This window comes from Tautonia rosea (assembly GCF_012958305.1).
GTDB lineage: Bacteria > Planctomycetota > Planctomycetia > Isosphaerales > Isosphaeraceae > Tautonia > Tautonia rosea.
The window spans coordinates 1-57,671 of record NZ_JABBYO010000022.1; the positions used below are offsets into that span (position 1 = coordinate 1).

Below are 57,671 nucleotides of genomic sequence, written 5' to 3' on the forward strand. Positions count from 1 at the left end.
GCGGAGACGCCAACCTCTACGTCGGCAAGGGCCCGACGAGGGGAAATAGGGGTCCGATATGTGTGTCCCCCTTTTTCGATGTGTCCCGTACGTTTCCGCTTGTTTTTCTAGGAGAACTTGAGACGTTTTGTCAAAAATCCATCGTTCACAGACGTGCTCTTGCGCTGCCACTTGCGGGATGCCCCGGTTTTCCTGCTGGTAACAAGGGCCCCTATCGAGGAGGAATGAATGATGGGTAAAGTGTTGAATGGTCTGGGACGGATTGGGTAGCGGATGGCCCCTGAGGCTAGCGAGAGAGGCAGATCGATGAACCAGCGTTTTCCGATCGGAATCCGTTCAAGGACTCGGTGGCTCGCGCCCCTTGCGGTGGGATCGCTCGTGCTCACGCTCGGCAGTCGGGTCGATGCTCAAGAGGCAAGCGGCAATGGCGCGCCTCGTGCAGAGATGGCTCCGGAGGCCAGGGCCTTCTGGGATTCCGAACTGGCGGGGAGGCTGGGCAACTGGCTCATAAAGCGGATGGAGGAGACACCGGCCGAGGATCACCCCGAATGGTTGTTGATGCTGACCGACATCCTCCGCGGAAGTCAGCTCAATGCCACCGACGGGTGGTTCCGACGCCCCACGGGAGGCTCTCGCTATTCCTGGGAGGACGTCCGCAATCGTCTTGATCGCGACGGGGATGGATTCGTTGCTCGGCAGGAGTGGCCCGGGACGGCCGAGGACTTCGTTTCGGTGGACCGGACCGGAGACGGGCTGATTACCCGGGATGATTTCGATTGGTCGGAGCACGCGCTGGCCGGCGGGCCGGGCACGGCCCTGTTCTACCTGGCCGATACCGACGGCAACGGCAAGGTTGGGCGGGCAGAGTTCCTCGCGCTGTTCGAGCGGCTCGATCGAGGGGACCTCGGCTTCCTGTCGCGAGACGAATTGAAGGGTGTTTTCGATCAGGGCACGTTTAGCCGGTTGATGATGGAGCCGGGCATCAAGGGGGAAGGACCTCCGCCCTCGCCGGAGGGGCCGAGCAAGTCAACCCTGGTGCGCGGCCTGTTCACCCAGGAGATCGGGTCGCTCTGGCCCGGCCCCGCCGTCGGGGATCGCGCACCCGACTTCACACTGGGTTCGGTTGACGGGGACCGCGACGTGACACTCTCGTCGTACCGGGAACGCCTGGACCGGCCGATCGTGCTGATCTTCGGTAACTTTACGTGCGGCCCGTTCCGGAGCCAGGCCGGGAACATCGAGAAGATCTTCCGCCGCTACCGGGATCGGGCCGGCTTCCTGCTCGTTTATGTCCGGGAGGCGCACCCGACAGATGGTTGGCATATGTTCGACAATTTCCGGCAGGGATACACCCTTCCCCAGCCGACCGACGACGCCGGCCGGGTGGAGGTGGCCCGCCTCTGCCGACGGACGCTCGACCTGGCAGTACCGATGGTCGTCGACTCGATCGAGGACCCGGTAGGGACCCTTTACAGCGGCATGCCCGCTCGGCTCTACCTGATCGACCGCACGGGCGAGGTTGTCTTCAAGAGCGGCCGGGGCCCGTTCGGATTCAAGCCGGCGGAGCTGGAGCAGGCCCTGGCCTTGCTGTTGATGGACGAGGCCCAGTCGTCTCCCCAGGTCGACGACGAGGCCACCGACGAGGAGACGCGCTAAGGCAAACGGCCCATCACGCCGTCCGATCGCTCGGACGCGTGGCCGGGAGACAAGGTCTTCCGGGGAAACCGGGCTGGAATCACGATGCGACGGGTGTGCCCCTGGCTCGTGCCGCTGCGCCGCCCGGACAACGCGAACGTTCTCCAGACCACCCACGGAAACCGCTTGAGAACGGTTTTCGCCTGGTCGTCGCATGCCGAAGGGCAGGACTTCGCCCCACCAAACATCAACCTCTGATTCTTCGCCTACACTTCCGGCAATCGGCCTCCGGGGGCAAGCGGGAGTGCTCGAATCCGCCGGCCGGTCGCGGCGAAGATCGCGTTGCCGAAGGCCGGGGCGATGGCCACGATCGGCGTCTCGCCACCACCGGCGGAGGGAAGGTCGGACCGATCGACGAGGACGACCTCGACGCGATCGAAGACGTCGCTGAGGCGGGGGACTCGGTAGCGGGAGAAGCGGTCGTTGAGAATTCGGCCGTTTTCAAACGTAATCGCCTCGAACAGGGCGCCGCCAATCCCCTGGACCACCGACCCGCTGACCTGGTTGGTCAGGTGCAGCGGGTTGACAATCGCGCCGCACTCAAACGCGGTCACGGTTCGGACGATCTCGACCCGGCCCGAATCGTCGACGGCCACCTCGGCGCACGAGGCGACATGCCCTCCTTTCTCCATCCCGCAGGCCAGGCCGATGCCGTGGCCAGGCTCGACGTTCGCCCCTTCCCAGCCGAAGCGCTCGGCGGCGGCGTCGAGCACGGCCCGGACCCGATCCTGATTCAGGTTCTTCCGGCGGAAGTCCAGTGGGTCCATGCCGAGGGCGTGGGCCAGCTCGTCGATGATCGACTCGCGGGCGAAGTGGTTCGCCGTCGCCGCGAGCGCCCGATACGACCCTTGCCGCAGTGGTGAATCGGCCCGAATGAAGGCGATGTCACGCTCGGCAATCGCATAAGGCGGCTCGATCCCCGAGCCTCCCGAGTTGTAATTCGTGAATTCCCAGGCGGAGAGGGTGCCGTCCTTTGCAGCCCCGGCTCGCGCCTCGATCAATCCGGCCGGGCGGAAGTAGGCCCAGGTGAATTCCTCGGATCGGGTCCAGACGAGCTTGACCGGCCTGCCAACCGCTCGGGCCAGGCGAGCGGCCTCGACCGCGGCGTCTCCGGTGTGCTTGCCGCCGTAGCCGCTGCCGGTGTCGGGCACGATCACGCGGACCTGATCTTCGGCCAGGCCGAAGGCGGCCATCAGTTCCTCACGTACCCCGAACGGCCGCTGCGTGCCGGTCCAGACGGTCAGGCGGTCGCCGTCCCACTCGGCCACCGCGGCTCGGGGCTCCAGCGGGGCGTGGGCGATGGGAGCGATCGTGTAGCTTGCTTCGATCACCGCGTCGGCCTTGCTGAGCGCCTGGGCGAGCGGGCCGGAATCGTCCCTCCCGCGCCTGTCTTCGGCCGTACGCTTGAAATGATCGTAAAGCGTTTGATGGGTCGGGAGATCCCCCTCCGGCATCGTCCACTCGGCCCTGATGGCCTCCAGGGCTCGCTCGGCCATCGGTTCGTCGGGAGCGACGACGCCAATGAAATCCCCATCACGGACGACCATCACGCCGTCGACCGCTTCGGCATTCGAGGCGTCGACGCCCGGCTTCAACGCGGCGCCAAAGGCCGGCGGTCGGAGGACTTTACCGCGGAGCATTCCCGGCCGGTCGATGTCCGACGCATACTGATGCCGTCCGGTGACGAAGTCTCGGCCGTTGGCTTTCGGGGCGTCTTGCCCGGCGACCTCCCAGCGATCGCGGGGCCTCGGCGTGTCGTCCTCTTCGATCGCCTCGACGAGCCGCCGCCCGTGCGTCAACTCACCAAAACCGATCGACCGGCCCGACGGCGGATGCGTCAGCGCCCCCTCGGCCAGTTCGATCTCCGAGCGATCCACCCCCCACTGTTCGGCGGCCAGGCCGACGAGAATCGACCGCGCCGCCGAGGCGGCCCGGCGTAGTTGCGGGGCCATTGTCGGCGTCGTCCGGCTGCCGAAGGTCCCGCGATCATACGGCACGCGGTCGGTGTCTCCCATGACCATCGCCACCGCATCGACCGGCACGCGCAGCTCATCGGCAACGGCCTGCGACAGCGACGTCCGAGCGTTCTGGCCCACCTCGACCTTGCCCGTGAAGGCGGTGATGCCGCCATCCTCGCCGATCTGGAGCCAGGCGCCGATCTCTCTCGGCTCGGCTCCCGATCCGCCGCCGCTCTGCCCTCGACCTCGGCGTGCCTCTTGCGCCTCGGCCCGGCCCAGCAAGCAGAGCACCACCAGACCGCCGCCGAGCGACCGGAGAAAATCGCGCCGATCCAGCTCAATCGACGCCAGCCCCGACAGCAGCTCGTAACGTTCCGGCTCCAGTTCGAATTCCAACTCGCCAAACGTCGGATGATCGGTGTTCCTGTTCATTGGTCACCTCCGTTCATCCGATCGGCGGCTTGACGGATTGCGGCGACGATTTGCGGATACGTCCCGCACCGGCAAAGGTTGCGGTCAAGCGCCTTGGCAATCGCCTCCGGGGTCGGGTTCGGGTCGTCCTGCAGCAAGACCGTTGCGGCCATGATCATCCCCGACGTGCAGTAGCCACATTGTAGGGCATCGCAATCGAGGAACGCCTGCTGGACCGGATGCAGCGTGCCGTCGTCGGCTTCGAGTCCCTCGATGGTCGTGATCTCCCGATCGGCCACCGCCCGCAGCCGAACCACGCACGACCGTGCCGCCATGCCGTCAATGATCACCGAGCACGCGCCGCATTGCCCTTCGCCGCAACCGTACTTGCTGCCGGTCAGGCCCAGCTCGTCCCGCAGCACGCCGAGCAACGGGCGATCCGGCTCGGCCGCGACGCTGCGCAGCTGGCCATTGATGCGAAGTTCCAAGGTGGGGGGCATCGGGGCCTCCTCAACGGTTTGCGGCTGGCAATCCGATGGAACCGACCGGGCAAGCGACTGCTCAGAACCGGCCGAGGGGACGACTTTCCGATCGTAACGCCCCGAAGACATTCCGGTCGAGCAACCTTCTGATCCGTTGCCCGTTTTCGTCGGGTGCCGTCGAGTCCTCGAAGACGCACCGCCGAGCTTGGCAGGCGGATGGGTGCGTCTTCGAGGACTCGACGCCACCCGACCGGAGCAACTTCGCAATCCTTCCTGCTCGATTCGGACCGGCCGTTGCCCCAGCAGGTGAACGGATGGTAAACTGAAAGGACAGTTGCATCAGGGCGAGCTTCAGCCTGCCCTGGGGGACCGTGCGGGACGGTCGCCCGGCATCGCTCACCACGAAGTCGAAGAGGAGGATCTCAGAGATGCCCCCGATCCGACTGAATCGCCGTCACTTCCTCGGTTGCTCGGCCGCCGCCGGCTGGGCGATCTCGCAAGGGAAGGACGTCGAGGGAGCGATGCCCTTGCCCCCCGTCCGTCTTGGCCTGATCGGCCTGGGCAATCGGGGTACGAACCTCCTCCGCTCGGCCCTCGACCTGCCCGAAGCTGAAATCATCGCCCTGGCCGACGTCGAGGAACGCCACCGTCGCCGCGCCCAGGGGATCGCCGAAAAAGCCCGCAACCGTCGGCCCGACGCCTACGCCGATCCGCTCGAACTCCTCGCCCGAGACGACCTCGACGCCGTCCTCATCGCCGTGCCCAACGACCAGCACGCGCGTTTGAACGTCGCCGCCCTCGACGCCGGCAAGCACCTGTACGCGGAGAAGCCGCTGGGCCTTGATCTGACGGAGTGCGACGCCCTCATCGCCGCGTCGGCCTCCCGGCCCGACCAGGTCGTCCACGTCGGCTTCCAGCGCCGCTCGAACCCGAGATTCCGCGAAGGGGTGGACCTGATCCGCTCCGGCGACCTCGGCACCCCTCTTGAAGCCCGAAGCTCCTGGACCAGCAGCAACGGCCCGGTCGACGGCCACGACAACTGGCTCTCGCACCGTGAGCGCTCCGGCGACTGGATGATCGAGCAGGGGGTGCACATCTGGGACTGGCTCCACTGGGTCGCCGACGGCCCCCCGGCCCGCGCCTGCGGCTTCGGCCGCCGCGACGTCTTCGCCGATCTCCAGCCCGATCGCGACGTGACCGACCACTATTCCGTCACCCTCGAATGGCCGAACGGCTTCCACGCCTCGTTCGTCCATAGCTGGGTCGATCCGGCCGACGACGCCTTCACCGGCATCGCGCAGCGCATCGTCGGCACCGCCGGCGGCTTCGACTTCGGCACCGGCACCGCCACCTTCCGCGATCGCTCCCTCCCCCGTCGCTCGATCCACCCCGGCAACCTCCCCGACACCCGCTTCGCCCTCTCCGCCTTCCTCGTCGCCATCCGCTCCCCCGAGCCGATCGCGCCCCCCGTCACCTTGCACGATGCCCGCCTCGCCACCCTGACCGGCCTTCTGGTTCGGCGGGCGGTCGACGAGCGCCGGGTCGTCTCGCTTGATGAAATCGAGGCCCCATCGACCGCCTGACCTCGGGGCCTCGCCGATGGCACACAACGATCATCCGTCGTGGCCCTGGTATCTCTGGCCGTTGGCGTCAATCGTCCTCCTCCTCTTGCCCCTGGCGGTCCTGCTTTCCATTCCCCTCGCTTATGTGCTGATGGGCCTCAATGCGATGATTGAGCGGCGCTTTCGCCGCAAGATGAACGCGCAAGGCCGCCTCCTCTCCTGGGACGACCTGACCCCGGCCCTGAACGACGGCTCCGGCACCCTGATTATCGAGCAGGCGAACAAATTGCCGGTGCGTGTCTGGTGGACTCCCGACGACGTCCTGGCGATCGCCCAGTGCCCGCCCCCGGATGACGAGCAACTTCAATGCGATGCCGTCTCGCCCCCGAACACTCCCCACCCGTTCGTCTCATGGTGTCATCAGCAATACACGCATGAAGAAACAGGCACGGCCCTGCTGACGCTTCCGACCCTCGAATTGCCCCCCGGCCTGTTCTTCTCCCCGTTCTTCCGCGAGCATTTCCCCCGCCTTTCGGTCATCGACACCGTCTTTTGCTGAAGGCTGGCCCCCGATGAGCCGACCCCGACGCGATTCCCAGACGAACCGGTTCTCGCTCCGGGCAATCCTCGCCCTGCTGGCCGTGCTCGCGATCGCCCTGGCGATGGCCCGGCCGATGCTCCGGGAGGGATTCCGGGGCCTCGAACGCCGGGCCTGGATCGCCCTGAACCGGCGCGACATGGACCGGCATCTCGATGTCAACCGGATCGTCCCCCTCGTGAACCGATTCGCCGAGGCGATCGCGTCGGATCGGCTCGACGACGCCTACGAGTTGACCGCCATGAGCTACCGGCGGGCGGTCCCATTCGATCGGTTCGCGGACGCGATCGCCCCGCTTCCCCTCGACCAGTCTCCCCGAGAGGTCGTCTTCGGCGTCACCCGCCTCGACGACGTCCGGCGCCGCCTCGTCTCCGAGTACGACCTCGCCTTCGGCCCCCGCCCCCCCGCCGACTCGGCCGGTCCCGATCCCCGGCCGATCGTCCGCCTCACCCTCGTCACCGAGGCCGGCCAGCTTTGCATCAGCCGCATCGATCCCCTCCCGCTGACTTCTCCCTGACCCTCGCCCCTGCCGGCCCTTTCCCCCGCTCGATCGATTCCGCCTGCGTCGTTTGCGTCTCCGCGAGAGGTCCCCGTCCCCTCAACCATTTTCCCCGTCTTTCGGCCCTCGACACCCTCTTTCTCTGAAGCCCGACCCCCGACCAGCCGATCCCAACCCGGTTGCCAACCCCTTTCTTCCTTCCCCCCATCCGTGTTTCATCCGTGGCTGAAATTCCCTCCCGTCTCTTGCCCCTCCCCCTCGCCCCTCCCTCTGCCGATCGGGTAACATGATCCGTTGGAAGTCTCGTTCGTTCGACGGGCTCCCTGGGCCGCGCCGCGGCCGATCGTGCCGAAGTCGAGCGACCGATCCACCTGAACCAATCCGCCACGTCCGGAGTGATTCTTCGATGACCGACAAGAAAACGACGGTAAACCGCCGCGGCTTCCTTCAGACCTCCGGCCTGGCCGCCGGCGCCGCCACGGCCGTGGGAGCCTTCCCGCACCCGGCGATCGGTGAAGTCAAGGGGGCCAACGAGCGCCTGAACGTCGCCATCATCGGCCCCGGCGGTCGGGCCCAGGGCCACATCCGCCACCTCCAGGAGCTCGGCGACGAGGCGAACGTCAAGATCGCCGCCGTCTGCGACGTCTGGGACGGCAACAAGGACGTCGGCCGCGGCCTGTATCCCTCGGCCGAGAAGTGCGGCCTGAACGTCGACGACAAGAAGAACGTCACCAAGGACTACCGCACGCTGCTCGACCGCGACGACATCGACGTCGTCCTCGTCGCCACCCCCGACCACTGGCACGCCAAGCAGTGCATCGACTTCATGGAGGCCGGCAAGGACGTCTACTGCGAAAAGCCGATGACCCACACGATCGACGAAGCCCGTCGTGTGGCCGAAACCGTCAAGAAGACCGGCCAGGTCTTCACCGTCGGCGTCCAGTCCACCGCCCACCCGCAGTGGAAGATGGCCCACGACCGCATCACCGGCGGCCAGATCGGCAAGATCGTCCAGGCCCAGACCCAGTACTACCGCAACAGCGCGATGGGCCAGTGGCGATACTACCCCCTGACCGAGGACATGAACCCGAACACGGTCGACTGGAAGATGTTCCTCGGCACCGAGTTCGGCCTCGCCAAGGACCAGCCCTTCAACCGCGCCCGATACGCTCAGTGGCGCTGCTACTGGGACTTCGGCGGCGGCATGTACACCGACCTGTTCGTCCACCAGCTCACGCACATGTTGATTGCGCTGGGCCTGAAGTTCCCCCGCCGGGTCGTCGGCGGCGGCGGCCTGTACCTCGAATATGACGGCCGAGACGTGCCCGATGTCGCCACCGTCGTGGCCGACTACGACGAAGGCGCCCAGGTCATCATCACCGCCACCATGGTCAACGACACGCCGATCGACGAGGTGATCCGCGGCCACACCGGCACCATCAAGTTCACCTACAACGGCTTCGAGATCACCCCGCAGGTCCTCCGCGGCGCCCCGGCCCCGCCGACCCGCGAGGCCGCCGGCGAAGGCGGTGTCGAAGTTGTTGACGCCGGCTTCGACGCCCGCGGCGACGCCGACACCCGCGCCCTCTGGCGCCACTTCTTCGAGTGCGTCCGCTCGCGCAACCAGGACACCCTCTGCCCCGCCGACCTCGGCTACGCCGCCATCGCCACCGTCAACCTCGGCGTCGACAGCTACCGCAACGGCAAGGCCTACTTCTTCGACAAGGACTCCGGCCAGGTCTCCGAAGCCGACGAATCCTGGGCCAAGAAGTGGGAAAAGGTCTCCCACCAGCGCGGCAAGCCCAATCACGTCGCCGGCTGGGAAGCCGGAGACGAAGGCTCCCTCCTCTACCCCCCCGACTACCAGAAGCTCGAAGGCGACTGGGTCAACGGCCAGGACCCCGCCAAGCGCTCCTGAGCCCCTCGGGTTCCACGGGCACTCTCTTCCGGGAGGCTGGGGTCATCCTCTTGACCCCCGCCTCCCCAACGCCCCCTGCATTCCCCCTCTCGCCAAGAAATTTGGGTGGCACTGGTGCCTTCACCAGTGTCCCCTCCGCTCGTCCCGAACCACCACCTTCGAATCACCGGCCGACGTCACCACGCCTGGCCCGATCGATCACCTCTGCGAGGACCACTTGCTCCGCCTCAAGGCCGAACCAGGCCTGGAATTGCCTGCGATAGCTTTGCACTGGTGAAGTCACCAGTGCCACTCGCCCGCACAACCATAATAACAATCAGATCACATGTGTTAAGTATTGAAATTTATGGTGTTCTTTCACTTCTGGCTGACCTAATGAGGAAATTTCGCAATGATTTCAGTCAACGAATTTAGGGAACGCTGCAGACAAGATTCCCCAGAAGACATTGTGGACGAGATACTGCTTACAGAAGAGTCGACACACGTATCGAAAGAAAACAAGCATTACATAATCGAACAGTTGTCTTCGGCATTTGCAGTTCCCGCGCCGTCAGTTCAAGTGTGGATTACAGGTTCTGCTAAACTTGGGTTTTCTCTTGTAGAGAAAACGAGAAAAGATCGAAATGGTATACACGAGGTTCTTTCTAGGTATCGTTCGTTCGGCCCTGATTCAGACATCGACATAGCTGTAGTAAGCCCGGAAATATTCCGAATGATTTGGGATGACCTTTCAATTTTTGCACACGGTTACGCATGGATGCCATGGGATTCAAAACGACTTGGGGACTATATGGTGTACGGCTGGTTGAGGCCAGACCATTTTCCGCGTGGCAGTAGGCTCAGACGTTGCGATGATTGGTGGGACTGTTTTCGCTATTTCTCTGCCGATTTGCGATTTGGTCGACGCAAGGTTCGTGGAGGGCTTTTTCATTCGTTGTCAGATTTGAAAAGGTATCTTCGGCGTGCCGTTAAGGAGTGCATCAACTTTGAAAGAGAGAATTCATGAAGACCTCTGCGTCTAACAAAAAGATTCGAGAAATTATCAGCATGGTTAAAACGGGGAAACTTATTCCCAAGCCCGAATTTCAGAGGAGATTGGTGTGGACGCACAAAGATAAAGACCACTTTTTAGACACAATACTTCGTGGGTATCCTTTCCCAGAAATATATTTGGCAGACGGGGATGTAGATCTTGATTCCGGCGAAGGCACCCAACTCTTAGTAGATGGATTGCAGAGGGTTAGCACAATTCTCGAATACTTTGAAGGATCTCCAAATCTCCGATTACTTACGATTCCCCCCTACAGAGAATTGGAGGAAGACCAAAAAAAGGAATTCCTTCAGTACGATGTCGCTGTGAGAGATCTTGGAAGTGCAAACAGAAGGCAGATTATCGATACATTCAAACGAATAAATGCAACCAAATATTCTCTTTTGGACATTGAAGTCAACAACGCCGTTTACGCGGGAGAGTTGAAAAAATTCGCTGAGCGGATCGCAGAAGACGACTTTTTTATTCGTAATCGCGTATTTGATGCTCGCGATTTCAAGCGCATGGGCGATCTTCGTTACACGTTAACTCTAATAATTACGTTTTTGCAGGGTTATTTCAATCGAGATGACGACTTCGGCGAACTATTAGATCGCTTCAATGATGAATTTCCCCGAGAACAGGAAATCGAGCAACGACTTCGATTTTGTTTTGACCTGGTGTCGGAATGTGGCTTTGAAGCAAAAAGTCGAATATGGAAGAAGGCAGACCTATTCACCGTGCTTGTAGAGCTCGATAAGCTTCGCCAGTCTGGAATCCAGCTTCCCCAACCGTTGCAATTACTTGAGAAATTGACCGATTTTTATGAGCAAATAGACGAGACTAATGATGTTGGCTCAAGCAATATTCCCGCTATCTATTACAAGGCCTCCCTCCAAGCAACGAACGACCGTGTTAATCGTCTAAGGCGAGGCTTCATCATAGGCGGACTACTTCAAGGTCGAACATACGAAAACATTCTTAATGAAATTGAGGCGGAAAAACTTATATGACACACGAAGAACGGGCGGGTGGCACTGGTGACTTCACCAGTGTTCGATATGATTGATCCAAACAACTCACCCCAGTGTCTTCGCCGGCGGAACCACGCCTCACGCCACGTCCCACCTCGTCACACACAACCGTAGCCTGGGGTCACGCAACGTCTGGAACCATCTCCGATCGGCTTGCACTGGTGAGGGCACCAGTGCCACCAAAAAAACGAAGGGCGAACGGGCGTGGGAGCACCCAAACGCGTCAAGCACGGTCACGAGCCGGGCGACCTGCACGAATTGACCTTCTCGTGCTACCGGAGGCTCCCGCTCCTGACCAACGACCGATGGCGAACCCTGCTCGCTCGGGCGATCGACAGCGCCGTAGAACGCCATGAATTCCATCTGATCGCCTTCGTGTTCATGCCCGGGCATGTCCACTTGCTCGTCCTTCCGCTCTCGCAAGAGCCCCGGATCGATCGGCTCCTGAAGGCGATCAAGCGTCCCTTCTCTGGACAGATCAAGCGCGACCTGATCACCTCCGGCAGCCGCCTGCTCGATCGCCTGATCGTCCGCGAGCGACCCGGGCGCTCTTGCTTCCGATTCTGGCAGGAAGGGCCGGGATTCGACCGCAACCTGAACTCAGAGGCCGCCGTCATGGCCGCCATCGAGCACATCCACCTCAACCCCGTCCGACGACGCCTCTGCTCCCGGGCCGACGCCTACCGATGGTCCAGCGCCTGGCGATTCGACCGTCCCGAGCTCCCCCCCGATCCCGATCTGCCCACCCTTCACAACCTCTCCTACGAAGTCTTCACCGGTCCCGAAACACGAGGCCAGTAAGCCTCCTCACATCGCGGAACCTTGATCTGTCGTTCGACACTGGACGACTGAGAACGGTCGGCCCATCGGTATTGAATTGCCCTCGCCGTCGCTCGTCACCGTCGACGGCCTCAATCAGGTCCTCGACGCCTTGCACCTCGAACCCGTCGCCCCCGAGGAGGTCGCCCCCGTCGGTGCGGCCTGAGTCGAGTCGGTCATGGCGGGTGGCAGTGGTACGTTCAGCCGCGTCCCCTCCGCTCGTCCCGAACCAACACCTTTAAATCACCGGCAAACGTCTCCACGCCCTGGCCCGATCGATCAATGTGTGCCAGGGCACTTTGCGTCAACCCAGGGCCGCGAGTTCCCAGATAACACCTGCCGGCACGTGGCACGGATGGAGTCACTTGCGCCACGAGTCAAAGGGCCGAGCGTCAGTCGGAGGAGAGGGGGCGGGTGCAGGGGTCGTCGGGGCGCACGTCGGGGCGGACACGGATCCAGTGGTCGGAGAAGAGGATGCCCTGGCCGGCGTCGGTGCCGGGCATGTGGCAGTCGATGCAGCCAAGGTTGACGGTCGGCGGGGTGGGGGGGGCGTCAGAGGGGGTGTGACAGCTCAGGCAGAGGGACTGGTAGTGAAGTGGGTCCGTCTCGACCCGAGCGTGCGGGTCGTGGCAGGTCACGCAGCTCAGAGCCCCCGGGCTCTCGGTGTAGCAGGCCGATTGCAGGAGGCCGACGGGCTGGAAGCGGGCCAGTTGCGGATTCTGGGGAGAGAGTTCGCGGGGGGCCAGGTCCTCCGGCATCCGATGGCACTCGCCGCACGAAGCCACCGTGTCGGAGGCGAGGGAGCCGAAGCCCAGCGGCATCGACAGGTCGAGGTCGCCGCGGTGGGCAGCCTCGACGTGGCCTGAGGCGGGCCCGTGGCAGCGCTCGCAGGAGACGTTGAGAATCAGGTCCTCCCGGTCGAACTCGCCCGGCCGTGTGGCTAACCTCGTCGAGTGGCAGGCGAGGCACCGGAGTGTCGCGGGCGGCCGAGACTCGTGGCCCATCGGGCCGGATCGGCCAAGCCTGGCGTCGGCCTCCTGGCCCGGGGTGACTCGCATCGTCTCGCCGTCCCCGGCGAAATACGTCATCCGGTGCTCCAGCGAGCCCGGTGGGCCCGAGACGCGGCCGATCAACGTGAGGAAGGTTGTTGAGTGATGCCCCGACCCCACGGCGAAGTCGATCGGGAGGGATTCTCTGTCGTTCCCCACAATCCGCTCGACGAGGAACGAGCCGTCGGCCAGTTCGTAGCGCCACGAGACGTCGGGGTGCTCCGGGTCGGGCACGGTTTGGCCGTCGAGGAGGCGGGCCACCGGATGCTCGGCGGCCGGTTGGAGCGTCTTCGAGTGGCCGGAGCCGAGGTAGCGGATGTGCTCGGCCGGGTGGCAGTCCCGGCACGACTCGTCACCAACATAGGTCCAGGCGGGCTCGGGCTCGGGCTCGGTGGCGAGGGTCGTCCGACGGGCGACCTCGGGGCCGGACAATCCCCGACGCCCTCGGTCATTCGGGTCGCACCCCAGCACAATGAACAGGGCCATCACCCCGACCAGCAGGCTCGAAACCGAGATGACCGGATTGATCGCTCTGGACTGCACCGGAACCACCCCCTGGGACCTCGGCGGATCATCGAGCCAACGCTCACGAAACGCTCCCGGGCCGGTCGAGGGACCGATCAAGCCCCGCCGCCTCCCCCCGGCCTTCTCCAACCCCGAAGATTCTACTGTAACGGCCTGAAGGCCGAGGGATCAAGGTTATCGTCTGGACGTCGAAATTGTCTCAAAGATTTCATATACACACTATTGAGTTAATCACCACTGAGTCGCCGGGGTGAACCGACGAAGGAGGCCGAGCCAACGACGGCAGCGGAGTTGTTGAGTCTGGAGGTCAGCCTCGATGATGTCGCATTGCTTGACGTTTGCGACTCGGAGTGCTCTTGAGCCTCATCGCCCCTGAGCCCAGATCGATCGGGCCGAGGAGGTCGCCCCCGTCGGCACGGCCTGAGAGAGTTGTGGCGTTCGGGAAACGAAGACGCGGGGAATGGCGATTTCAAGAAACATCCACTCACGGAGGGAGTGGACCGCGCGTAAACCAGGTGGCACCACCGCTCCGCGAAGGTTCGGGGAGTGGGGCCGCTGATGTGAGCGGAATCGGCGGGCATCAGAGCGATGATGTCGGGCCAGCAGGAGTTCCGCTTCCTCGACCAAGAACGGGGTCACTCCCCCCCGGTCGAGCGCGATCAGTGCGTGGGCGGAGCGGTCGGCGCGAGGGTGGACGGGGAGATGATCCCGTCAACACGTCGGCCACGACCGCCGGGAGGTTTCCATGCGCTCCCTTCTCCTGGCCGCAGGTCTGACTCTGGGGATTGCGATTCCCCCAGCAGCGGAGGCGGGCGTGATCACGACCTTCCGCACCTCCAAGAATGGCATGAACGCCATCCGTTATCAGGGTTCGACGTATACATTCAACGATCTGGTCGATCGGCGTAACCTCAATCCCGCACGTTTCGATCATTACCATCATCGGCTCGGATACGCGATCTCCCTCGGTCGGGACGGGCTCCAGGCCCGTCGCGATCTGAACCCGCGCCGGTTCGATGCCTATCACCCGGTGCTCGCGTACTTGATCGACGGCAGCAATCCCGGCGGCCAGGGGGACCCCTCTCCCTCATTCCCGGGCTCGTCGCTCGATCCGATCCCGATCCCCGGCCCGATCCCGCCCGTCGACCCGGTCCCCCCGATCACTCCCCCCGAGCTCGTCACGCCCCCCGGCCCGGCTCCGCCGCTCAACGATCTTCTCACGCCCACCGACCCCATCAATCCACTGGACCCGACGCTGCCGATCGACCCAATCGACCCCATTGATCCGACCGACCCAAACGATTCCGAGGAGTTGATCGGCTCGGACCCCTGGCCCGATCCGGACCTGGTTCCGATCCCCGAGCCTTCCAGCCTGATCCTTGCCCTGGGCAGTCTCCTGATTCTGGGAGGATACGGCCTGATCCACCGTCGCAGCCAGGTGGCAAGGGGCGCGTCGGTTTCCACCCAGGTTCGATCGGGTTGACCCCCACACAATGCCCCGGGTTCTTTGTCGGCGGAACCAACAAGCGCGAAATCATCCGCACCTTGTCCCGGACGTGGTTACGGCCAGGAGTCACGCACGCCTCGGAACCGGTCGCGCTCCAGGGGCACGGCCAAGGACATCTATTCATCATTGTTCAAGATTCGGTACAGATGGACCTGATACCCTTCGAAGCGGTCCTGCCAGGTCCCCTCGGCGGCGTCGATCGCGCGATCCTCGCCAAGGACCTCGACCCGGACATCGCCGGAGTCAGGAAGGGTGAAAGTGGCGGTCGTCTCTCCGTCGCGCATCGAGACGGCAAAGAGATACGTGGCCCCGTCGTATTGCCTGACGGCGACGGCAATCGGCACGTCCTCGTTCGAGGAGGAGACGCGGGCGAGGTCGGGTCGATCGGGAGCGTGAAGCACCGGGGCAAGCTCCTGGATCTGACGGTTCAGGGCGGCAACCTCCCGGCTCATGGCGTCGTCGGCAAGGAGCCCGGCCTCGATGAAGTTTGGCTGGAACTGGTGACAGAAATAGATGATCCCCCGAGCGCCTTGGATCAGGGCCATCCAGACCTCAACCCGCGTGTCACTCGGCGAGGGGGAGTAATCCGAGTTGTTGATCCGGGTCGTCTCGATGCAGCACCAGACCGGCTTGCGATCCTCGGTCCATTGGCGGAGCCGCTCGACGCCGAGCGGAACATACCAAAGGTTGCCGGCAACGTCCGGGTGGTCGTGGCAGGCGGGATAGATGTCGAAGGAGGCGATGTCGCACCCTTCAACGTAGTCCGGATAATCCTCGGGGTGGTTCGTGCGGACCCCTCGGCCTCGCCAGCCATCCCAGGCAACCCCCTGGCCAAGGTTCAGCAAGACGGGGCGATCGGGGTCGGTCTGCTTGATCACCCGGTACTGATCGACAATCGTTTTTGTCGCGATCGGAGGGCCGTAGCCGCCTCCTTCGGGCAGTCGCTGGGCGTTGTCGGGCTCGTCGCCGTGCATCCAGCCGATGATCGTCGCGCGGTCCTTGAATCGAAGGGAACGGTCATTCTGGCCACAGATCAAGCGCATTCCGGCGGCGTCGAGGATGTCAAGTTGCTCCTCCGTCGGCCCTCGCCAGAGCCCCACATACGTGTTGATGCCGATACTTCGATACCGTTCGGCATTGGCGGGGGCCTGAAGCCAAACGGCGATCGGAAAGCTCTTGGGGTCGTCGAGCGGGTTGGACACGGTCGGCTCGTCGGCCGGAACGGTCGTGCCCAGAACCAGGGTCAGCAGCAAGGTCAGCGGCAATCGCTCGCGACGCGGAATCATGATCGCATCCTGTCTCGAAGTTGAGCCACACGGTCGTCCATTGGAGTGGGTTTCCCGGACGGGCTGGTCTGCTCGGCCCCGAGGGCCCCCAGCACCGCGCCGAGGATTCCCGGGAATATCGTCCCGAGCAAGCCGCCCAGAGGGATCCAGTCGGGGCCGCCGGGAGTCTTCCCGAGCAGCTGAGCGCCGACTGAGACAATCACCCCCATCCCCAGGCCCAGTAGCATCCCGACCACCCCGCCGACCACACTGAACAGGGCCGATAACCGGATCGCCCCGAGGACCCCGCTCGAACCGGCCGGCGGCACGAGGATCATCACCGGAAGCAAGCCCGCGTAGATCATCCACAGGGGCAGCCCATGAAGCGAGCGATCGAGGAACGCGATTGAAGGATCCTCGGGGTCAACATACGCCGTGACGGGTTGGCCGACTTCATACCGGTCGATCAGCTTCCGGGCGCCTCGGGCTCGGAAGCTCGGCCAGTCGAGCGGGCAGACCGTCTCGGAGGTCATCGACCGCCCCTCCACCTCGTACTGGTAGCGGACGATCGGCCGGTAAGAAAAGGACCGCGAGACGCCCCCCGTCCGGGCGTTGCGCGTGGTCTGCGAATGGACGTCGACCGATTTCGAGACCACGGTCGCCTCGACCGGGCGATAGGTCGCCAGCTTGCGGTACTGCCCGATCGTGGAAACGCCACCAACTATTGCCAGCGAAAGACCGAGCATACAGACAACACCAATGATCAGGCGAGCGCGGGTCATGAAGGGGTAGACCTCTCGAACACTCCCGGCCGCCGGGCCTGGTCCATTCCTCGGAGCCACCCACCCGCGCCGGACCCTGGTTCTTCGGAGGATCGATCACAATGGTTCTTCGGAGGATCGATCACAATCTTTTGAATCGGGCGATGATTTCTGGAGGCTTGCAGTCAGGATCACGGTTTACTCACTGAAATCATGCCGCCTCGGTGCTCCCCGGTTCCTCCCTCCCGAGCGTCGGCCGGAGGAATGACCAGCCGAGCATCCCCATCGTCAGGGCCAGACCGATCGTCGAGCCAAGCAGGCCGAGGCGGAAGGAGTCAGGCTCATAGGTATAAACCAGCTCATGGGTTCCGCTCGGCACGGCGGCGCCCCGCATCATGCGGTTGGTGCGGATGATGGGGGCGGGCTCGCCGTCGATCGTCAACCGCCAACCGGGATAGTAGGTGTCGGCCAGCACCACCAGGCCCGGCCGTTCCAGCGTGGCCCGAAGCTCGACGCGCTGGGGCTCATGGGATACCACCTCCACTCGCTCGCCCGCCAGCGGCGGACCGGCACTTGTAAACCCCTGTAAATCACTCGGATCATCCGGCTCAACCCAGGCGATGCGACGGGGGTCGTACACATTCAGATCCGGATTCGACCAGAACGGATCGCCGGGGCCAGGGTGCAGAATCTCATTCATCACCCCCACCCGATCCTGCCGGTCGAGCCCCGTGATCGGCGTGATCGACTTCAACTCATGCACGATCCAGGCCCGAGGGTAATACGCCTCATTTCTGAGAATTTGAACATCATGTTCTAGATAAATCCGATTTTGCTCCTCGGGCGACAGGGCGGCAAATGCCTCGCGGTCCGGATCGATCACCGTGGTGTCGGGCAGAAAGGCGGCAAAGCTTCGGAACTCGCTCACCCACTCCGCAGAGACCATCGGGACAATAAAGTATCGGGTATTCCAGAGGTCGAACCCCCGGCGCGGGAAAACGACGATCTCCTTGCCCGCCTCCTCGTCCAGCATCCGGGCCGCCTCAGGCCGCAGCCGACGCTGAAAGGGAGCGAAGAAGAACATAATGTCATAAAGCTCCGCCGTTCCTTCGGTATGGGTGTATTCGACCCCCGAAAGCAGGCCGTACTTCGGCTGAATCGAGTCACGTTCCCATCGTACGAGTTCCCGGACGCGATCCGGGTCGCTCGACAGGGTCCAGTCGAGCGGGCTCCAGACGGGCATCCGGTGGATCCGGTAGGGGCCTTCGGTCGGCTGTTCAGCCTCAGCCTCGGCGATCAGTTCCAGCACCCTCGGCGTGTTCTCGACGTCAAGCATCTCCTGCGGCACGGTCAGGATGAATCGGGAATTGGCCACAGCCAGATCGGCGGTCAGAGTGATCAGCATCAGAGCCGCGCCCAGTTTCGGACGGCGAACGGCGAGGGGGGCGATCGCAAGCATCAACGTCATCACGACGGCGGCATGACCGAGCGCGCGGACCGTCTCAAATCGGGCCGACTCGGGCTGGATCGGGCCGAAGGTGCTGCCTTGTGTCGCCATCTGATCCGAGGCAATCCAGGCCACGAACCGCTCCGACCCGATCGCCAGCGCCACCCCCGCAACGATCGTCAGCACCAGCGCCATCGCGGCCGTCACCAGGACGGGTCGGGTGCGTCCGCGAATGAGCCGATCCCATCCAAAGCCGCTCAGCCCGGCAATCCCCAAGGCGGCGAAGGTCATGAACTTCGCTGGATAGCGGAAGCCGTCGAACCCCGGCAAGACGACGGCCAGGAACCAGTAGAAACTGCCGTCGCCGTCTCGGAGCATCCCATCCACGCGAACGGGTCCGGTCATCGGGGGATCGTGCGAGCCAATTTGCTCTGCCAGCCCCGGCGCGAACCGGGCGAACCAGAGCGGGCTCGTATACATCCCCATCCCCGCCAGCACCCCGAGCAGCGCAACGGCCGACAAGAGCCCCCGGCCCGGCGTCCCGCCCCGGAAGCCGAAGGCCGCGATCGCCAGCACCAGAATCGGCCCGCCAAGGTAATGCGACGGTACCCAGACCTTCTGTGATCCTCCGGGTGGCAGCAGATACATCCAGGTCGATTCCACGCCGAAGGTCACACCGAACACGTTCGGCCAGAGGAACTCAACCAGGCGGTACGGCTCGACGCTGAAGGCGTAGATCTCGTGCGAACCTTCGCGGGCGACCCGGCTCGACAGGCTGTTGAACTCGCTCGACGGCAACAGCTGCGCCGCCGAGAGCAAACCGGCCAGGGCCGCCGATCCGAGCAACAGGGCCAGCATCGCCATGCGGGTCCTCCCCTTCGGACTCCGCTTCCAGACGACCGCGATCAGCACCACCGCCACCGCCCAGCATCCCAGCACAATCTTCGAGGCGAACGGCGTCCACGGGAAGATGGGCATCGGCCGCGTCTGTGTGGCCCTCGGGCGCAGCTCCGGCAGCCAGAACCCGGCAAGGAGCGTCAGCCCGACCCAGGCGATCAGCCCCCCGATTGCAACCATTGTCCACACCAGCCATCGAGACGATCGAGGGCGGTCGAGGTTCTCGGGCGATCGCCGGGCCGATCCCACAATCGCCAGCGCATATCCAGCAGCAATCAGGCCGGTGACGTACGTCGCCTGCGGGTCGCCGCCGAGCGTCTGCATCGTCAGCACGGCCGCCAGCTCCACGATCGCCCGACGCCGACGGAGCCGGACCAGCCGATCGACCGCCAGCAACCCCAGCGGCATCCACGCCGCACCCACAAGAAAGATAATATTGCAGTATTGAAACAACACCGGAACACCAAAGCCGTAGCCGAGCGCCGCGATCAGCGATCCGGTACGGCTGACCCGCCAGTGCCTCATCAATGCGAACATCGCACCGAGGGCTAGCAGCATATGCGCGAGGGTGTAGAGCCGCGCCCCCCAGGCGTACGGGACCCCTGCATAGAGCAGCTTCCCCGGATAGAGCACCGCCGAGGTCGGCTGCCCGAGCAAGGGCATCCCGCCGTTTTCCCAGGGGTTCCATAGGGGCACCCGCCCGGCGTTCCACTCGTCCTGCACCACCTTGTAGAGCGGGTAGTAGAAGTGCCCCGCGTCTCGGTAGGCGAACTGCTCCCCCCAGAACAATGCCGGGCCGAAGCAAACGATCAGCAAGGTCAGCAGGCAGGCCAGCCCAAGCAGCGGAACAAAAAATCGGCGATGGTTCATCTCAACCCAGAACACCCCGCGGGCCGCTCGACTCGTCACCCGAAGCAGATTCCTCGAGCCACGCAAACTTGCTCACCCCAACCCTCGACCCCGCAAGCGGGGGGAAGGTGGCCGAAGACTGGATGAGGGGGGCCAATCCACTCGCAAGGGCTGCTTCAGTGGCGATGCGTCGAACTCAAGACAGTCGTCGGGCAAACCCGTTCAACCCCACGGCTGTCACACCCGCGACCCCTATTCTAAGGCAGATTCGGGCCACTGGGCAGGCTCGACCGGACCGAATCGTACAATTCGGTCCGCGATCCCGAACGCGACGAGAGCCAGAGAGGCCGTCCGGGACTCGGCTCTCGTCGCGTCAAAGGCTCAACACGTTCGAAGATGTCACTGTACCCGACGAGCCGTCTGAATCAGGACCGCTTCGACCGGAACGTCGTCGAAGGTGGCCCGCTCAAGCTGTCGGCCACGGCCCTTGGCCATCGCCGGGGCCCGACCGGTTTCGACCCGGGCAATCTGGTCGACCACCTCCATCCCTTCCACCACCTTGCCGAAAACGGCATAGCCCCAACCCTGCTGGGTCTTGTTCCGATGGTTCAGGAAGTCGTTGTCCGACAGGTTGATGAAGAACTGCGCCGAGGCCGAGTCGGGGTCTGGGGTGCGGGCCATGGCCAGCGTGCCGCGCTCGTTCTTCAGGCCGTTGTCGGCCTCGTTCTTGATCGAGGCGCGGGTCTCCTTCTCCTGGATCGGCTGCCCGGCGGCGAAGCCTCCCCCCTGGATCATGAAGCCCTGCGGCTGCTGCGGGTTCGGGCCGATGACCCGGTGGAAGACCGTGTTGTTGTAGTGCCCAGAATCAACGTATTGCAGGAAGTTTTCGACCGTCTTGGGTGCTTCCTTTTGGAAAAGCTCCACGACGACCGTCCCCTTGCTCGTCTCCAGGGCGACGCGGGGGTTGGCGTCCTGGGCCTGGCCGGTGGCGGCCCCGGCGGCGAACGTGGCGAAGATCATAGAAGCGATCAACCGGTGTGAGATACTCATGGTAAGGTCGTTCATCCCTTGGGCCTGGCCCCAATTCCCACCAACGCAGCCGACACAGCCCGACCCGTTCCGATCGGGGCGAGGGCTCAATGGAAGGTCTTCGGGGCGAGCGCGAATCGATCCGTCGGGTCGAAGGCCCGCCGCGGCGACGGGCCACGGGAATACCAGTGTAGTGACTCCTCGCCCGATGTTCGAGTCCGAGCCCCCCTCGGCGACCGCACCCGCCCACAGGCTCGCCCCCAGCTACCGCGTTCGGCTATGCTGTTCCTTCCGAGACCGAGCCGGGCCGGGCCAGAGCCGACCTTCAGATGGCCCGATCCCCGCTCGGGTCTTCCCGCGCCTCGATCGAACTCGTGAGTAGAACCGATGACTCGTCGCACCCTGCCCGCGATCGTCTGGACCGTGGTGATCGTGGTCATCTGCCTCACCCCCGCCTCGTGGCTCGGCTCGGGGGGAGGGGGGGACGGCCCGTCGTTCCTCGATCGCCTGCTCGGGCCGATCTTCGGCTCCTTACCCTATGATAAGGCGATTCACTTCGGCATCTTCTTCGTGTTCGGTCTCCTCTGGCACGGGGCCGGAGCGAGCATCCGCGCAACCTTCCTCGGTGGCCTGGCGCTCGCCATTGGGACCGAGCTGGGTCAGTCGATCCCGGTTCTGGAGCGCACGACCGACCTGGACGATCTGATCGCCAATGTCTCAGGCATCGTCGCGGCCTTCATCCTTGTCTGGCTCGGGAAACCTCGGACCACTCACCTGGCCCCGGACCCAAACCCCTGACATCCGCCCTTCGCCACGGAATCGACGCCATGAGTGTGTCTTCCACGGAGACCTCGGTCACCATCCGAGCCGAGCCGATCGACGCGATCCGTTGCCGGTTCTTCGTCAACCGGGTGCTCGACCCCGATCGATGGGCCTATTTCCACGAGCGATCGGCCGCGTCCGGCTCGCCGCTGGCCGAGCGCCTGATGGCGATCGAGGGGGTGACGGCGGTCCTGATCGCACACGACAGCGTGACCATCACCCGAGACGGCCCGAGCGGCGTCCCCGTGATCGGCCCAGCGCTGATCCGCCTCCGTCGCCTGATCGGAGACGCTCGGGCCGGTGCCGACTCCTGGCCGAGGCTCGGCAAACAGGTGGGCGAGGCGATCCGAGGCCACCTGGCCACCGGCGATCCCGCCGTCTCCGACGCCGCGCATGCCGCAATGCCCACCTCAACCGCCCTGGCCGATCGGGTCCGCCAGGTGCTCGACGAGCACGTTAATCCGGTCGTCGCCGGCCACGGCGGCAAGGTCGAGCTGGTGGAGATGAAGGACAACGTTGCCTACCTCCGCATGGGAGGCGGCTGCCAGGGGTGCGGCCTCGCCGATGTGACCCTGCGGCACGGCGTCGAGGCAATCCTCCGCGACCTCGTGCCCGAACTCGGCCCCATCTTCGACCTGACCAACCACGCCGCAGGGACGGCTCCCTATGCGCCCGGCCGATCAGGCCGGTCGCCCCTGGCGAAACGGGGATGACCGGACCGACTCGGCGTCCTGCCCCGTCGATCACCCCCCAATGAGAGGGAATCGGATCATGGTGTTCATCTCCTGGCTTGCCGCTTCATTGATCCTTGCCGCGAGCTTCGATCTACCGGCCGAGACGCGCCAGGCGACCGGCGTGAAGGTCGGGGAAGTGACGCCGCACTCGGCCATCGTCTGGATGCGCCTGACCGAACACCCCGAGCGCAACCCCGAAGGCGCCGAACTCATCGGCCGGCCGACCGACGACGATCTGACTCCGACCGACGACGAGGTCCCCACCCTCCGCCACGCCAGCCCCGGTTCCCCGGGACGGGTACGCCTCCGCTTCGGCACCGATCCCGACCTGACCGACGCGCGATCGACCGCTTGGGCCGGGGTGGACGCCTCGACCGACTTCGCCCATCAGTTCCTGCTCGATGGTCTGGAGCCTGATGCGGTCTACCACTACGCCGCCGAGACGGCTGGGCTCGAAGGCGAACCCGAGCATGCTCCCCTGTTCGGACGGTTCCGCACGGCCCCGTTGCCTAACGAACCGGCCCCCGTCACCTTCACCGTCGTCACCGGCATGATGTACAAGGATCTGGATCATCCCGATGGCTTCACCATCTACGAATCGATGGGGCGCCTCGATCCCGATTTCCTCGTCCCGACCGGCGATACCGTCTACTACGACAACGAATCCCCACGGGCGAAGACCATCCCCCTGGCCCGTTACCACTGGCAACGGATGTACGGCTGCCCGCGTCACATCGACTTTCACCGGCATGTCCCCGCCTACTGGGAGAAGGACGATCACGATACCCTCAGCGACGACTGCTGGCCCGGCATGGCCCCCGAGTTCATGCTCCCCCTGACCTTCGCCGATGGCCTACGCATCTTCCGCGAACAGGTCCCGATGGGGGACGGCCCAACCTATCGCACCTATCGCTGGGGCAAGGATCTGCAAGTCTGGCTCGTCGAGGGGCGTGATTACCGAACCCCCAACCCCGAGCCCGACGGCCCCGACAAATCCATCTGGGGAGCCGAGCAAAAAGCCTGGCTCAAGCAGACGATGCTCGAAAGCGACGCCACCTGGAAGGTCCTCGTCAGCCCGACTCCCATCGTCGGACCCGACCGCGCCCGCAAGCGCGACAACCACGCCAATGAGGCCTTCGCCACCGAAGGTCGCGAAATCCGCGAGTGGCTCGCCGCCAACCTCCCCGACAACGCCTTCATCGCCTGCGGCGACCGCCACTGGCAATATCACTCGATCGACCCGGAGACCGGCGTTCACGAATTTTCGTGCGGCCCCGCCAGCGACCAGCACGCCGGCGGCTCCCCCGGCTTCGAGCCCGACTATCACCGCTTCCACCGCATGCTCGGCGGATTCCTCTCCGTCTCCGTCGATCGACCCGACGGCGTGCCGACCATCGCCTTCCGCTTCCACGACGTTGATGGCACCGTCCAGCACGAGTATGTTCGAACGATCAACGAGTAATCAATTCCGATCGATCAGGACCGGACCGCCTCTCATGATGCCGCATGTTGCTCACGACTCACGGACCTATCGCCGACGATCCGCCCTGGCGGCGGCTCTGCTGGCCCTGCTCGCCATCGGCGCCGGCCCGGATCGACCTCAGGCCGTCTGGGCCGTCAAGGATCGCGAGGCCCGACAGCCCCAGGTGACGATCGCGGCCGACGGTCGGGTCTATCTCGCCTTTGGCTCCGGGAACGAGATCCGCGTAGCCTCCTCTGACGACGGAGCCCGATCGTTCTCGGATCCAGTCCCGGTTGGCACTCTCGGAATGTTGGCCCTGGGAATGCGGAGAGGCCCCCGCATCGCAGCGGGGCAGGGGGCGGTGGTGGTCTCGGCCATCGGCGGGGCAGGGGGAGGACCGTATGGCGGCCTGAGCGCCGGCGATCTCTGGTCGTGGCGATCGACCGATGGCGGCACGACCTGGTCGGAGCCGATCCGGCTCAATCAGATCGAAAGCTCCGCCCGCGAAGGGCTGCACGCGATGGCCGGCGGGCCTCAGGGTCAGATTGCCTGCGTCTGGATCGATCTCCGAAACAACCGCGCTCACATCCGAGGCGTGCTCTCGACCGACGGCGGCGCGACCTGGGGGCCTGAGATCCTCATCCACCAGTCTCCCGAGGGGCCCATCTGCCCCTGCTGCCACCCCTCGGTCGCCTTCGGCCCCGATGGCAGCCTTTATGTGATGTGGCGCGATGCCATTTCCGGCGCCCGAGACATGTACCTTTGCCGATCGCTCGACGGCGGCAAGACGTTCGAACCGAGCCAGAAACTCGGCCTCGGCACCTGGCCCCTTGAGGTCTGCCCGATGGACGGTGGCGCGATCGCGGCCGGTCCCGAGCGGCAGGTGACGACGGTCTGGATGCGCGACGGACGACTCTATTCCGCCGATCCCGGCCAGCCCGAACGCCTGCTCGGCCCCGGTGTCCAGGGCTGGGCCTCCTGGGGACCAAGCGGTCCGTTCCTCACCTGGCTTGATCGCCGTCCGGGCCGGCTGCTCGAATTGCGGCCCGGCGACACTGAGCCGATCGAGCTGTTCCGATCGGCCAACGACCCGAGCGTCGCCTCCTCGATCAACGGCCAGGGGCCGGTCGTCGCGGCCTGGGAGGCCGGCCCCGGAGGCTCTGGGATCTTCGTCGCTCGACTCGACGAGCCAGGCGATCACGATGCCGAGTGATCGACGGTCGCCTCAGCACCTCCCGACGATTCCTTCCAGCAGGCGGCGATCCGGGCCGCTCAGTACAGAATCCCTCCGATGCAAAGAGTCAGCGCCACGAGAAACCCAGCAAACCAGAGCCAGGCGGCCGCGAAGTTCCCCCCCTCGGCCGAGGTCGCCGCGATCACCCCCCAGCAGATCCAGAAGATCCCTCCCAGGGGCGCCGCGTAGATCGAGAGGAATAAGATCGAGTATCCAAGCCCCCACGCGACGTGATACGACTCATGCCAGGAAAACAGGGGGTAGGCAAGCACGTTGACCGCGATCGGGACCAGAACAAGGCCGACCGCCGCCGATACGCCCGCACGCGCCCAGGTGAGCAGGAGACTCGGGCTGTCCGGGTGTCGTGATGGCATCGGATCAGCTCCGTTGAGGGTGGGGCTGGCCTGCGTCTACGTTACGCCCGGCAGAGGCGATGAGGGGGTGCCTCGGACGGCGACTGCCCAACAGTGTACCAAGTTGATGTGATTCCCGGCCCGAAGCGTGCCACCCTGGATGGAACCGATTGGCCCGGACGCTTGACAACCTGACCCCGTCCGGGATACTCCGGAAGCCATGCTCCGCTCAGATCGAGCGGGGCATGCCGCGGCGCTCGCGGCTTTTTTGGATCGCTCCGATCACCCAACCCCCGACGGCCCCGCATTTCCATGCCTGCGATCGACTCGAAGACCCTGGATATCCTCTGGCACGACCCCGACGCCCGCGAGATGGCCCTCCGCCGGGTCGTCGAGGAGCGCCTGGCCGAGAACCCGCCCCCGAGGTCCGACGATCACATCGTCGCCACCTATTTCTTCGCCTTCCGGACCGAATCGCTCGGCGACGCGGTCAAGGAAATCGCCTACCACGCCACGAGCGGCATCAAGGACCCGCCCCCCGGCTCCTTGCTCGCCGAATGCACCGCCACCGCCGCCGGGGTCGATCCGTTCGACTCGACCGGCCGCATGGGCCTGCTGCATATTGCCTTCCCCCTGAAGATGATGCTCCAGGAAGACGGCCACCTCACCTCCGTCGACCTCCTGCACACGACCGCCGCGGCCATCATCTTCGACGTGTATGAGAATCAGGACGCTCGACTCATCAGCCTCCAGATTCCCGACAAGGTCCTCGCCACCTTCCCCGGCCCGGCCTACGGCCCCTTCGGCCTGCGGAAGATGACCGGCTTCGACGACGGCCGCCCCGCCTTCGGCACCATCCTCAAGCCGACCGCCGGCGTAACCCCCGACGACATCGACCGCATCGTCGGCGAGGTCGCCGGGTGCGACCTGCTCATGTTCATCAAGGAAGATGAGGATCTGTATCCCAATCTCCCTTACTCCCCCGTCGCCGAGCGGATGAAGCGGGCCAAGGCGGCGCTCGAACGAGTGAAGGACCAGCGAGGCGGGCTGGGGATCGTCTTCGCTCCCCACGTCACCGGGGCACCGAACGAGATCCTGGAGACCGTCCTCGCCGTACTCGAAGCCGGTGCCACCGGCGTGATGTTCAGCGAGACCTTCACCGGAGGCGCCGTCCGCATGGTTCGCGAGGCGACCCGGCACCTGAGCCACCCTCCGGCGATCTACGGCCACAACGCCGGGATCGGCACCCGCACGCGGGCCATCTGGCGCGAGGTGATCGACCTGCTCGCCCGGCTCGACGGCATCGACTTCCGCCAAACCGCCCCGGTCAAGCCCGGCACTCCCTTCCTGCGGCCCTATGGCGCCGAGTGGGCCGCCTCCGAGATCGCCCTCTCGCGCCCCTTGCCCGGCGGCCTGAACCCGACGATGATCGCCCGGGCCGGCGCGCTCGACCAGGGCAACGTCATCCTCAACCTTCAGGACGCCGAGCGCCGAGGCCTGACCGACCACATCCTCTTCCTGGCCGGATCGGCCATCAACTCCATCAAGGACGACTCGGGCAAATACGAGCCGAAGCTCGGCGCCGAGGCCATGCGCGAAGCCCTCGACGTTCACCGCTCCGGCGCCATGGCCGGCGTCCCCGCTGAAAAGCACCTCGACGAACTCTCCGCCCTGGCCGACCGGCAGAAGCTCGTCGCGCTCAAGCGAGCCCTCCGCCAGCGCTATCCCGATCGGGTCAGCTAAATCGCCCCTCCGATCAGCTCCCTCGCACCTCTCCGGCTCGTCTCCAACCCTCACCCCCGCAAGCGGGGGTGAGGGTGGCCGAAGGCCGGGTGAGGGGGGGCTGGACGAAACGCCGGGCTGGACTTCGAACTCACACACCCCTCACCCCGGCTCTCTCCCCGCGAGCGGCGAGAGGGGGAAGAGCATGTCTACCGATCACGATCAAACCGTTCAAGCATGATCCGCATTCACATAAAACGACTCGTCGGAAACAGTATAGCGGACCTCCATCTCGGGGGTCTCGACCACCTGACCCTCTCGGAACAGCGACGTCACACCGGCCAGCGTCATGCCCGAGGTCAACAGGGTCCGTTCAGCCGGGTAGGGGGCCTTGTTCTCGATCACCATCCGCTCAATGTGATGCACGAGCGGATTGAAAAAATCGGCCGTCGTGGCCGATCGGCCGGGCATCGGCAGGTGCATCTGGCAGGAAACAATGCGGTCTTCGTCGCCGATCAGACCCGCATAGGTAAAATCTTGCACCGGGCACATGAACAAGGTGGTCTTGAACCCGTCGCGGTGCTCAATGAAATACGCAAACGCGTTCGGGAAGTTCCGCCTCGCCCACTCAATCGAAGGGGGATCGGTCGGATACCCATTCACGACCGGTAGCGTATGGCTGCGACTCAGCGCCGCCAGGAACAACCGGGTCGTCGTTTCGCGCTGCTCGACCCGGTCCCACACTGCCTTGCCGCGTAGGGCCTGAACGCTCGCAATACCCACTTCGCCCCCGTTGCGACGCTCCGACATGCACTGCGCCGTTTCCAGGCCGTGGAAGTCGTAGCTGTCGGCTCCCCCGTAACCGACGCAAACGCTCTCGGTCAGGTTGGCATCATACGGCATGTCCACCGCAGGCAACCGCCAGGTGACCGGCAACGACGACCCGGCCAGGAAGGGGAAGTCGAGTCGCTTCGCATCCTCGACCATCTCGACGCACTCGGCCCATTTTGTCGAAAGATGCTTATCATTGAATACAGGTACACTTCGGCCCGACTGCTCGAAAACCGAGACAATTTGCTTGAAGAAATCATAACGTGGATACCGCGTCTGCCCCATCTCGTTGCGCGGGTAACGCCCATGCTCACCGATGACGACCACGCCATCGACCGCCAGCGATCCGGTCCCCATCGTCAGCGAGTCGGCAATGCTCGGATAAATCGGCACATCGAACCGCGCGGCCTGATCGCGGATCAGATCCCCTTCGGGATACTGGTCGATGTAGAGCGAAACCAGATCCACCTCGGGACGGTGCCAACCACCCTTCCAGGCATAGCCGAGCAAAAACCGATCAATAAAATGCTGCGCATGAGAATGCGTGCGCACTTCGGTCCCGATCAAGGCGATTTTCTTCCGCTCCTGGTTCGGAGTGCGGACGATCGGGGCGGCTCCCAGAGACGTCCCGGCAGCCACGGCAGCGGTCGAGGCCAGCAACGTTCGGCGCGTAAAGGGAGTGGATCTTGGTCCGGTCATGAGCTCGGCTCCGGGGGATCGGTCGGTGGGAGACTGCGGGGAGGGTTCCCCTGCGCGTGACAGGGGGAGGGCGGGATCAGTCGATTCGAACCTTGCGAAGAGGGAATCGCGCCACGGATGAAACACGGATCATCGTTTCTGTCGGATTCGCAGCAAGACCGCGACGGCCATCAGTCTTCTCTGCGCTCATCCGTGTTTCATCCGTGTTTCATCCGTGGCTCCGTTTCTTCTTTTTAACTCAGGCTCCGAGCGACCAGCCTTCGCGATACTCTCGGGTCAGGAAGGGCTCGGCTTCGGGGGCGTTGGTGGCGCGCATGGCGTCGGCGTCCCACTCGATCTTGCGACCGACGCGGTAGGCGACATTCCCGAGGTGGTTCGCCTCGGTCAGCCAGCCGCCGTACTCGAAGTTCGACCCGGTCGGCGAGCCGGTCTTACAGGCCTCAACCCACTCGGCATGGTGGCTGGCAGGTCGGGTGAGGAACGGATCGGGGGGCGTGAAGCCCTCAAACATGTCCTCGGGGAGCAGCGCATACTTCCCATAATCAGCCAGCAGCATCCCCTTGTCGCCCACGAACAGGACACCGCTGTTCCACTGCGGGATGGTGCCGTCCGTCCACGCTGGAGGCTTCTCGTCCCCTTGATACCAGGTGAGCGTGACGGCGGGCTGATCCCCCCGGGAGCCGTACTCGTAGACCGCTCGCATCGACGCCGGGGCAATCTCCGGGTGCGGCGGCGGACCGAACGCTTCGACCGTCAACGGGGCCCTCAGGTCGAGCGCCCAGAAGGGCAAGTCGTTCCAGTGGCTCCCCAGGTCGCTCATGGTGCCGTTGCCGAAGTCCCACCAACGATACCACTTCGGACCCGGCCAGTAGACCTCGTGAAACGGACGCTCGGGCGCCGGTCCGAGCCAAAGATCCCAGTCGAGCCCCTCGGGGATCGGCGAGGAATCGGTTGGCCGATCGGTCACGTAAACGATGTCGCGGTTCCGCTCGGCGGCCTCGGCCGATTGAAGCCCCCAGGCGCGGCCGACCCAGACGTGTGCCTCGCGCACCGGCCCGATCGCGCCGGTCTGGATCATCTCAACAACACGTCGGTAATTCTCTCCGGCGTGAATCTGCGTGCCCATCTGGGTCGCCACGTTGGCCTTCGCGGCCGCCTCGCGCAGAATGCGGGCCTCGGCAACGTTATAGGACAACGGCTTTTCCAGATACACATGCTTGCCCAGCAACAAGGCCGGCAAGGTGGCCGCGGCGTGCGTGTGCTCAGGGGTGCTGACGACCACGGCATCGAACCGGTTCGCATCGTCGTACACGCGGCGGAAATCGGTGTATCGTTTTGCCTTCGGATGTTCACGTGCCGCACGATCCACGGCGGGCTCATAAACATCACACAGGGCAACGATATTCTCGGTGGCCACCTGGCTGAGGTTGTGGCCGCCTCGGCCTCCGGTGGCGATCACCGCGATATTGAGCTTCTCGTTCAGGTTCCGGCCTCGAACGATCGCCGGCGCGGCAATCACGCCGAGCGAGGCCCCCGCCGCCGTTCGCAAGAAGCGGCGGCGCGAGGGCTTCGAGGAGGTCAACCGATCGGCCGGTGGAGGCGTCGCGTCGATCATGGCGGGGCTCCTTGGTTCGGTCCATCCACGAATCCGGTCCCATGCGGTCCGGTGATCCGAGCGATGCGACGTCCGAGCCTAACGCCTCCCGAGCCGATTCCCAAGGGCCTACCGCGAGGGTTCGGGAGGTGAAGGGGGCACCTCCGGCGACGACCCGATCGGCCTTCGAAGCTGCTCCCAGAGCCGGGGCAATGCCCGGAGCAGCCGTCTCCAGAGCCTCCGAACAAGCGGGAAGACCGCGATCAACGCAAGCAAGACGATCAGGGTCGGGAGCGCCCGCTCTGACACGAAGACGACGAAGTTCTCGGCCGAGGTCCGAAGGTCGGTAACCGAACCGCTCCAGGCCCGTGCGACTCTCGTCCGAAAGTCCGGAACCACGGGAGCCGCCGGCGTATAGTCTTCCCGCTCGCGGAGGTTGACCGTCACGGTGGCCAGGCTCGACAGGTTCTCCAGCACCCGCAGGCGGCCTTCCATCTGCTCAATTTCCCCCCGCACCCGGCTTAGCTCAACCTGAACCTTCAACACGTCTTCGAGCTGTCCGCTGCGTTCTTCGAGGATCTTGAGAATCGTTTCTTCCTCAACCTTTTTATTCCGAATGCGGGCCTCGATGTCGTAAAACTGCTCGGTCACGTCCTGTGAGGTCCGCACGTTGCGCTTCAGCTCGCCGAGGCCAAGCAGTTCTTGCACGAACTCCTCGAACTGATCGACCGGCACCCGCAGCTTCCACTTCGCCGATCGCTTCGAACCGGGAGATCCGGTCACGTCCTGTTCGGCAATGTACCCCCGATACTGCTGAACCAGGGCAACCAGCCGCTCGGCCGCCGGATCGAGATCCTCGACTTCAAGATCAATTTGTGCATCGTAAATGATCTTGCGATTGAAACCGGCCTCGCCGGGGAGCGGCGCGTCTTGCGCCTGCATCGGATCAGCCCCGCCCATCATTCCCATCATCGCGAGGGGTTCGGGGCGATCCGAAGTCGGCGCGGTCGCGAAGCTCATCACCGAGTCTTCCATCGCGTACTCGGCTGCGGCACCTGTCGCTTGCCGCGACAGGCTCCGGGGATCGGCCGCTCCGCAACCGGAGTGAACCAGGATGAGCAACACCAGCAGACCAGGAATCGAGCGCATGGGAGTCGACGCCTCAATCACGAAGGGATTTCGAACAGAAGGGAAGGGCAGGGGAGCACCTCGGCCTTCGGGTAAGGCCCCCCTCAAAAACGCGAGACGCTGTAAAGATTCATACGAGTGTCGAGGGCACATCGTTGAACCGATTCACCCGATCGCCAGCGAATTGATCCCTCCAAAGACACCACGTTCCTCGAACTTCACGATCAGACCTCCCGATTCCTTAGGCAATTCCCATTTTCTCGAACTGGTGTCGAGAGTCGATCGAGGGTTGGTCCCTCGCGTCTGTGGTCGTTACACTAAATCGGTCACCAGATTGGAACACGACCGCCATTCCCTCCCTTCCCGCAGAGGCCATCGTGTCGAAGGCACCGAAGACGAAAGCAAAGACAAAACGGCCGGGCAAGGAGCCAGGCCATGCTCCCCCCCCGGGCCGCTCAACGTCGTGGACAATGCCGATCGTACTGACGGCAATCGCCCTCTCAACGGCCACGCTCGGTCTGTTTGTCTGGAATCGCGGACTGGCCGAGGAGCGGAACGAGGAGGAGCGGGTCGCCGCCTTCTTCGAGGCCGAGCGAGCCAGGAACGCGACGCCGAAGGCATCCTCCCCCACCTCCGAGACCGCGCCCGAACTCCAGCGATCCGGCCATCTCATCAACGACGCCTCCCCCCCCGGTCCTCCTCCCGACGAGGGAATGGTCTGGATTCCCGGCGGCACCTTCTGGATGGGAACCGACGATCGCCAGTTCCCCGACGCCCAGCCGGTCCACCTCGTCACAGTCGACGGCTTCTGGATGGATCAGACCGAGGTGACAAACGCCCAGTTCCAGGCATTCGTCGATGCCACCGGCTACGTCACCGTCGCCGAGCGTCCCATCGACCCGGCCGATTACCCCGGCGTCGCTCCCGAGAACCTCGCCCCCGGCTCCATCGTCTTCAACCCTCCCGACCACCCCGTTCGGCTCGACAACGCCATGCAATGGTGGGCCTGGAAGATCGGAACCGACTGGAAGCATCCAGAAGGCCCCGAATCGACCATCGACGACCGCATGGATCACCCCGTCGTTCATCTGGCGTTTGAAGATGTGCTCGCCTATGCCGAATGGGCCGGCAAACGCTTGCCGACCGAGGCTGAATGGGAATTCGCCGCCCGAGGCGGCCTCGATCGCGCCACCTACACCTGGGGCGACGAACGCCATCCCGACGATCAGCCGATGGTCAACAACTGGCAAGGCCAGTTCCCGATGGAGGACTCCGCCGAGGATGGCTTCGCCGGCATCGCCCCCGTCGCCCAGTTCCCGGCCAACGGATTCGGCCTCTACGACATGGCCGGCAATGTTTGGGAATGGTGCGCCGACTGGTACCGCCACGATTACTACCAAACCAGCCCCGAACTCAACCCCACCGGCCCAAGTGATTCGCTCGACCCTATGGAACCCGGCATTCCCAAGCGTGTTCAGCGCGGGGGATCGTTCATGTGCAGCGATCTTTACTGCGTCCGCTACCGGGTCGGGACCCGAGGGAAGGGAGCCATCGACACCGGCAATCCGCACGTCGGGTTCCGCTGCGTTGCCGATCCGAAGATCGCGACTCAGCCCTGACCCTCCCTCCTCCGAATGACCCGTGATCGAACCCGGTCCCACCCTCGCCCGACTGGCCGGTCGAGCGAGGGGCTTTTGTGCCCATGTTGTCCTAAATCGACATGAGCATCCCTCGCCAAATAAACCGAAGTCTCAACCATATCTACAGTTCCGACACACTCGTCGCACCACGCCCCGATCTTCACCATTCCTTTGTTTGACGTATGGAAGAGACCCCGACTATCTCTGGTTCCATCAATGCCCCGTATGGGTACTTGACATCCTCTTTGAACGTATTCGCTGTTGGTTCTTTTGAGGGACAATTGGAATGATGACTCGATCGTTTATTCTTGCTGCAGTGGTGATGATGTCCGCAGGGGTCGCCCAGGCCGAGACGATCGTCTCGTGGGCCACTTTCGGCCAACCAGGAAATCAGGATTTCACCCCGGTTCTCAATGAAGCCGCCGGCGTGACCGGCACGAACATGACCCGAGGCGCGGGCCTGACCCCGAACCCCGGAAACAACTCCTTCAACTCGGCCGGCTGGACCGGCGAGGACACCGACTACATCGAATTCGGCTTCTCGGTCGACGCCGGGCTGTTCGCCAGCCTCGACTCGCTGTTCCTTGGTTCCCGATCGTCGAACACTGGTCCGGGAACAATCGGCGTATTTACATCGCTCGATGGCTTTTCCTCATCGATCTTCGAGATTCAGCAAAGCGGCACGAACTTCACCAACTCGATCATCGACCTTTCCAGCCTCGGCCCGATTACCGGCGACTTCTCCCTGCGGCTGATCCAGATCGGCACGACCGCTGCCAACGGCGGAACGACCCTGGCCGGCGGGAGTTTCCGGATCGGTGATTACTTCGACGGCTCGACCTTCACCACCCTCCAGATCACGGGCGAAATCCGGGCCATTCCCGAGCCTTCGAGCGTTGTCTTGATGGGCCTGGGGATCGCCGGACTTGCCAGCATGGCTCGGCTTCGTCAGCAGAATTCCTGACACACGCCTTCCCCAAGCCAACAAGACTCCCCCGCTCGACGCCGATCGGTTCTGAAAAAAGGCCACCCGCCGCCGGGTGGCCTTTTGCTTGCGCCCCGAACATAATGGCGACCGATTCCCAAAGCGCCAGGCCACGGGTCGCGGCCGGCGGCTCCGCTCCCCTCTTGAAGTGTCGACCAAAACGCGAGGATCGCCCCGATGACGGTTCGAACCGCCTCCAAGCGTTGCGTCTTGCTTGTGTTCCTCTGCCTGACCAGCATCGCCCAGGCCCGGCAGACGGAGCCAAACCTGAAACTGCCCCGCATCGACGGTTCGAAACCTCGCAACGTGGTATTCATTCTCTCGGATGATCACCGGTTCGACGCCATGAGCTTCCTCGGCCATCCGTTCGTCGAAACCCCCAACATGGACCGGATTGCTGCCAACGGCGTCCATCTGAAAAACGCCTTTGTGACAACCTCGCTCTGCTCGCCGAGCCGCGCCTCCATTCTGACCGGCCAGTACGCTCACAATCACAAAGTTGTCGATAACAACAACCCTGTCGCCGAAGGAACGGTCTTCTTCGCCCAGTACCTTCAGGAAGCCGGCTACGACACCGCCTTCATCGGCAAGTGGCACATGGGAGGCGGCTCCGACGACCCCCGCCCCGGCTTCGACCGCTGGGTGAGCTTCCGAGGGCAGGGGAGCTATCTGCCCAGTCCCAACGGCCTGAACGTCGACGGCGAGCGCGTGCCCCAGAACGGCTACATCACCGACGAGCTGACCGACTACGCCCTCGACTGGCTCAACGATCGGACCAAGGACACTCCCTTCTGCCTCTATCTCTCTCATAAAGGGGTGCATGCCGAGTTCATCCCCGCCGAGCGCCACGCCGGCCGATACGAGAACGCTCCCTTCGACGCCCCCGAAACCATGGACCCCTCTCCCGAGCGGACCAAACACCGCCCCATGTGGGTCAAGAACCAGCGCAACAGTTGGCACGGCGTCGAGTTCCCCTATCACAGCACCCTCGACGTCGCCGAATACTACCGCGATTACTGTGAAACCCTCCTCGGGGTCGATGACAGCATCGGTCGGGTGCTCGATTCCCTGGAAGCGATGGGAGTCCTCGACGAAACCCTTGTCATCTACATGGGCGACAACGGCTTCGGCTTCGGCGAACACGGCCTGATCGACAAGCGCGTCGCCTATGAATGGTCCATGCGCGTACCGATGATCATGCAATGCCCCGACCTTTTTCCGGCCGGAACCACCGTCGAACAGGTCGTTGCCAACATCGACATCGCTCCCACCATCCTCGAAGCCGCCGGCTTGCACGCTCCCGAGCACATGGACGGCAAGAGCTTCCTGAAACTCGGCGCGGGCGAGGACATCCCCTGGCGCGACGCCCTCCTTTACGAATACTACTGGGAACGCAACTTCCCCCACACGCCGACCATCTTCGCCCTCCGAACCGATCAGTACAAGTTCATTCGTCCTCACGGCCTCTGGGATCTCGACGAACTTTACGATCTCCAGGCCGACCCGAACGAGACGACGAACTTGATCTTCAGCGAGGAGCATCAGGAGTTGATTCCGCAGCTCAAACGGCAACTGTTCGAGACCCTCGAACAAAGCGGTGGCATGGCCATTCCCATCTACCCCGACCGCGGCGGATCGCAAAACCTCCGGAACGCCGACGGCTCTCCTGCCGCGGAGTTCCCCAACGAGCTGCTCCGTTCCCTGCCGCCCGGCAGCGATCGCCGCTGACACCCCACCGACCCCTCAGAGGGAGCGTCGATTTCCGGCACGGAGGACCCTCTCCCCCCCAACCCTGGAGTCCGCGACCATGTCCGATCCCATCGTTCCCAGCTCGTCCCCCCTGCGCACGATGATTCGCAACGAACTGAGCGAGATTCGAGCCAACTGGGTCGGCTTTCTCGCCCTTGGCGTGGTCCTCATCGTGCTTGGCTCGCTCCTGATCGTCGTCCCCTGGATCGGCACGCTGGCGGCGGTCTGGATGCTCAGTATCCTCCTGATTCTCAGCGGGATCACTGAGTTCGTCGCCGCGTTCTGGGTCCGTCGCTGGAGCGGCTTCTTCCTGGCCCTGCTCGCCGGAGTCCTTTACGTGGTGGTGGGGGTGCTCATTTTCGACCGCCCGGCAGAGACGGCCGAGGTCCTGACCCTCATCATCGCCGCCTTCCTCGTGATTGGCGGGGTCTTTCGCATCACCGTAGCCCTGACCTTGAGATTCGAAGGCTGGGGCTGGACCGTCGCCAGCGGGGTGCTCTCCACGTTGCTCGGCTTGCTGATCTGGCGGCAATGGCCCGAAGCGAGCCTCTGGGTCATCGGCCTGTTCGTGGGGCTGGAAGTCCTGTTCACCGGCTGGACCTGGGTCATGCTCGCCATGCTCCTGCGACGGCTGCCCAAAGCCTCATAAAAGGAAACTCGAAATCAATCACCCCTCTCCCCGATCCGGAGTGATTTTTGATGAGTTCGTCGATTCCCTTGATCCTCGCCCTCGTGGTGGCCGCTCCGGTTGTCGGGCCTGACGACTCGAAGCCGGAGCGGCCCAATGTCCTCTTCCTCGCCATCGACGACCTGAACGACTGGGTCGGTTGCCTCGGCGGCCACCCGCAGGTCCAAACGCCCCACATCGATCGCCTGGCCCGTCGCGGCACCCTGTTCACCAATGCTCACACCCAGTCGCCCCTTTGCAACCCCTCGCGGACCAGTATTTTGACCGGTCTTCGCCCCTCGACGACCGGCATCTACGGCCTCGCCCCCTGGTTCCGGACGGTCGACGAGTTCGCCGAGGTCGTCTCCCTTCCTCAGCATTTCCGAAGCCACGGCTACACCGCCCTATCGACCGGCAAGGTCTACCACGGCGGCTATCCCCCTCCTCCCGATCGCCCCCGAGAGTTCGACTCCTACGGCCCTGCCGGCGGGGTCGGCGTCCGGCCCGACGAGAAGCTCATCGGACCGACCCCCGGCGGCAACAACCCCTTGATGGACTGGGGCACCTTCCCTCACCGCGACGAGGACAAAGGGGATTATCAGGTCGCCTCCTGGGCCGTCGAACAGCTTGAATCCGGCATCGACGAACCCTTTTTCCTCGCGGCCGGCTTCTTCCTCCCGCACGTCCCCTGCTACGCAACGCAGCAATGGTTCGACCTGTATCCCGATGAAAGTCTCATCATGCCTCGGGTCTTCCGTGGCGATCGGCTGGATACCCCCGAGTTCTCCTGGTACCTCCACTGGTACTTGCCCGAGCCTCGTCTCTCGTGGATGGAGGCGAACGGCCACTGGCGATCCCTCGTCCAGGCCTACCTTGCGAGCATCAGCTTCGTCGATGCCCAGGTCGGCCGCGTCCTCGACGCCCTCGACGCCTCCGGCCACAGCGACGACACCATCATCGTCCTCTGGTCCGACCACGGCTATCACCTCGGCGAAAAGGAGATCAGCGGCAAGAACACGCTCTGGGAGCCCTCAACCCGCGTCCCGTTGATCGTCGCCGGTCCCGGTGTTCCCGAAGGCCAGCGCTGCGATCGCCCCGTCGAACTGCTCGACCTCTTCCCAACCCTCATCGACCTTTGCGCCCTCTCCCCTCGGCCAGGAATGCCGCTCGAAGGCCACAGCCTCGTTCCTCTGATCAACGACCCGACCGCCGATCGCCCCTGGCCCGCCATCACCACGCACAATCAGGGCAATCACGGCATTCGCACCGATCGCTGGCGGTTCATTCGTTACGCCGACGGCTCCGAGGAACTCTACGACCTTCAGGTCGATCCCGAGGAATGGACCAACCTCGCCCTCGACCCCTCCTACGAGCCGATCCTCGCCGAGCATCGCCGCTGGCTCCCCTCCGTCGATCGCCCTCCCGCCCCTGGCAGCCAGCATCGCGTGCTCACCTTCGACGGCAATACCGCCATCTGGGAAGGCGCTCCCATCATCCCTTCTGAGAAGATGCCCTGACCCTCCGACGACCGAGGCCCATGATGCTCATCCGTCTGATTGCCTGTCTTCTGCTCTCAACCCCGATCCTCGCGGCCTCGGCCGCAGAGGATCGCCCGCCAAACGTCGTCATCATCTTCACCGACGACCAGGGCTATGCCGATGTCGGTGTCCTCGGGGCCGAGGGATTCGAAACCCCTCACCTCGACCGGATGGCCGCCGAGGGCCGCACCTTCACCAGCTTCTACGCCGCGCAGGCCGTCTGCTCCGCCTCCCGAGCCGCCTTGCTCACCGGTTGCTATCCCAACCGCATCGGCATTATCGGCGCCCTCGGTCCTGGGTCCAAAACCGGCCTGAACCCAAACGAAGTCACGATTGCCGAAATGCTCAAACCTCTCGGCTATGCAACTGCCATCTTCGGCAAGTGGCACCTCGGCGACGATCCGCAGTTCCTTCCCACTCGCCACGGCTTCGACGAATACTTCGGCCTGCCCTATTCGAACGACATGTGGCCGAATCATCCGACCGCCGGCGATCGCTACCCCCCGCTCCCCCTGATCGAGGGCGAGGAGGTCATCGAACTCAACCCCGATCAACGCAATCTCACCACCTGGTACACCGAGCGTGCCGTCTCATTTATCGAACGAAACAAGGATCAACCCTTCTTCCTCTACGTTCCCCACAGCATGCCCCACGTCCCCCTCTTCGTCTCCGACAAGTTTGATGGCAAGTCGGAACGAGGGCTCTACGGCGACGTGATCATGGAGATCGACTGGTCCGTCGGTCAAATCCTCGACACCCTCCGCCGCCTCGACCTGAGCGAGAACACCCTCGTCGTCTTCACCTCCGACAACGGCCCCTGGCTCTCCTACGGCGACCACGGCGGCTCTGCCGGACCCTTGCGCGAGGGCAAAGGAACCACCTTCGACGGCGGTCAGCGCGAGCCGACCCTCGCCTGGTGGCCCGGCCATATTCCGGCCGGGACCTCCACCGATGAACCCGCCATGACCATCGACCTCCTCCCCACCATCGCCGCCCTCACCGGCGCCTCGGTCCCCGATCACCCGATCGACGGCCTCGACATCTCCCCGCTCCTGCTCGGCGATCCCGACGCCCGATCCCCGCACGACGCCCTCTATTTCTACTGGGCTCGCGAGCTTCAGGCCGTTCGCTCCGGCCCCTGGAAGCTCCACCTGCCCCACGACTACCGCAGCCTCAACGGAGACGGCGGCTCCGGCGGCCAGCCCGCGCCTTACATCTCAAGAACGATCGGCCTGGCCCTGTTCAACCTCGACAACGACATCGGCGAATCGACCGACGTGAAGGATGATCACCCCGAGGTCGTCGATCGGCTCCAGGCCCTTGTCGAACGTGCCCGGGCCGAACTGGGCGACACGTCCACCGACCAACAGGGCTCCGGAGTTCGTCCTCCGGGGCGGTTGTGAGTTGCATCGCGACGACCGTCAGGGCATTCTCAGAGGCGATCGCCAACAGAGGAGGCCCTGCCCATGCTTCGCTTGCCGCTCGCCTTTGCGTTGACGATGATGCTCGTCGCCCCTGCCGACACCGAGGCCCGCAACCCGGAGCGGCCCCCGAGCATCATCGTCTTCCTTGCCGACGACGTCTCCTGGAAGGATTTCGGCTGCTACGGCCATCCCACCATCCGCACGCCGAACATCGACGCCCTGGCCGCCAGTGGCCTGACCTTCGCCAACGCCTTCCTCACCACCTCCTCCTGCAGCCCAACCCGCATCAGCGTCCTCACCGGCAAATATCCCCACGCAACCGGTGCGGAAGATCTGCACATGCCTCTTCCCGAGCATCAACCCTTTCTGCCCACTCTGCTCAAGCGCGCCGGCTACCACACCGGCCACATGCTCAAAACCCATTACGGACCCGCCGGAGATGCTCAGTTCGACTGGTACGCTCGCCAGGTCGACCGCTTCCCCGAATTCCTCGACGAGGCCGGCGACCAACCCTTCTTCCTCTGGGTCGGGTTCCGAGACGCCCACCGTCCCTACCAACCCGGCGCCATCGACACCCCTCACACCGAGGCCGACGCCGTCGTTCCCCCTTACCTCGCCGATACCCCCGAGACCCGTGCCGACCTCGCCCTCTACTACGACGAGATCGCCCGGATGGACGGCGACATCGGCACCATGCTCGCTGAACTCGACCGCCGCGGCCGCACCGACGACACCCTCGTCGTCTTCTTCGCCGACAATGGCATGCCCTTTCCCCGCGCGAAGGGAACCCTTTACGATTCCGGCATCGGCACCCCATTGATTGTCAAATATCCCGCGTCGATCGAGCCCGGCACCGTCCACGAAGGACTCGCCAGCGTGATCGACCTCGCCCCCACGTTCCTCGAACTCGCCGGCCTCCCCGTCCCCGCCGACATGCACGGGCGAAGCCTGACCCCCGTCCTTGCCAACCCGAGCCGCCCCGGCCTCGACGCCGTTTTCAGCGAGCGGAACTGGCACAACTGCGATCAACACATGCGCAGCATCCGCACCGATCGCTACAAGCTCATCCGCAATGCCTACACGGACGTCCCCTACGGCAACCCCTCCGACGTCAGCAGTTGCCCCTCCTGGGACGCGCTCCAGGCCCTCAAGAGCCGCGGCGCCCTCACCCCCGCCCAGGCCCAGCAATTCCAGATCCCTCGGCCTGAGATCGAGCTGTTCGACCTCCAGTCCGACCCCGACGAGCTGACCAACCTCGCCGGTCGTCCCGAATACGCCGCGATCGTCCTTGACTTGAGCGGCCGGCTCGACGACTGGATCGCCAGCACCGGCGACTTCCCGCCAACCAACCGCCGTCGTGCTGACAACACCAACCGCATCACCGGCGAGAAGTTCACCAACGAAATCGCCCCAATGACCGACCCCCTCCCCTCCGGCTTCGGCCGCCGTTGAGAACGTTGACCCATGTTCATCGGATATGTCAGTGACGAGCGCTACGTCGCCCTCCCCGACGTTTCGATCACCTTCGAAGGTCCCTCCGGATCCGTCTCTGCCCAATCTCAGGCCGACGGCTCGGTTCATGCCGCGCTCCTCCCCGGCCCTTACGTCGTCACCCTGGCGGCCTCGGGATTCGGATCGAAGCGGGTCCGGCTCAACCTCCCCACCACCCGCCCGCACCATTTCCGCCTCCTCTCCGATCGCCTGCTTGGCTACGCCTGGCCGAAGTGGGTCCGATCGGGCGAAGAATCCGAATTCCGCGTCCACTCTCCCGAACTCTACCGCCTCGACCTCTACCGCTACGGCCGCGAAGTTGAACACATCCGCAATCTTGGCTGGCACGACGAGCATGGCCCCCGCGCCACCGCTCAAATCACCCCCGATGGCGACTACACCCAGGCCGGCGTCGCCTGGAACCGCGAAGGCTACGCCAGCCCCGTCCATCGCCAGTACGCTACCGCCCCCGACCGATCCGGACTCTATTACTTCCACGCCCGGACCAACTCCGGGCGGCATTTCGCCTTCCCCTGGGTCGTCGCCCCGGCCCGGCCCTCCGCCCCCATCGCCTTCCTCGCCGCCACGATGACCTGGAACGCCTACAACGCCTTCGGCGGCCGGAGCAACTACATCAGCCCCGACCGTCTCCCCCTCCAACCCACCGTCAACGCCCGTCAGGAACTCCGCCGCTACACCGACCCCAACCACGTCACCTACGACGCGGACTCCTATGCCCCTTTGTCGTTCGACCGCCCCGAGCTGGTCAATGACATCGACCTCAACGAACGCCCCGAGGACCCCATCCAAGGGCGCGCCTCCTGCCACCTCGCCCCGAGTGAGTGGCGCATCCTCTCCTGGCTCGAACGCGAAGGCCTTGCCCACGACGTCTACGCCGACAACCAACTCCACGACGGCACTCTCGACCTCGACGCCTACCGCGTCCTCGTCCTCGCTCCCCATCCGGAATACTGGACGAAGCAAATGTATGATCGTGTGAAAGCCTGGGTTGATCATCGAGGAGGCCGCGTCATTTATCTCGGCGGCAACGGCGTCAACTGCGAGGTCACCCTCCCCGACCCCGACACCATGATCGTCCACAACGGCCGAGAATCTCAGGTCTACCCCTGCGGCCTCGACAGCCGCTTCCACCTCACCACCGGAGTCTCCGAAGCCACCCTCCTCGGCGTCGCCTTCACCTACTCCGGCGCCATGACCGCTGCCCCTTTCCGCGCCACCGAGGCCGATCACTGGGCCTTCGCCGGCACCGGCCTCGCAAACGGCGACCGCTTCGGACTCAAAAGCCTGCACATGCGTTGCGACGGCGGCGCCTCGGGCCACGAAACCGACAAGGTCACGCCCCACTCCCCCCCCGGCGTCCGCGTCATCGCCCGGGGAGAGAACATCGACGAGGGCGGCGCCCATCTCTCCCTCTACGCCTCCCCGTCCGGCGGCGCCGTCTTCGCTGCCTCCTCAATCACGTACCCTGCCTGCTTGCTTGTGGATGATTCGATTTCCACCATCACGAGCAACGTCTTCCGCCGGTTCCTCGACGAGGGGCCGGTCACGCCCTGAAGGATGTTCGCATGAAGATCGCAAGAATCGAAGCCATTCCCGTCTCCGTCCCGCTCAAGGCGGGCCTCACTACCAAGACCGCGCACGGCGACCACATCACATCCGACTACGCCATCATCCGCGTCGTCACCGATGAGGGGGTCGTCGGCCTGGGCGAGGCGACCGTCTCCGCCATCTGGAGCGGCGAGACGAGCCAGTCCACCGTCGCCGCGGTCGATGCCTTCCTTTCCCCGGCCCTCCAAGGCATGGACCCGACCCGTCTGCACTCCTGCCGCGCGGTCATGGACCGCGCCCTCAAGGCAAACCCCTTCACCAAGGCCGCCGTCGAGATGGCCCTCTGGGACGTGGCCGGCAAGGCCGCTGGGGTCCCGGTCCACCAGCTCCTCGGCGGCAAGGTCCGCGACCGCATCCGCACCAAGATGATGATCGGCGCCTTCGACCCTCCCCAGGCCGTCAAGCTCGCCGAAACCTTCCTCGGCTGGGGCGTCACCTGCCTGAAGGTCAAGGTCGGCATCGACCCGGTCGGCGACTTCGCCCGCGTCAAGGCCGTTCGCGAGGTCGCCGGTCCCGACATCCCCATGACGGTCGATGCCAACTGCGGCTGGGATGTCCCCGCCGCCCGCCTGGCCCTCCGCCTGCTCACCCCGCTCGACCTCCTCGTCGCCGAGCAGCCGCTCACCCCCGCCCTCGACGACGCCACCCGAGAGCTGCGCACCATCGGCCCCGCCATCATGGCCGACGAGAGCGTCTGGACCGCCATCGACGCTATGCGCGTCTGCCGGACCCAGGCCGCCGACGTCATCAGCCTCTACCCCGGCAAGAACGGCGGCCTGCTCGCCTCGATCGAGATCGCCCACATCGCCGCTGCCGCCGGCCTACCCTGCCACATGGGCAGCAACCTCGAACTCGGTATCGCCAGCGCCGCCATGATCCACCTCGCCGCCGCCGTGCCCAACATCAAGAGCGAGCGCTTCCCCGCCGACATCCTCGGCCCCAAGTACCACGAGTCCGACCTGCTCACCACCCCCCTCGACCTCGGCCCCGAATCCGCTGGCGTTCCCGATTCTCCCGGCCTCGGTATCGAACTCGATGAAAGTTTACTTGAACGCTTTCGCGTTGATCGCTGAGAGTCAACCGTGACCTTCCCTTCGATCCGCGTAACTGGTTTCGTACCGATCTCTGCCGACCCGGCTCCGCACTTCACCAACCCTCGCCCCCGCGTGCGGGGGAGAGGGTGGCCGAAGGCCGGGTGAGGGGGCCGCACCGCGGATAATCCCCACCCGCAAAGGCATCATATTTTATCCAAGTTTATTTATCTTTCAATCCAATCGCCCGATCGAACAGATTCTTCGTAATCCGCTGCACCCGCTCGTCCGGCCCATGCGGTCGGCTCCAGTGCGACCAGGGCAACACATGACCCGGGGGAGACGACAGCCCCTGCGCCCAGAAAATCGTCGAGGCGTTGAAGACAAAGTTGTCCTTCGGCCCCGGATAAATCGTCGCCGTCCATTGCTGCGGACGCTCACCACCGACCCAGGCGGTTCCTGCAGCCACCACCTCAAGCCCTGGAATCTCCGCCGGGTCGCCGTGATATTCCCAGCCGATCAGGCCCGGAATCCGGTCCCCCGCCTTCACGCCCGTCCCTTCGAAGATCCAATGATCCGGCTTCGTAATGATCCAGTCGCCGCCACCGTTCACCGGCTCAACATTGCGGGCACCCATGAGCAACCCTTCATCCGGACCTCGCTCGGGGAAAGGACCGTGGTCTCGTTCCCGATTCACCGCGTAATCATTCTCCGCGCCATACGGCCCGCCTCGGAAGATGATCCGATTCGGCCGGCCGTCCGAGCTGGGCGAGAACGGCGTCACCCAGCAGACGCTATTCCCCGAAAAGAACATCAACGACACCCCGGCATCCCGCATCGCCTCCACACTACGGAACTGCCGAATGTCCCAGTATTCGTCGTGCCCCACACTCACGAACGTTTTGCACATCAACCCTCGATCCGGCGTGATCAGATCGCTGTTGGAACAATAGGTCACATCATACCCATGCTGTTCCAACCAGTAGGCCAGAGGAAATTCGAACGGCAAGAACTCGCCCGATCCGAAGGTCAGGGGATCATTCACAACTCCGTTGAACTGCGCTTCCCTCCCGTACGGTCGGTCGAAGCTGACATTGGCCCAGGGCCCCTGATTGCCCTTCGGATGCGTGTAGACCGAATAATTGTTCGGCCATGTGTTGTAGGCCTGCCAGGTGTTGTCGGAGCACTGAAACAGGATGTCGGCCGGTCGGTCATCCGTCACAATGAATACCACATAGCTTTGCCAGTAGGGCCGATCCTCCGCCTCCGGAATCGTCGTCAGGCGTCCGAGATACACCCCGCTCACCCAGTCGTCCGGAATCGTTACCGTTGCTGATGGCTTCCATCGGCATTCATGAACATTCTTTTCCCCAGGTTCTGGAATGGGCTGAGCAATCCCTTCGATCGGTCCAAGGGTGGTCATCAGCCGAGCCCCTCGCCCGCCGTAATAGCCCATCCGGAAGATCTCAACCGTGAAGGGACGAGGCGGGTCCGTCGAGATCATCAGGTCGATCGACTCTCCTGCCTTCACACTCTGTTTCGAGCAATACCCCTCGATCCAGGGCGACCGAAACCCCCCACCATCCGGGCGAACCCGCGTAAGCTGCCAGTCGGTCGCTCCTGGCTTCGCATTCTCCTGGCGGATGATCGACGAGCGAGTGTCGGGTAACGTCCCGACCAGCAACATCGCGGAAAGCATCAAGCAACTGACGTTCATAGGTGCGATTCCTCAACTTCGTTCGGGGTCGGCCTCAGTTCAATAGCTCGGAGGTCCATCAGCGGCCCCCGGGGTCTCACGGCTGGCCGAATCTCCAGACGGTGCCGACCCTCGCCCAGTGTCACCGTGCCAACCGTAATTCGCTTGTAATCATCCCAGCTTCCGGTTCCCACCACGCTCCCGGCCACGCGATCGGCCCCCACCTCGATCACAAAGGCCCCTCCCGCGCCCTCGTCCGGACAGGCCCATTCGAGGCTCAGGTCGTACGTTCCCGCCTGGTCGATCTCGAATGTCCAGGCCGCGCGATCGTTCTCCTGAATCCACCAGCCGAGGTTTTGATGCGTCGGTTCAAATGTCAAGCGATTGCCATAGATCTCCGCCGTATCGGCCGAGAGCCGAACGACTCCCCCCCGCCCGGGAGATACCCGTGTTGGCCGATTGCCAGGCACCTCGTTCGGACGCAACCCATGTTCACAAAGAAACGCGATCAGATGCGCAAGCTCCTGAAATTGTATATCTTGCTCCATTCCTTCCGGCATCAACGACTGTCCCGTTGTTGCAATCTCCTCGATCTCAGAGCGGAGTAAGGTATCGCGCTCTCCCCCTTGCCGGAGCAAGGTCACGGCATTCGACGTCTCCTCGGCAATCAACCCCGAGACCACCCGACCGTCGGTCGTGGCCAGGGTGTACGCCGCGTATCGCGCCTCGACGGCCCGGCTCGGATCCAGAATCGCCACCAGCAGGGCCTCAGGAGATCGGTCGGAAAGAACCGTCAGATCCGGCCCCACGGCAACCCCTTCACCGTCGAGTTGGTGGCAGGTCGAGCAGTGTTTCACGAAGACCGCTCGACCAACCTCCGGATCACTCCCCATCGCCAGCACCCGCCGAACCCGCGAAACCACTTCCGTTCGTTCCCCGTTCGAAGCTCCCCAGAGCCGTTCCGCACGCTCCCGGATCGCCGTATCCCGATGCCCCATCAACTGAGCCCGATGCGATGGCCCGACCTCGGCTGCGGGAATCTCCCCTTCCTCGAATGCGTCGAGCAACGCATCACGCCAGGCGTCTCGACCCAGCAACGTGTCAAGAATCGCCGATCGGAGGGTCGGACCGTGCCCCTTCCATCCCTTCAGCAGCAACTCGGGAACCTCCTCCGAGCCGAGCCGACTCACGGCATCCACCGCCGCCCGCGCAATCGCAACCGATTCTTGTGGACGGAGCAGGGCGGCCAGCACGACCCGGTCGCGGGTCCTTCCCACCGGTTCCCGACCCAGCAACCCGATCGCCGCAAGCCGATCCTCCTCCGCACGCGACTCCTCGGCCGCCACCTCCCGCGCGCGCTCAACGAGCGGCCCGATTCGCTCCACTTCTCCTTCCAGCGAGGCCGAAGGCTCCGACCATCGCGCAAGCGGCAATCCCAGGCGGCCCGCCTCATCGAGTAAGCGTGCCAGCATTTCCATCGCTGCCGGTTCATCCCGCTCCGAAACCTCACCAATCGCATTCACGAGTGACCGCACCAGACCCGCCGGCCCCTCAGGCCCTGCTTCGCGGGCCGCGGCAGCAAACAACGGTCCAATCCAGAGATTTGCAGATGATTGCTTTCCGTTGTTTTGTGTGAGCATTGCCGACAGAATCGCCGTCGCATGCAACCGTGCCGAACTGAGCACTGCCACACGAAACCAGGGATCGTCACCGTCACGCAGTGCAATGCGTGCCAGGGCTTCTCCCGCCTGGAGATCTGGCCAGTCTCCCAGCGCCAGCGCCGCCGCGAACCGCACGCGAGGCGAGGGGTCGTCCGCCTGACTCGCGATACCCGCAGCAACCTCGTCGTTATCCCAATCGCCTAACCGCGTTGCCAGGATTGCCGCCCGACGGACCTCGGCGTGGTCGTCGACCAGTGCTCGGCGGACCGACCCCGCGTCCAGACCTCCGAGACATGCAAGCGTCCAGATCGCCTGGACTCGGACTTCGGGCCGTCGACTGATGCTGATCAACTGACGCAATGGGCCAAGAGCAGCCGGATCCTCACGATGCATCAACAATCGCTGGATCGTATCACGTTGCCAACCGTTCGGGCTGTCCATCGCGTCCACAAGCCCCACCGTATCGAGCTGGTCGAGCTTGGGGATCGGCCGAGGCGATCGATCCGACGGGAGCACACGGTAGATGCGTCCTCGGTCCTCTCCGGCCCTCAAGTTGAGCTGGCGCTCCCAGTCGTCCGGGATCCACTCGGGATGCTCGATGACCGCACGCTGCATGTCGGCAATCCAGAGTGCCCCATCCGGACCGGTCCGGATCGAGGTCGGTCGGAACCAGTGATCGGTCGAGGCGAGGAACTCCGCCGTCTCCTCCCCCTCCGCCCGACGCCCAGAGTAGGTCGCCCCCTCCGACTCGAGGACCATTCGGTGAACAAGATTATGAACAGGCTCACTGATAAACAAACTCGATGAAAATGCCGGACCGAACAGGTCGTCCCGATACGGTTCGGGGCTACAGGCCGAGGTTGCCCGGTTCGCCGATCCGGGATCGTTGAAGCGGGCCAGAGTCTGGCTGACTGGGTAGAGTCGTGTGTCCGGTTCGAGTACCCGAGTCGTCGCCGAGGCGGCGAACGCTCGATTGCGCCTCAGGTCGGCATCACTCAGGACCACATGCCAGGCCCAGAGGGAATTGGTGTTGATCAACCAATCTCCCCAATCGTTACGCCTCCTGCCGAACTGCGACCGACCGCTCTCGGGTTCGATCGCCCCATCGTCCGGCCGGAAGCGAATATCGCGGCCCCGGACCTCGATTTCGGCCTCGCTCCGGGTCGATCGCACCGTACCGCCATCGGCGTCCGCCGCGTGCACCCACCCATCGAGCGCCAGCGAGAACCCGTTCACCCGATGCTGGGGGTTCGCCTCAGCCAGCCCGGTGTACAGGACCTCGACCCGGTCGGCTCGACCGTCCCCATTCGTATCCTCGGTATAACGAATCTCTGGCGCACAGGAGATCAAGACCCCCTCACGCCAGGGCATGATTCCATTGGGGTAGGGAAGCCCATCGAGAAAGACGGTCGAGGTGTCGTACGAGCCGTCTCCATCTTTGTCTTCGAGCACGCGGACCCGGCCACCCCCCTCGGTCCCAAGCGGATAGTCCGCCATCTCGACGACCCAGAGCCTCCCATCGGCCGACCAGTCAAACGCAACCGGGTCCTTGACCAGCGGTTCGGCGACGACCAGCTCGACCTTGAAGCCTTCGCGCACCTGAATACTCGCCAGCCCCTCGGCCGGCGACAGCCCCGTACCGGAAATCAGTTCCGGTTCCGGTTCCTGTCCCCGGGAAATCCCCGAGAACATCAGGGCGATCGCGGTCATCAGGGTGAGCAGACGGGGGGGCTGGAGCCTCATGGCAAGCACCTCCTCAACGGGCCAACGCAGCGGTCAGGGCAAGGGACGGGCGGGCGGCGATCCTCGGAGTATACCCGTCGCCCCAACGCCGGAGCGACCCGCTACGCCCCGTTGCCGACGGAATCGCCTTCGCATCAGAGTTCTGGTCTGGCGTGTTGATCCTGGGATCCAGACCCCAGCGGGGACAACCACCCCTTACGACACAAAGCCTTTTTTCAGATGGACTTACAGAAAACCGCCCACATCGTTCACCGAATTGGCACGCCCTGTGTATTTGATTCCACCCGAAAGGCGACCCTTCGATTCGTGAAGGGCGCAGGGTGAGGAAATCGAGCCGGTTGAGCAGCAGAAGGCATTCGGGTCTGTCGAATCCGAGGCCCGCCCCGCAACCCGGCCCGACCTCCGTCCGGAGGACCGTCTGCCGCGATCACATCGCAACAGGAGAGAGCACCATGTCGAGGATGATGATGACCGCAACCGTGATGGCGAGCCTGATGGTCGCGTCCTTCTCGGGAACCCCCGCGCAGGGGCAGATTCTTGACCGCAGACTCCCACCGATCGGCCTCGGATCGCCGGGCTTCGATCGGTACGAGGCTTACCGAGCACCCTTCGGGTTCGACGGGTTGGGAGCCGTTTCCCCAACCTCGGCACACCGGCAAAGGTCGGCCTTCCACGGCCATCCGGGACAGGTCGACCCGTACGGCGTCGAGTTTGGACACCCGGTCCCAGGAGGCTTTCCGACCGGTGGCTTCCCGACCGGCCTCGGCTTCGGATCGCCCGGCTTCGATGGTCGAGGCGGTGTGAGAGGGGCCTGCCCTCCAGGTGCTGCCACGCCGGTGATCGGCCTGGTCGATCAGTTGATCGGTGAGGTCGGGGCGTTTCTCCAGGTCTTCGGGCCGACGGCGCACATCGTGCCGCAGGGGGAGCGGATGTACCGCGACGCGCTCGACCTCTATCAGGCGGCCGTCGGCTTCCGCCAGGCGGCGCTGAGCGGAGCACCGCCGCACGAGTTAAGACGAATTCATACTCAGATGGATCGATCGTGTGGGCGGCTGGTGGGTCGGGTCAACTCGGTCGCTCGGTGCAGGACCGGCCCGAACATCGAGCAGGTCCGATACATTGGCGCCCTCTGCCATCAGCTTCGGTCGTTCCTCTGATTGAGAACGCCTGGGGAACCGGCGAGCAAGGGCTGGTTCCTCAACGGTTCCGATTCGGAGGGGAAGGGGGCGAGCCGATCATCACGAGCGGCTCGCCCTTGCCGTGGGTCGAGGCAGCACTCGGGCAGGAGCCGCATCCGGAGCCGCACCCTTCTCGGGACGACACGGCCGCGATCCCCAGGCGAGCCAGGTAGACGACCGCGACGGCCACCACGGCCAGCGCCGCCAGGTCTTGCCAGTCGAAGGTCATCGTTCCCCGTCCTTTCGTGAATCCAGGCCGCTGAAATCCCCCCGTCATCCGAGCCTCAGGCCGCAATCCAGGTGCCGACCTGATAGACCAGCATGGCCGCAATATACGCAAGAATTGTCATATAAGCAAAACAAAACAATGGCCAGCCCCACGAGTTTGTCTCGCGACGGATGACGGCCAGGGTCGAGACGCACTGGGCGCAGAGGGCGAAGAAGACCATCACCGACAGAGCGACGGGGATGGTGAACAGAGGGCGTCCGTCGCGGTGCTCGGCCTCTCGCAGGGCGACCTGCAGGCGGCTGGCCCCTTCTTCTCCTTCCACGTCGCTGCCGATGTCGAAGATGACGCCAAGGGTGGCGACCACGACCTCTCGGGCCGGGAACGAGGCGATGGCCGCGGCGCCGATCCGCCAGTCCCAGCCGAGCGGGCGGACGACCGGCTCGATGACCCGACCGGCGCGGCCGAGCAGGCTCGATCGCTTCTGCTCACCGTCGGCTCGGGCTTCGACGGCGGCGATTTGCGCGTCGATCTCCTCGGCGGCCTCGGTCTCAGCGGCGGCCTCGCGCTGGGCTTCGAGGGCGGCGATCTGCTGGGTGAAGGCGGCCTCGGTCGATTCGGGCAGGCGAGGGAAGTAGAGCAAGGCCCACATGACGATCGAGACGGCGAAGATGATCGTCCCGGCCCTGCGGATGAAGGACCAGCCGCGTTCAAACATCCGGTGCAGGACAACCCGAGGGGAGGGCCACTTGTAGGCGGGCAGTTCCATGACGAACGGCGGGGTCGGCCCCTTGAAGGCGGTCTTCTTCAAGGCCCACGCCACGCCCGCGGCGGTGATGACGCCGACGGCGTACATGGCGACCATCGTGATCGCCTGAAGGCTGACGAACCCGGCGAGGGCCACCGGAGGGATGAAGGCGGCGATCAAGAGGGTGTAGACAGGCAACCGGGCGCTACAGCTCATCAGGGGGGCGACCAGGATGGTCGTCATGCGGTCACGGCGGTCCTCGATGACTCGGGTGGCCATGACCCCCGGAATCGCGCAGGCGAAGGAGGAGAGCAGGGGGATGAACGACTTGCCGCTCAGACCGAGGCGGGTCATGAGGCGGTCCATCAGGTAGGCCGCTCGGGCGAGGTAGCCGCAGTCTTCCAGGATGCCGAGGAAGAAGAAGAGGATGAAGATTTGAGGCAGAAAGACAATGACCCCGCCGACACCGGCGATCACCCCGTCGATGATGAGGCTGCGCAGGGCCCCCTCGGCCATCACCCCTTCGACCAGGGTGGCCAGGCCGCCGACCCCGGCGTCGATCAGGTCCATCAAGGGAATCGCCCAGGTGAAGACGGCCTGGAAGATCATGGCCATGACGGCGACGAAGATCAGCGTGCCCCAGACCCGGTGCGTCAGGACGCGGTCGACGCGGTCGCCGGAGGTGACGCGAGGCTCGTCGGGACGGGTGACAACCTCGTCGAGCATCGTCGCGGCCCAGCCGTAGCGGGCCATCGCCTCGACGGCCGGGACGGGGCAACCGGCCTCGGCCAGGCGTTGTCGGGAGGCGAGGATCTCGGCGTGCAGGCCCTCGACATTGCCATTCTTGAGCGCGACGTGCCCTTCGAGATAGCCATTCGTGTCGAGCAAGAGCCGCTCGACGAGGTAGCGGGGCAGAGGGGGCAGGCCCGGCCGGGCGTCGGCCAGCCAGCCTTCGATGCGGGCGACCTCAGCCTGGAACGGTTCGGGGAAGGGGCTTTCGGGAGCGGAGGAGGGTTGCTCCTGAGTCGCCGTCTCAGCCAGAGCGGTCTTCAGGGCATCGAGGCCGATGCGCTTGTGGGCTCGAATGGGAACGATGGGCACGCCGAGCCGATCGCGGAGCTTCGATAGGTCGAGGGTGGTGCCGCGCTCCTCGGCCAGGTCGGTCATGGTCAGGGCAACGACTGTCGGCCGACCGAGTTCGAGGACCTGGCTGACGAGATAGAGATTCCGCTCCAAGTTGTTCGCATCGACGATGCAGAGGATGACGTCGGGCTTGGGAGTGTCGGGGCGTCGGCCGAGCATCACATCGACGGCCACCATTTCGTCGAGCGATCGGGGGGCGAGGCTGTAGGTGCCGGGCAGGTCGATGAGGGTCCAGCGCTTGCCGTCGACGGTCATCCGCCCGGTCTTCTTCTCGACGGTGACGCCGGGATAGTTGCCCACCCGCTGCTGCACGCCGGACAGGGCGCCGAAGACGGTGGACTTCCCCGTGTTCGGATTGCCGATCAGGGCCACGGTCCGGGTTTGTGGGTCGGCGGCGATGGACATGGTGGAGGGCCACTCGGCTGGTCGGTCAACGTGGTGGAGGGTTCGTGCGAATGGGGGGACCGTCTGCCGGCGATCGTCGCGCTTGGTTCTGCGTCCGAGGCGTGGGAAATCCGGTCTTCGGATCGACCTTGCGTCGTGCGAAAGGAGGGAGGGCCGGGGATCAACCGATTGGGGGGATCAGAGCCACTCAGACAAGGCTTGCGACCTCGATGGCCGCGGCCTCCGAGCGCCGAAGGCTCAACCGATAACCGCGCAACTCGAACACCAGGGGATCACCGAGGGGTGCGATCGCCACGAGCTTGACCACGGTGCCGGGGATGACCCCCATTTCCAGAGCCCGAAGACCGACGTCTCCGGTCGCATCGACCTGGGTCACCGTGGCCGACTCGCCGAGGGAGAGTTCCGAGAGGCGCCGACTCATCAGGCCGGCCTCACCAGGATGCCCGACAGTTCCGCGGATCGGATGCCGAGGGTGTGGCCGTCGAGGCGGATCATGCAGGGGCTCCCTGGGCGGATCATTTCGACCATCGCCCCGCGTCGCAGCCCCATTTCCCGGAGCCGATGCACGAGATCGCCGGTGCCGAGCACCTGATCGACCGTCCCCGACTGCCCGGGCCGCAGCAAGGTCAGCGGAATCAACTCGGCAATGCTCGACGGCAGCTCGGCAACGCTCGACATCAACGATCACTCCTCTCAGGGTTCTTCGATCGGCGGGCAGCTCGCACACGACGGAGGGATCGAGGATCCATCCCTCGGGGGACTGAGAGACGGCATTGAGATTCAGTCTCAACATCAACAAATTATAAAGGGGGGGACCGAGGGGCGTCAATGGTTCGGGGGGCCGGTCGCGGCGATCGGTTACACTGGGGGGCCGCGATCCGGGCCGAGGACCCCTCACCCCGGCGTTCTCCCCGGCGGGGAGAGGGAGACAGATGGAAGCGTCGTCACGGCTTGCCGGGGAGAGTGTGGCCGGAGCAGGGTGAGGGGGCGGGATTGGGCACGTTGGGGTCGGAGGGTCCGAGGGGAGGGCCTTCGGATGGGGAGCGGTCGGCAAGGCGGCTCCAAGCCATTCGACGGGAAATGGCTGGAGACGCGAAGTTTGGCAAGGGTGGGAGGATCGGATCGCGTGGACGAGTTTGAGCCGGATTCCCGATATGAGGGGCCTGAGACGGTTTCGACCCTGGAGATTGCCGGGAAGACGATCCGGCTGGCGAGACCGGCCGAGCCGGAGCGGTTGCTGGATGACCCGACCGTGCTGGCCTGGAATGCGAGGGATGATTACATGCCGTACTGGGCCTTTCTCTGGCCCGGGGCGTTCTTGCTGGCCGAGGCGGTCGCGGCCGAAGGGTGGGGAACTGGGGTCGAGGCGATGGAGCTGGGTTGCGGGCTGGGGCTCTCCGGCCTGGTGGGCCTGGAGGCGGGGATCGAGCGGGTCGTGTTTACCGATTACGACCGGGCGCCGCTGCGGTTCGTCGAGCGGAGCGGCGAGGCCAATGGGTTCGGGCCTAATCGGGTGGAGACGGCCTTGCTCGACTGGAGACGATTGCCCGATGCCTCGTACCCGGTGATCCTGGGCGCGGATGTCTTGTATGAGCGGCCGTTGATCCCGCTGGTCGTGGGAGTGCTCCGGGCGATGCTCGCGCCGGGGGGGGTGGCCCTGATCTCCGGACCGTACCGGGTGGCGACCGAGGACCTGGAGCCGGCGCTCAAGGGGGTGGGGCTGGGGTTCGAGTCGACGCCGATCAGGGCGAAGGATGAAACCGGGAAGGAGCTGAAAGGGAGGTTGCATCGGATCTGGAAGAAGGGAGGTTGGAGCCACGGATGAAACACGGATCAAGACAGGGAAGAGCGAAGGGATTCGAAGAAAAAGACAGGTGAGCGAAGGGATCGGAAGAAAACGAACGAATCGAGGGGAGGTCAGCGAGAAGGAAGGGACGAGGGGGCCGATTCGCCTCGGCCCCCGGGGACGGCGGAACAAGGAGGATCAGTTGGGAGAGGGTTCGGGAGTGGGCGAGGTGCCGGACCGGAGGCCGAGGCGGGCCGAGGGATACGATCGGCCGTTGAGGAAGCGGCCGATGACGCCCGGCCGGACGATCAGGTCGTAGCTGGCGTACAGGACGACGATGGAGACGCTCAGGATGATGCCGATCTTGACCAGGGCGGGGACCGGCAGGTCGAACAGCAACCCTTGCATCCAGTAGATCAAGGGGAGGTGGGCCAGGTAGACCCAGTAGGCCGAGTCGGACACGTAGCGCATGGCGGGACTCGGGCGGTTGAAGTAGCGGAGGAACAGGCCGATGAACCCGAAGACCGCCAGCCAGGCGATCGCCGAGGAGACCGCCGCTGTCTCCAGCCGCATCGAATTCCGGCCGTCGGGACCGATCGCCGAGGCCGTTACCCCGAAATAGACGACCAGCATGAGCGCCGCGGCCACCAAGGTCGGCACCGGCCAGCGGGCCATCGACGGGAGCAGGTCGACGTTGCGATAGAGCAGCCAGCCGAAGGCGAAGAACGGCCCGAACTGGATCAGGGGCAAGGGGTTCGGCAGGAAGACCGGGAAGCTCTGGTCGAACAGGGCCAAGGGGCTGATCAAGAGGGTCAGGGTCGTGAAGCCGATCCCGGCCGGAAGGAGCAGGTGCCAGGCCGTCAGGCGTCGGAAGAGGCCGTTGACGCCTCGGCCGATGGCACCTTTCCCGATCTTGCCGATCTGCCGGAAGACGATCGCACCCATGTAGAACCAGAGCAGGGCATAGAGGAACCAGAGGTGCAGCGGTGAGATCAGGAACAGGCTGTAGAGCGGTTGCCAGTCCTCGACCCAGGGGATCTGCCCCGTCGTCCACCAGTTGAGGGTCGTCTCCCAGGCGGGCAGACCCTCGCGCTTGGCGATGCCGAAGAGGAAGGCGGAGATCGTAATCGGGAAGAGGATCAGCCAGCCGACGAGCAGGGGCAAGCCGACCCGCTTCATCCGGTTCGACCACATGCCCCGGACCCCTCGGCGGTCGCAGAGCAGGGCGGCGAAGAACCCGGCCATCGCAAAGAAGGTTTGCATGCGAAAGGTGTGGATGCCAAAGAAGGTCAATCCGGCCAGCCCCGAGGTGCGGACATCGCGGAAATCGAACCCGGGAAACAAGGGGATCGTCACGTAATACTGGCAGGCGTGCAGGACCAGGCCCAGCAGCATCATGACGGCCCGCAAGGAGTCGAAAGCGTGGTATCGGGTGTGGGGGGCGGGGGCGTCGTTCATGTCGGGTTCCTTGGGCCAATGGATCTTGAGGGCCTGGCCGAGCCAATACCCGCGACGTGACCGCTCGGATTCGATGCGGCGCGGCGGGGGGCAGATCGGGGCGTTCCTCGACGGAATTCGGGGACCTCGATGGCAAGGGGTTCGCCGACCACCGGTCGAGATTGACCGAGAAGGTTCGGAAGATGGGGCGCGCGTCCCGGAGATGGTTCCGTCAATCAAGGGAGGCCGGGAGGCACGCAGGGACGGGGCGGACTCATTAAATCATTATATGTGATTGTTCATGGATCAAAGGTCGTTCGGCGCGCACGAGGGGCGTCGATGGGGTTCGAGGGGTGCAGGGGTGGGGAGCGTCGGAGGTCAGGAGCGTCGGGCGGCGGCGGCTCGGGCACGTCGGGCGCGGCGGTTCAGGGGGGCGGAGGCGCCGGGGAGGGCCTGGAGGAGCGTCGAACGGCCGGGCGAAGGACGGCAGGCGGACCGGGGGATGGGTTCGTTTCGCGCCGGTGAGGGTGGGGCGCCGGGAGCCGTGGCCGGGGGTGTGGGGTCCGGGGCCGACGTTGCGGGAGAGCGGTCTGGCGAGGCGAGGGGGTCGGCAGGAGGAGCCTGGGAACGGGATCGCGGGGGTCGGGGGCCGGGAGGGAGGGACGGGGAGACGGTGTCGGCGGGGCGGGAGGCGAGGGACTGGAGGCGGCGCAACTCGTTGAGGCAGCGGGAGAACTGGCGACGCGCGTCGGACGCATAGCGTTCCAGGAGGCGGATCGCGGGGGGCTCGTCGGCGTCGAGGCCGAGGGCGGCGTCGGTCTGGGCGCGGTCGTCTCGGGCGTTGAGGAAGGCGTCGAGGCGCTGGCGGAGGGACGCGACGGCCTGAGCCACGAGGGCGAGGCCGGGGGCCTCGGAGTTGTCGTCGGGGTCGAGATCCCAGGGGCCGGTGCCGTCTCGGGCGAAGGGGGAGACGCCGAGGAGGTCGAGGGCGAGGTCCCAGGTGTCTCGGGTCCAGCCTTCGTGGCGGGCGAGGGAGTCGGAGACCTCGGCCCAGCGATCGAGGAGCCAGAGGACGCCGTGCTTGCTCTGGAGGAACTGGGGCTGGATGCGCTCGGGTTGCTGGGAGAGACGGGAGGCGAGGGCGGCGATGGAGGCGGCGCGGTCGTCGTCCCAGGATTCGGAGGCCTGGTTGGCGCGTTCGGCGCGAGCGGCACAGATGCGGGCCTCGCAGACATCGAGGCGGACGGATTCGGCCACGAGGCGGTCGAAGTGCCAGATCTGGGCGGGGCCTTCGGGGCGGTAGTGGGGGAGCCACTGGGATTTACGGGCTTCGATCGCCTCGGCCATGTCGGCGGGCAGGTGGGTGCCGAGCTTCGAGAGGCCGTGGGTGCGGGCGTTGCGGCTCGATCGGGCCTTGCCCTCGGTCGATTTCGGGCCGGTGGAGAGGAGGGCGTTCAGACGGTTGGCGAGGGTTTGCTTCAAGGTGGTGGCGGCCATGAGGGTGCGCGTCCTTTTGATTTCCAGGAGAGGAGCAACAGTGCAAGCTTCAGCGCGGACAGGGAACGGGGAGGCGTGGAACG

Annotated in this window: 46 protein-coding genes; 26 read left to right on the plus strand and 20 right to left on the minus strand. The window is 64.7% G+C overall.

Annotated features, from left to right (window positions below; all coding sequences use genetic code 11):
* Window positions 1-306: 306 nt before the first annotated feature.
* Entirely contained in the window at window positions 307-1,656 is a 1,350-nt protein-coding gene (locus HG800_RS24880; RefSeq protein WP_169980707.1) for a deiodinase family protein, read from the plus strand.
* Window positions 1,657-1,740: 84 nt separating this feature from the next.
* Complete coding sequence (locus HG800_RS24885) at window positions 1,741-1,893, plus strand: hypothetical protein (RefSeq protein ID WP_169980708.1); 153 nt, start codon at window positions 1,741-1,743, stop codon at window positions 1,891-1,893.
* An 8-nt stretch (window positions 1,894-1,901) separates the two neighbouring features.
* Here the strand turns inward: HG800_RS24885 and HG800_RS24890 are convergent, their stop codons facing one another.
* Together HG800_RS24890 and HG800_RS24895 are read right to left on the minus strand one after the other, a co-directional pair.
* Complete coding sequence (locus HG800_RS24890) at window positions 1,902-4,085, minus strand: xanthine dehydrogenase family protein molybdopterin-binding subunit (protein ID WP_169980710.1); 2,184 nt, start codon at window positions 4,083-4,085, stop codon at window positions 1,902-1,904.
* On the minus strand, window positions 4,082-4,564 hold the full coding sequence (locus HG800_RS24895; RefSeq protein ID WP_169980711.1) for a (2Fe-2S)-binding protein: 483 nt from the start codon (window positions 4,562-4,564) through the stop codon (window positions 4,082-4,084). The genes HG800_RS24890 and HG800_RS24895 overlap by 4 nt, the downstream gene beginning before the upstream one ends.
* A gap of 410 nt (window positions 4,565-4,974) precedes the next feature.
* Here HG800_RS24895 and HG800_RS24900 point away from each other — a divergent pair, with 410 nt between their 5' ends.
* The 7 genes from HG800_RS24900 to HG800_RS24930 all read left to right on the plus strand — a co-directional run bounded on the left by HG800_RS24900 (window position 4,975) and on the right by HG800_RS24930 (window position 11,988).
* Window positions 4,975-6,129, plus strand: a complete 1,155-nt coding sequence (locus HG800_RS24900; protein WP_169980712.1) for a Gfo/Idh/MocA family protein — start codon at window positions 4,975-4,977, stop codon at window positions 6,127-6,129.
* 16 nt (window positions 6,130-6,145) lie between these two features.
* The gene (locus HG800_RS24905; RefSeq protein ID WP_169980713.1) at window positions 6,146-6,667 is read left to right on the plus strand and encodes a hypothetical protein; all 522 of its coding nucleotides are present in this window, start codon (window positions 6,146-6,148) and stop codon (window positions 6,665-6,667) included.
* A 13-nt stretch (window positions 6,668-6,680) separates the two neighbouring features.
* Entirely contained in the window at window positions 6,681-7,223 is a 543-nt protein-coding gene (locus tag HG800_RS24910; protein WP_169980714.1) for a hypothetical protein, read from the plus strand.
* A gap of 388 nt (window positions 7,224-7,611) precedes the next feature.
* A complete protein-coding gene (locus tag HG800_RS24915) occupies window positions 7,612-9,123 on the plus strand; it encodes a Gfo/Idh/MocA family protein (RefSeq protein WP_169980715.1) in 1,512 nt (503 codons plus the stop codon).
* 391 nt (window positions 9,124-9,514) lie between these two features.
* The gene (locus HG800_RS24920; RefSeq protein ID WP_169980716.1) at window positions 9,515-10,129 is read left to right on the plus strand and encodes a hypothetical protein; all 615 of its coding nucleotides are present in this window, start codon (window positions 9,515-9,517) and stop codon (window positions 10,127-10,129) included.
* Window positions 10,126-11,166 (plus strand): DUF262 domain-containing protein, encoded by a 1,041-nt coding sequence (locus HG800_RS24925; protein WP_169980717.1) that lies wholly within the window; start codon window positions 10,126-10,128, stop codon window positions 11,164-11,166. The genes HG800_RS24920 and HG800_RS24925 overlap by 4 nt, the downstream gene beginning before the upstream one ends.
* Window positions 11,167-11,391: 225 nt before the next feature.
* On the plus strand, window positions 11,392-11,988 hold the full coding sequence (locus tag HG800_RS24930; RefSeq protein WP_169980718.1) for a transposase: 597 nt from the start codon (window positions 11,392-11,394) through the stop codon (window positions 11,986-11,988).
* A 410-nt stretch (window positions 11,989-12,398) separates the two neighbouring features.
* Here HG800_RS24930 and HG800_RS24935 read toward each other — a convergent pair whose 3' ends face one another.
* Window positions 12,399-13,679 (minus strand): multiheme c-type cytochrome, encoded by a 1,281-nt coding sequence (locus tag HG800_RS24935; RefSeq protein WP_169980720.1) that lies wholly within the window; start codon window positions 13,677-13,679, stop codon window positions 12,399-12,401.
* 264 nt (window positions 13,680-13,943) lie between these two features.
* Window positions 13,944-14,219, minus strand: coding sequence for a hypothetical protein (locus HG800_RS24940; protein ID WP_169980721.1), 276 nt, complete (start codon window positions 14,217-14,219; stop codon window positions 13,944-13,946).
* 106 nt (window positions 14,220-14,325) lie between these two features.
* On the opposite strand from HG800_RS24940, the gene HG800_RS24945 reads away from it, so the two are divergent.
* Window positions 14,326-15,063, plus strand: a complete 738-nt coding sequence (locus tag HG800_RS24945; RefSeq protein ID WP_169980722.1) for a hypothetical protein — start codon at window positions 14,326-14,328, stop codon at window positions 15,061-15,063.
* A gap of 140 nt (window positions 15,064-15,203) precedes the next feature.
* Here the strand turns inward: HG800_RS24945 and HG800_RS24950 are convergent, their stop codons facing one another.
* The 4 genes from HG800_RS24950 to HG800_RS24965 form a co-directional block, all read right to left on the minus strand.
* Window positions 15,204-16,373: a hypothetical protein gene (locus HG800_RS24950; protein ID WP_169980723.1), complete on the minus strand. Its 1,170-nt coding sequence runs from the start codon at window positions 16,371-16,373 to the stop codon at window positions 15,204-15,206.
* Window positions 16,370-17,134: a DUF3592 domain-containing protein gene (locus HG800_RS24955; protein WP_169980724.1), complete on the minus strand. Its 765-nt coding sequence runs from the start codon at window positions 17,132-17,134 to the stop codon at window positions 16,370-16,372. The genes HG800_RS24950 and HG800_RS24955 overlap by 4 nt, the downstream gene beginning before the upstream one ends.
* Before the next feature lie 190 nt (window positions 17,135-17,324).
* Entirely contained in the window at window positions 17,325-20,366 is a 3,042-nt protein-coding gene (locus tag HG800_RS24960; protein WP_169980725.1) for a YfhO family protein, read from the minus strand.
* A gap of 339 nt (window positions 20,367-20,705) precedes the next feature.
* Complete coding sequence (locus HG800_RS24965) at window positions 20,706-21,356, minus strand: peptidylprolyl isomerase (protein WP_169980726.1); 651 nt, start codon at window positions 21,354-21,356, stop codon at window positions 20,706-20,708.
* Between the two features lie 366 nt (window positions 21,357-21,722).
* Here HG800_RS24965 and HG800_RS24970 point away from each other — a divergent pair, with 366 nt between their 5' ends.
* From HG800_RS24970 to HG800_RS24985, 4 genes are read left to right on the plus strand one after another with little or no spacing between them, the layout of a single operon-like run.
* Window positions 21,723-22,133 carry a VanZ family protein gene (locus HG800_RS24970; RefSeq protein WP_169980727.1) on the plus strand — a complete coding sequence of 137 codons (411 nt, stop codon included), beginning with the start codon at window positions 21,723-21,725 and terminating at the stop codon, window positions 22,131-22,133.
* A gap of 29 nt (window positions 22,134-22,162) precedes the next feature.
* Entirely contained in the window at window positions 22,163-22,870 is a 708-nt protein-coding gene (locus HG800_RS24975) for a NifU family protein (RefSeq protein ID WP_169980729.1), read from the plus strand.
* A 58-nt stretch (window positions 22,871-22,928) separates the two neighbouring features.
* Window positions 22,929-24,353, plus strand: coding sequence for an alkaline phosphatase D family protein (locus tag HG800_RS24980; RefSeq protein WP_169980731.1), 1,425 nt, complete (start codon window positions 22,929-22,931; stop codon window positions 24,351-24,353).
* A 34-nt stretch (window positions 24,354-24,387) separates the two neighbouring features.
* On the plus strand, window positions 24,388-25,566 hold the full coding sequence (locus HG800_RS24985) for a sialidase family protein (RefSeq protein WP_169980733.1): 1,179 nt from the start codon (window positions 24,388-24,390) through the stop codon (window positions 25,564-25,566).
* A gap of 59 nt (window positions 25,567-25,625) precedes the next feature.
* Here HG800_RS24985 and HG800_RS24990 read toward each other — a convergent pair whose 3' ends face one another.
* Window positions 25,626-25,961, minus strand: coding sequence for a hypothetical protein (locus tag HG800_RS24990; protein WP_169980735.1), 336 nt, complete (start codon window positions 25,959-25,961; stop codon window positions 25,626-25,628).
* Window positions 25,962-26,252: 291 nt separating this feature from the next.
* On the opposite strand from HG800_RS24990, the gene HG800_RS24995 reads away from it, so the two are divergent.
* Window positions 26,253-27,683, plus strand: a complete 1,431-nt coding sequence (locus tag HG800_RS24995; protein ID WP_169980737.1) for a RuBisCO large subunit C-terminal-like domain-containing protein — start codon at window positions 26,253-26,255, stop codon at window positions 27,681-27,683.
* Between the two features lie 210 nt (window positions 27,684-27,893).
* On the opposite strand, the gene HG800_RS25000 is transcribed toward HG800_RS24995, so the two are convergent.
* From HG800_RS25000 to HG800_RS25010, 3 genes are all read right to left on the minus strand, one after another.
* Entirely contained in the window at window positions 27,894-29,192 is a 1,299-nt protein-coding gene (locus HG800_RS25000; protein ID WP_206352447.1) for a hypothetical protein, read from the minus strand.
* A gap of 238 nt (window positions 29,193-29,430) precedes the next feature.
* Window positions 29,431-30,807 (minus strand): Gfo/Idh/MocA family protein, encoded by a 1,377-nt coding sequence (locus HG800_RS25005; protein ID WP_169980739.1) that lies wholly within the window; start codon window positions 30,805-30,807, stop codon window positions 29,431-29,433.
* A 108-nt stretch (window positions 30,808-30,915) separates the two neighbouring features.
* Window positions 30,916-31,935, minus strand: coding sequence for a DUF4349 domain-containing protein (locus HG800_RS25010; RefSeq protein ID WP_169980741.1), 1,020 nt, complete (start codon window positions 31,933-31,935; stop codon window positions 30,916-30,918).
* A 449-nt stretch (window positions 31,936-32,384) separates the two neighbouring features.
* Here HG800_RS25010 and HG800_RS25015 point away from each other — a divergent pair, with 449 nt between their 5' ends.
* The 9 genes from HG800_RS25015 (at window position 32,385) to HG800_RS25055 (ending at window position 44,110) form a co-directional block, all read left to right on the plus strand.
* Window positions 32,385-33,533 (plus strand): formylglycine-generating enzyme family protein, encoded by a 1,149-nt coding sequence (locus tag HG800_RS25015; RefSeq protein ID WP_169980743.1) that lies wholly within the window; start codon window positions 32,385-32,387, stop codon window positions 33,531-33,533.
* 307 nt (window positions 33,534-33,840) lie between these two features.
* Entirely contained in the window at window positions 33,841-34,518 is a 678-nt protein-coding gene (locus tag HG800_RS25020) for a PEP-CTERM sorting domain-containing protein (protein ID WP_169980745.1), read from the plus strand.
* 198 nt (window positions 34,519-34,716) lie between these two features.
* Complete coding sequence (locus tag HG800_RS25025; RefSeq protein ID WP_169980747.1) at window positions 34,717-36,267, plus strand: sulfatase family protein; 1,551 nt, start codon at window positions 34,717-34,719, stop codon at window positions 36,265-36,267.
* Between the two features lie 79 nt (window positions 36,268-36,346).
* Window positions 36,347-36,937, plus strand: a complete 591-nt coding sequence (locus tag HG800_RS25030) for an HdeD family acid-resistance protein (RefSeq protein ID WP_169980749.1) — start codon at window positions 36,347-36,349, stop codon at window positions 36,935-36,937.
* A 50-nt stretch (window positions 36,938-36,987) separates the two neighbouring features.
* A complete protein-coding gene (locus HG800_RS25035; RefSeq protein WP_169980751.1) occupies window positions 36,988-38,472 on the plus strand; it encodes a sulfatase in 1,485 nt (494 codons plus the stop codon).
* A gap of 20 nt (window positions 38,473-38,492) precedes the next feature.
* Window positions 38,493-39,896 (plus strand): sulfatase family protein, encoded by a 1,404-nt coding sequence (locus HG800_RS25040; RefSeq protein WP_169980753.1) that lies wholly within the window; start codon window positions 38,493-38,495, stop codon window positions 39,894-39,896.
* Window positions 39,897-39,959: 63 nt separating this feature from the next.
* On the plus strand, window positions 39,960-41,369 hold the full coding sequence (locus HG800_RS25045; protein WP_169980755.1) for a sulfatase family protein: 1,410 nt from the start codon (window positions 39,960-39,962) through the stop codon (window positions 41,367-41,369).
* 12 nt (window positions 41,370-41,381) lie between these two features.
* Window positions 41,382-42,983, plus strand: a complete 1,602-nt coding sequence (locus tag HG800_RS25050) for a carboxypeptidase-like regulatory domain-containing protein (protein ID WP_169980757.1) — start codon at window positions 41,382-41,384, stop codon at window positions 42,981-42,983.
* Window positions 42,984-42,994: 11 nt separating this feature from the next.
* Window positions 42,995-44,110 carry a mandelate racemase/muconate lactonizing enzyme family protein gene (locus HG800_RS25055; protein ID WP_169980766.1) on the plus strand — a complete coding sequence of 372 codons (1,116 nt, stop codon included), beginning with the start codon at window positions 42,995-42,997 and terminating at the stop codon, window positions 44,108-44,110.
* Between the two features lie 181 nt (window positions 44,111-44,291).
* Here HG800_RS25055 and HG800_RS25060 read toward each other — a convergent pair whose 3' ends face one another.
* Together HG800_RS25060 and HG800_RS25065 are read right to left on the minus strand one after the other, a co-directional pair.
* A complete protein-coding gene (locus HG800_RS25060) occupies window positions 44,292-45,755 on the minus strand; it encodes a N,N-dimethylformamidase beta subunit family domain-containing protein (protein ID WP_390622664.1) in 1,464 nt (487 codons plus the stop codon).
* Window positions 45,756-45,781: 26 nt separating this feature from the next.
* Window positions 45,782-49,168 (minus strand): PVC-type heme-binding CxxCH protein, encoded by a 3,387-nt coding sequence (locus HG800_RS25065; RefSeq protein WP_169980768.1) that lies wholly within the window; start codon window positions 49,166-49,168, stop codon window positions 45,782-45,784.
* A gap of 452 nt (window positions 49,169-49,620) precedes the next feature.
* On the opposite strand from HG800_RS25065, the gene HG800_RS25070 reads away from it, so the two are divergent.
* Window positions 49,621-50,325: a hypothetical protein gene (locus HG800_RS25070; RefSeq protein ID WP_169980770.1), complete on the plus strand. Its 705-nt coding sequence runs from the start codon at window positions 49,621-49,623 to the stop codon at window positions 50,323-50,325.
* A gap of 40 nt (window positions 50,326-50,365) precedes the next feature.
* Here the strand turns inward: HG800_RS25070 and HG800_RS25075 are convergent, their stop codons facing one another.
* From HG800_RS25075 to HG800_RS25090, 4 genes are all read right to left on the minus strand, one after another.
* Window positions 50,366-50,575: a hypothetical protein gene (locus tag HG800_RS25075; protein WP_169980772.1), complete on the minus strand. Its 210-nt coding sequence runs from the start codon at window positions 50,573-50,575 to the stop codon at window positions 50,366-50,368.
* A gap of 55 nt (window positions 50,576-50,630) precedes the next feature.
* A complete protein-coding gene (gene feoB, locus HG800_RS25080; protein ID WP_169980774.1) occupies window positions 50,631-52,868 on the minus strand; it encodes a ferrous iron transport protein B in 2,238 nt (745 codons plus the stop codon).
* 187 nt (window positions 52,869-53,055) lie between these two features.
* Complete coding sequence (locus HG800_RS25085; protein WP_169980776.1) at window positions 53,056-53,289, minus strand: FeoA family protein; 234 nt, start codon at window positions 53,287-53,289, stop codon at window positions 53,056-53,058.
* On the minus strand, window positions 53,289-53,546 hold the full coding sequence (locus tag HG800_RS25090) for a FeoA family protein (protein WP_169980778.1): 258 nt from the start codon (window positions 53,544-53,546) through the stop codon (window positions 53,289-53,291). The genes HG800_RS25085 and HG800_RS25090 overlap by 1 nt, the downstream gene beginning before the upstream one ends.
* A gap of 448 nt (window positions 53,547-53,994) precedes the next feature.
* On the opposite strand from HG800_RS25090, the gene HG800_RS25095 reads away from it, so the two are divergent.
* Window positions 53,995-54,693 (plus strand): class I SAM-dependent methyltransferase, encoded by a 699-nt coding sequence (locus HG800_RS25095; protein WP_315852104.1) that lies wholly within the window; start codon window positions 53,995-53,997, stop codon window positions 54,691-54,693.
* Between the two features lie 159 nt (window positions 54,694-54,852).
* Here HG800_RS25095 and HG800_RS25100 read toward each other — a convergent pair whose 3' ends face one another.
* Window positions 54,853-56,112 (minus strand): acyltransferase family protein, encoded by a 1,260-nt coding sequence (locus HG800_RS25100; RefSeq protein WP_169980783.1) that lies wholly within the window; start codon window positions 56,110-56,112, stop codon window positions 54,853-54,855.
* Between the two features lie 357 nt (window positions 56,113-56,469).
* The gene (locus HG800_RS25105; RefSeq protein ID WP_169980785.1) at window positions 56,470-57,588 is read right to left on the minus strand and encodes a hypothetical protein; all 1,119 of its coding nucleotides are present in this window, start codon (window positions 57,586-57,588) and stop codon (window positions 56,470-56,472) included.
* Window positions 57,589-57,671: the final 83 nt, after the last annotated feature.

Excerpts from the sequence above, each read along its gene's own strand:
- HG800_RS24880 (WP_169980707.1), top strand. The coding sequence starts at position 307 with ATGAACCAGCGTTTTCCGATCGGAATCCGTTCAAGGACTCGGTGGCTC.
- HG800_RS24885 (WP_169980708.1), top strand. The coding sequence starts at position 1,741 with ATGCGACGGGTGTGCCCCTGGCTCGTGCCGCTGCGCCGCCCGGACAAC.
- HG800_RS24890 (WP_169980710.1), bottom strand. The coding sequence starts at position 4,085 with ATGAACAGGAACACCGATCATCCGACGTTTGGCGAGTTGGAATTCGAA.
- HG800_RS24895 (WP_169980711.1), bottom strand. The coding sequence starts at position 4,564 with ATGCCCCCCACCTTGGAACTTCGCATCAATGGCCAGCTGCGCAGCGTC.
- HG800_RS24900 (WP_169980712.1), top strand. The coding sequence starts at position 4,975 with ATGCCCCCGATCCGACTGAATCGCCGTCACTTCCTCGGTTGCTCGGCC.
- HG800_RS24905 (WP_169980713.1), top strand. The coding sequence starts at position 6,146 with ATGGCACACAACGATCATCCGTCGTGGCCCTGGTATCTCTGGCCGTTG.
- HG800_RS24910 (WP_169980714.1), top strand. The coding sequence starts at position 6,681 with ATGAGCCGACCCCGACGCGATTCCCAGACGAACCGGTTCTCGCTCCGG.
- HG800_RS24915 (WP_169980715.1), top strand. The coding sequence starts at position 7,612 with ATGACCGACAAGAAAACGACGGTAAACCGCCGCGGCTTCCTTCAGACC.
- HG800_RS24920 (WP_169980716.1), top strand. The coding sequence starts at position 9,515 with ATGATTTCAGTCAACGAATTTAGGGAACGCTGCAGACAAGATTCCCCA.
- HG800_RS24925 (WP_169980717.1), top strand. The coding sequence starts at position 10,126 with ATGAAGACCTCTGCGTCTAACAAAAAGATTCGAGAAATTATCAGCATG.
- HG800_RS24945 (WP_169980722.1), top strand. The coding sequence starts at position 14,326 with ATGCGCTCCCTTCTCCTGGCCGCAGGTCTGACTCTGGGGATTGCGATT.
- HG800_RS24950 (WP_169980723.1), bottom strand. The coding sequence starts at position 16,373 with ATGATTCCGCGTCGCGAGCGATTGCCGCTGACCTTGCTGCTGACCCTG.
- HG800_RS24955 (WP_169980724.1), bottom strand. The coding sequence starts at position 17,134 with ATGACCCGCGCTCGCCTGATCATTGGTGTTGTCTGTATGCTCGGTCTT.
- HG800_RS24965 (WP_169980726.1), bottom strand. The coding sequence starts at position 21,356 with ATGAGTATCTCACACCGGTTGATCGCTTCTATGATCTTCGCCACGTTC.
- HG800_RS24970 (WP_169980727.1), top strand. The coding sequence starts at position 21,723 with ATGACTCGTCGCACCCTGCCCGCGATCGTCTGGACCGTGGTGATCGTG.
- HG800_RS24975 (WP_169980729.1), top strand. The coding sequence starts at position 22,163 with ATGAGTGTGTCTTCCACGGAGACCTCGGTCACCATCCGAGCCGAGCCG.
- HG800_RS24980 (WP_169980731.1), top strand. The coding sequence starts at position 22,929 with ATGGTGTTCATCTCCTGGCTTGCCGCTTCATTGATCCTTGCCGCGAGC.
- HG800_RS24985 (WP_169980733.1), top strand. The coding sequence starts at position 24,388 with ATGATGCCGCATGTTGCTCACGACTCACGGACCTATCGCCGACGATCC.
- HG800_RS24990 (WP_169980735.1), bottom strand. The coding sequence starts at position 25,961 with ATGCCATCACGACACCCGGACAGCCCGAGTCTCCTGCTCACCTGGGCG.
- HG800_RS24995 (WP_169980737.1), top strand. The coding sequence starts at position 26,253 with ATGCCTGCGATCGACTCGAAGACCCTGGATATCCTCTGGCACGACCCC.
- HG800_RS25000 (WP_206352447.1), bottom strand. The coding sequence starts at position 29,192 with ATGACCGGACCAAGATCCACTCCCTTTACGCGCCGAACGTTGCTGGCC.
- HG800_RS25005 (WP_169980739.1), bottom strand. The coding sequence starts at position 30,807 with ATGATCGACGCGACGCCTCCACCGGCCGATCGGTTGACCTCCTCGAAG.
- HG800_RS25010 (WP_169980741.1), bottom strand. The coding sequence starts at position 31,935 with ATGCGCTCGATTCCTGGTCTGCTGGTGTTGCTCATCCTGGTTCACTCC.
- HG800_RS25015 (WP_169980743.1), top strand. The coding sequence starts at position 32,385 with ATGCCGATCGTACTGACGGCAATCGCCCTCTCAACGGCCACGCTCGGT.
- HG800_RS25020 (WP_169980745.1), top strand. The coding sequence starts at position 33,841 with ATGATGACTCGATCGTTTATTCTTGCTGCAGTGGTGATGATGTCCGCA.
- HG800_RS25025 (WP_169980747.1), top strand. The coding sequence starts at position 34,717 with ATGACGGTTCGAACCGCCTCCAAGCGTTGCGTCTTGCTTGTGTTCCTC.
- HG800_RS25030 (WP_169980749.1), top strand. The coding sequence starts at position 36,347 with ATGTCCGATCCCATCGTTCCCAGCTCGTCCCCCCTGCGCACGATGATT.
- HG800_RS25035 (WP_169980751.1), top strand. The coding sequence starts at position 36,988 with ATGAGTTCGTCGATTCCCTTGATCCTCGCCCTCGTGGTGGCCGCTCCG.
- HG800_RS25040 (WP_169980753.1), top strand. The coding sequence starts at position 38,493 with ATGATGCTCATCCGTCTGATTGCCTGTCTTCTGCTCTCAACCCCGATC.
- HG800_RS25045 (WP_169980755.1), top strand. The coding sequence starts at position 39,960 with ATGCTTCGCTTGCCGCTCGCCTTTGCGTTGACGATGATGCTCGTCGCC.
- HG800_RS25050 (WP_169980757.1), top strand. The coding sequence starts at position 41,382 with ATGTTCATCGGATATGTCAGTGACGAGCGCTACGTCGCCCTCCCCGAC.
- HG800_RS25055 (WP_169980766.1), top strand. The coding sequence starts at position 42,995 with ATGAAGATCGCAAGAATCGAAGCCATTCCCGTCTCCGTCCCGCTCAAG.
- HG800_RS25060 (WP_390622664.1), bottom strand. The coding sequence starts at position 45,755 with ATGTTGCTGGTCGGGACGTTACCCGACACTCGCTCGTCGATCATCCGC.
- HG800_RS25065 (WP_169980768.1), bottom strand. The coding sequence starts at position 49,168 with ATGAGGCTCCAGCCCCCCCGTCTGCTCACCCTGATGACCGCGATCGCC.
- HG800_RS25070 (WP_169980770.1), top strand. The coding sequence starts at position 49,621 with ATGTCGAGGATGATGATGACCGCAACCGTGATGGCGAGCCTGATGGTC.
- HG800_RS25075 (WP_169980772.1), bottom strand. The coding sequence starts at position 50,575 with ATGACCTTCGACTGGCAAGACCTGGCGGCGCTGGCCGTGGTGGCCGTC.
- feoB (WP_169980774.1), bottom strand. The coding sequence starts at position 52,868 with ATGTCCATCGCCGCCGACCCACAAACCCGGACCGTGGCCCTGATCGGC.
- HG800_RS25085 (WP_169980776.1), bottom strand. The coding sequence starts at position 53,289 with ATGAGTCGGCGCCTCTCGGAACTCTCCCTCGGCGAGTCGGCCACGGTG.
- HG800_RS25090 (WP_169980778.1), bottom strand. The coding sequence starts at position 53,546 with ATGTCGAGCGTTGCCGAGCTGCCGTCGAGCATTGCCGAGTTGATTCCG.
- HG800_RS25100 (WP_169980783.1), bottom strand. The coding sequence starts at position 56,112 with ATGAACGACGCCCCCGCCCCCCACACCCGATACCACGCTTTCGACTCC.
- HG800_RS25105 (WP_169980785.1), bottom strand. The coding sequence starts at position 57,588 with ATGGCCGCCACCACCTTGAAGCAAACCCTCGCCAACCGTCTGAACGCC.